66 protein-coding genes (1 of these 66 cut by a window edge) are annotated in these 54,508 nt (G+C 67.1%); 54 read left to right on the top strand and 12 right to left on the bottom strand.

What is annotated here, in order from left to right; translation table 11 throughout:
• Positions 1-117 carry the 3' portion of a 50S ribosomal protein L1 gene (gene rplA, locus ACFWN2_RS36175; protein WP_382435072.1) on the top strand. 594 nt of this gene lie to the left of the window's left edge, so 117 of the gene's 711 nt are visible here — the last part of the coding sequence; its start codon lies beyond the left edge, outside the window; the stop codon is at positions 115-117.
• Between the two features lie 61 nt (positions 118-178).
• On the opposite strand, the gene ACFWN2_RS36170 is transcribed toward rplA, so the two are convergent.
• Entirely contained in the window at positions 179-1,147 is a 969-nt protein-coding gene (locus ACFWN2_RS36170) for a GlxA family transcriptional regulator (protein WP_382435071.1), read from the bottom strand.
• Between the two features lie 84 nt (positions 1,148-1,231).
• Here ACFWN2_RS36170 and ACFWN2_RS36165 point away from each other — a divergent pair, with 84 nt between their 5' ends.
• Positions 1,232-2,095, top strand: coding sequence for an NAD(P)-dependent oxidoreductase (locus tag ACFWN2_RS36165; protein WP_382435070.1), 864 nt, complete (start codon positions 1,232-1,234; stop codon positions 2,093-2,095).
• Here the strand turns inward: ACFWN2_RS36165 and ACFWN2_RS36160 are convergent.
• Both ACFWN2_RS36160 and ACFWN2_RS36155 read right to left on the bottom strand, forming a co-directional pair.
• On the bottom strand, positions 2,075-2,845 hold the full coding sequence (locus ACFWN2_RS36160; protein WP_382435069.1) for a methyltransferase domain-containing protein: 771 nt from the start codon (positions 2,843-2,845) through the stop codon (positions 2,075-2,077). The two genes, ACFWN2_RS36165 and ACFWN2_RS36160, sit on opposite strands and share 21 nt — an antisense overlap.
• A 9-nt stretch (positions 2,846-2,854) precedes the next feature.
• On the bottom strand, positions 2,855-3,565 hold the full coding sequence (locus ACFWN2_RS36155; protein ID WP_382435068.1) for a hypothetical protein: 711 nt from the start codon (positions 3,563-3,565) through the stop codon (positions 2,855-2,857).
• Positions 3,566-3,810: 245 nt separating this feature from the next.
• Here ACFWN2_RS36155 and rplJ point away from each other — a divergent pair, with 245 nt between their 5' ends.
• Complete coding sequence (gene rplJ / locus ACFWN2_RS36150) at positions 3,811-4,365, top strand: 50S ribosomal protein L10 (protein ID WP_382435067.1); 555 nt, start codon at positions 3,811-3,813, stop codon at positions 4,363-4,365.
• 56 nt (positions 4,366-4,421) lie between these two features.
• Entirely contained in the window at positions 4,422-4,808 is a 387-nt protein-coding gene (gene rplL / locus ACFWN2_RS36145) for a 50S ribosomal protein L7/L12 (protein ID WP_382435066.1), read from the top strand.
• Between the two features lie 82 nt (positions 4,809-4,890).
• Here the strand turns inward: rplL and ACFWN2_RS36140 are convergent, their stop codons facing one another.
• Together ACFWN2_RS36140 and ACFWN2_RS36135 are read right to left on the bottom strand one after the other, a co-directional pair.
• The gene (locus ACFWN2_RS36140; protein ID WP_382435065.1) at positions 4,891-5,610 is read right to left on the bottom strand and encodes a TetR/AcrR family transcriptional regulator; all 720 of its coding nucleotides are present in this window, start codon (positions 5,608-5,610) and stop codon (positions 4,891-4,893) included.
• Positions 5,603-6,856: an FAD-dependent monooxygenase gene (locus ACFWN2_RS36135; protein ID WP_382435064.1), complete on the bottom strand. Its 1,254-nt coding sequence runs from the start codon at positions 6,854-6,856 to the stop codon at positions 5,603-5,605. Before ACFWN2_RS36135 ends, ACFWN2_RS36140 begins: the two co-directional genes overlap by 8 nt.
• 278 nt (positions 6,857-7,134) lie before the next feature.
• Between ACFWN2_RS36135 and ACFWN2_RS36130 the strand changes: the two genes are divergently transcribed.
• The 13 genes from ACFWN2_RS36130 (at position 7,135) to ACFWN2_RS36070 (ending at position 26,444) form a co-directional block, all read left to right on the top strand.
• A complete protein-coding gene (locus ACFWN2_RS36130; RefSeq protein ID WP_382435063.1) occupies positions 7,135-8,202 on the top strand; it encodes an ABC transporter ATP-binding protein in 1,068 nt (355 codons plus the stop codon).
• Positions 8,199-8,984, top strand: a complete 786-nt coding sequence (locus tag ACFWN2_RS36125) for an MlaE family ABC transporter permease (RefSeq protein ID WP_382435062.1) — start codon at positions 8,199-8,201, stop codon at positions 8,982-8,984. Before ACFWN2_RS36130 ends, ACFWN2_RS36125 begins: the two co-directional genes overlap by 4 nt.
• Positions 8,984-9,793, top strand: coding sequence for an ABC transporter permease (locus ACFWN2_RS36120; protein WP_093606336.1), 810 nt, complete (start codon positions 8,984-8,986; stop codon positions 9,791-9,793). The genes ACFWN2_RS36125 and ACFWN2_RS36120 overlap by 1 nt, the downstream gene beginning before the upstream one ends.
• A complete protein-coding gene (locus tag ACFWN2_RS36115) occupies positions 9,790-11,106 on the top strand; it encodes an MCE family protein (RefSeq protein WP_382435061.1) in 1,317 nt (438 codons plus the stop codon). Before ACFWN2_RS36120 ends, ACFWN2_RS36115 begins: the two co-directional genes overlap by 4 nt.
• Entirely contained in the window at positions 11,103-12,134 is a 1,032-nt protein-coding gene (locus tag ACFWN2_RS36110; protein WP_382435060.1) for an MCE family protein, read from the top strand. Before ACFWN2_RS36115 ends, ACFWN2_RS36110 begins: the two co-directional genes overlap by 4 nt.
• Complete coding sequence (locus ACFWN2_RS36105) at positions 12,131-13,132, top strand: MCE family protein (RefSeq protein ID WP_382435059.1); 1,002 nt, start codon at positions 12,131-12,133, stop codon at positions 13,130-13,132. Before ACFWN2_RS36110 ends, ACFWN2_RS36105 begins: the two co-directional genes overlap by 4 nt.
• Positions 13,129-14,295 carry an MCE family protein gene (locus tag ACFWN2_RS36100; RefSeq protein WP_382435058.1) on the top strand — a complete coding sequence of 389 codons (1,167 nt, stop codon included), beginning with the start codon at positions 13,129-13,131 and terminating at the stop codon, positions 14,293-14,295. The genes ACFWN2_RS36105 and ACFWN2_RS36100 overlap by 4 nt, the downstream gene beginning before the upstream one ends.
• Entirely contained in the window at positions 14,292-15,428 is a 1,137-nt protein-coding gene (locus ACFWN2_RS36095) for an MCE family protein (protein ID WP_382435057.1), read from the top strand. Before ACFWN2_RS36100 ends, ACFWN2_RS36095 begins: the two co-directional genes overlap by 4 nt.
• Entirely contained in the window at positions 15,425-16,657 is a 1,233-nt protein-coding gene (locus tag ACFWN2_RS36090; RefSeq protein WP_382435056.1) for an MCE family protein, read from the top strand. The genes ACFWN2_RS36095 and ACFWN2_RS36090 overlap by 4 nt, the downstream gene beginning before the upstream one ends.
• Complete coding sequence (locus tag ACFWN2_RS36085; RefSeq protein ID WP_382435055.1) at positions 16,657-17,157, top strand: hypothetical protein; 501 nt, start codon at positions 16,657-16,659, stop codon at positions 17,155-17,157. The genes ACFWN2_RS36090 and ACFWN2_RS36085 overlap by 1 nt, the downstream gene beginning before the upstream one ends.
• Before the next feature lie 87 nt (positions 17,158-17,244).
• Positions 17,245-18,063, top strand: coding sequence for a hypothetical protein (locus tag ACFWN2_RS36080; RefSeq protein WP_382435054.1), 819 nt, complete (start codon positions 17,245-17,247; stop codon positions 18,061-18,063).
• Positions 18,064-18,959: 896 nt separating this feature from the next.
• A complete protein-coding gene (locus tag ACFWN2_RS36075) occupies positions 18,960-22,445 on the top strand; it encodes a DNA-directed RNA polymerase subunit beta (protein ID WP_382435053.1) in 3,486 nt (1,161 codons plus the stop codon).
• 102 nt (positions 22,446-22,547) lie between these two features.
• Complete coding sequence (locus ACFWN2_RS36070; protein WP_382435052.1) at positions 22,548-26,444, top strand: DNA-directed RNA polymerase subunit beta'; 3,897 nt, start codon at positions 22,548-22,550, stop codon at positions 26,442-26,444.
• 323 nt (positions 26,445-26,767) lie between these two features.
• Here the strand turns inward: ACFWN2_RS36070 and ACFWN2_RS36065 are convergent, their stop codons facing one another.
• The 6 genes from ACFWN2_RS36065 to ACFWN2_RS36040 form a co-directional block, all read right to left on the bottom strand.
• Positions 26,768-27,049 carry a DUF4287 domain-containing protein gene (locus ACFWN2_RS36065; RefSeq protein WP_382435051.1) on the bottom strand — a complete coding sequence of 94 codons (282 nt, stop codon included), beginning with the start codon at positions 27,047-27,049 and terminating at the stop codon, positions 26,768-26,770.
• A gap of 117 nt (positions 27,050-27,166) precedes the next feature.
• Positions 27,167-27,604, bottom strand: coding sequence for a hypothetical protein (locus tag ACFWN2_RS36060; protein ID WP_382435050.1), 438 nt, complete (start codon positions 27,602-27,604; stop codon positions 27,167-27,169).
• On the bottom strand, positions 27,601-28,047 hold the full coding sequence (locus ACFWN2_RS36055; protein ID WP_382435049.1) for a hypothetical protein: 447 nt from the start codon (positions 28,045-28,047) through the stop codon (positions 27,601-27,603). The genes ACFWN2_RS36060 and ACFWN2_RS36055 overlap by 4 nt, the downstream gene beginning before the upstream one ends.
• Before the next feature lie 90 nt (positions 28,048-28,137).
• A complete protein-coding gene (locus ACFWN2_RS36050) occupies positions 28,138-28,446 on the bottom strand; it encodes a zf-TFIIB domain-containing protein (protein ID WP_382435048.1) in 309 nt (102 codons plus the stop codon).
• Positions 28,447-28,486: 40 nt separating this feature from the next.
• Positions 28,487-29,317 (bottom strand): phosphotransferase family protein, encoded by an 831-nt coding sequence (locus ACFWN2_RS36045; RefSeq protein ID WP_382435047.1) that lies wholly within the window; start codon positions 29,315-29,317, stop codon positions 28,487-28,489.
• A gap of 26 nt (positions 29,318-29,343) precedes the next feature.
• Positions 29,344-29,805, bottom strand: coding sequence for a hypothetical protein (locus tag ACFWN2_RS36040; protein WP_382435046.1), 462 nt, complete (start codon positions 29,803-29,805; stop codon positions 29,344-29,346).
• 307 nt (positions 29,806-30,112) lie between these two features.
• Here ACFWN2_RS36040 and rpsL point away from each other — a divergent pair, with 307 nt between their 5' ends.
• The 25 genes from rpsL (at position 30,113) to rplO (ending at position 44,647) form a co-directional block, all read left to right on the top strand.
• Positions 30,113-30,487: a 30S ribosomal protein S12 gene (rpsL, locus tag ACFWN2_RS36035; RefSeq protein WP_030473471.1), complete on the top strand. Its 375-nt coding sequence runs from the start codon at positions 30,113-30,115 to the stop codon at positions 30,485-30,487.
• Positions 30,487-30,957: a 30S ribosomal protein S7 gene (gene rpsG / locus ACFWN2_RS36030; protein WP_030478293.1), complete on the top strand. Its 471-nt coding sequence runs from the start codon at positions 30,487-30,489 to the stop codon at positions 30,955-30,957. The genes rpsL and rpsG overlap by 1 nt, the downstream gene beginning before the upstream one ends.
• Positions 30,958-31,032: 75 nt before the next feature.
• Complete coding sequence (gene fusA / locus ACFWN2_RS36025) at positions 31,033-33,135, top strand: elongation factor G (protein ID WP_382435045.1); 2,103 nt, start codon at positions 31,033-31,035, stop codon at positions 33,133-33,135.
• Positions 33,136-33,283: 148 nt separating this feature from the next.
• Positions 33,284-34,477: an elongation factor Tu gene (tuf, locus tag ACFWN2_RS36020; RefSeq protein WP_086669027.1), complete on the top strand. Its 1,194-nt coding sequence runs from the start codon at positions 33,284-33,286 to the stop codon at positions 34,475-34,477.
• Positions 34,478-35,065: 588 nt separating this feature from the next.
• A complete protein-coding gene (rpsJ, locus tag ACFWN2_RS36015; protein ID WP_003938093.1) occupies positions 35,066-35,371 on the top strand; it encodes a 30S ribosomal protein S10 in 306 nt (101 codons plus the stop codon).
• 27 nt (positions 35,372-35,398) lie between these two features.
• Complete coding sequence (rplC, locus tag ACFWN2_RS36010) at positions 35,399-36,049, top strand: 50S ribosomal protein L3 (protein ID WP_382435044.1); 651 nt, start codon at positions 35,399-35,401, stop codon at positions 36,047-36,049.
• Entirely contained in the window at positions 36,049-36,735 is a 687-nt protein-coding gene (gene rplD / locus ACFWN2_RS36005; RefSeq protein WP_382435043.1) for a 50S ribosomal protein L4, read from the top strand. The genes rplC and rplD overlap by 1 nt, the downstream gene beginning before the upstream one ends.
• Positions 36,732-37,031 carry a 50S ribosomal protein L23 gene (gene rplW, locus ACFWN2_RS36000; protein ID WP_065915972.1) on the top strand — a complete coding sequence of 100 codons (300 nt, stop codon included), beginning with the start codon at positions 36,732-36,734 and terminating at the stop codon, positions 37,029-37,031. Before rplD ends, rplW begins: the two co-directional genes overlap by 4 nt.
• Positions 37,032-37,050: 19 nt before the next feature.
• Complete coding sequence (rplB, locus tag ACFWN2_RS35995; RefSeq protein ID WP_089949047.1) at positions 37,051-37,884, top strand: 50S ribosomal protein L2; 834 nt, start codon at positions 37,051-37,053, stop codon at positions 37,882-37,884.
• An 18-nt stretch (positions 37,885-37,902) separates the two neighbouring features.
• On the top strand, positions 37,903-38,184 hold the full coding sequence (gene rpsS / locus ACFWN2_RS35990) for a 30S ribosomal protein S19 (RefSeq protein WP_030478300.1): 282 nt from the start codon (positions 37,903-37,905) through the stop codon (positions 38,182-38,184).
• 34 nt (positions 38,185-38,218) lie between these two features.
• Positions 38,219-38,617: a 50S ribosomal protein L22 gene (gene rplV, locus ACFWN2_RS35985; RefSeq protein WP_360049052.1), complete on the top strand. Its 399-nt coding sequence runs from the start codon at positions 38,219-38,221 to the stop codon at positions 38,615-38,617.
• The gene (gene rpsC / locus ACFWN2_RS35980; RefSeq protein ID WP_090046576.1) at positions 38,617-39,447 is read left to right on the top strand and encodes a 30S ribosomal protein S3; all 831 of its coding nucleotides are present in this window, start codon (positions 38,617-38,619) and stop codon (positions 39,445-39,447) included. Before rplV ends, rpsC begins: the two co-directional genes overlap by 1 nt.
• A 3-nt stretch (positions 39,448-39,450) precedes the next feature.
• On the top strand, positions 39,451-39,870 hold the full coding sequence (rplP, locus tag ACFWN2_RS35975) for a 50S ribosomal protein L16 (RefSeq protein ID WP_089915289.1): 420 nt from the start codon (positions 39,451-39,453) through the stop codon (positions 39,868-39,870).
• Positions 39,870-40,112 carry a 50S ribosomal protein L29 gene (gene rpmC, locus ACFWN2_RS35970; RefSeq protein ID WP_030478304.1) on the top strand — a complete coding sequence of 81 codons (243 nt, stop codon included), beginning with the start codon at positions 39,870-39,872 and terminating at the stop codon, positions 40,110-40,112. Before rplP ends, rpmC begins: the two co-directional genes overlap by 1 nt.
• Positions 40,109-40,390, top strand: a complete 282-nt coding sequence (rpsQ, locus tag ACFWN2_RS35965; RefSeq protein WP_065915974.1) for a 30S ribosomal protein S17 — start codon at positions 40,109-40,111, stop codon at positions 40,388-40,390. Before rpmC ends, rpsQ begins: the two co-directional genes overlap by 4 nt.
• Positions 40,391-40,461: 71 nt before the next feature.
• On the top strand, positions 40,462-40,830 hold the full coding sequence (gene rplN, locus ACFWN2_RS35960) for a 50S ribosomal protein L14 (protein ID WP_030478306.1): 369 nt from the start codon (positions 40,462-40,464) through the stop codon (positions 40,828-40,830).
• Between the two features lie 2 nt (positions 40,831-40,832).
• Positions 40,833-41,147, top strand: coding sequence for a 50S ribosomal protein L24 (gene rplX / locus ACFWN2_RS35955; RefSeq protein ID WP_090065866.1), 315 nt, complete (start codon positions 40,833-40,835; stop codon positions 41,145-41,147).
• A gap of 2 nt (positions 41,148-41,149) precedes the next feature.
• Positions 41,150-41,713: a 50S ribosomal protein L5 gene (gene rplE / locus ACFWN2_RS35950; protein ID WP_330854395.1), complete on the top strand. Its 564-nt coding sequence runs from the start codon at positions 41,150-41,152 to the stop codon at positions 41,711-41,713.
• A gap of 4 nt (positions 41,714-41,717) precedes the next feature.
• Complete coding sequence (locus ACFWN2_RS35945) at positions 41,718-41,903, top strand: type Z 30S ribosomal protein S14 (protein WP_030473455.1); 186 nt, start codon at positions 41,718-41,720, stop codon at positions 41,901-41,903.
• 119 nt (positions 41,904-42,022) lie between these two features.
• A complete protein-coding gene (gene rpsH, locus ACFWN2_RS35940; RefSeq protein WP_030478309.1) occupies positions 42,023-42,421 on the top strand; it encodes a 30S ribosomal protein S8 in 399 nt (132 codons plus the stop codon).
• Positions 42,422-42,433: 12 nt separating this feature from the next.
• Entirely contained in the window at positions 42,434-42,973 is a 540-nt protein-coding gene (rplF, locus tag ACFWN2_RS35935; RefSeq protein WP_045309814.1) for a 50S ribosomal protein L6, read from the top strand.
• A gap of 1 nt (position 42,974) precedes the next feature.
• Positions 42,975-43,376 (top strand): 50S ribosomal protein L18, encoded by a 402-nt coding sequence (gene rplR, locus ACFWN2_RS35930; protein WP_382435042.1) that lies wholly within the window; start codon positions 42,975-42,977, stop codon positions 43,374-43,376.
• A 34-nt stretch (positions 43,377-43,410) separates the two neighbouring features.
• A complete protein-coding gene (rpsE, locus tag ACFWN2_RS35925) occupies positions 43,411-44,019 on the top strand; it encodes a 30S ribosomal protein S5 (RefSeq protein ID WP_030473451.1) in 609 nt (202 codons plus the stop codon).
• Between the two features lie 2 nt (positions 44,020-44,021).
• The gene (rpmD, locus tag ACFWN2_RS35920; protein ID WP_089915761.1) at positions 44,022-44,207 is read left to right on the top strand and encodes a 50S ribosomal protein L30; all 186 of its coding nucleotides are present in this window, start codon (positions 44,022-44,024) and stop codon (positions 44,205-44,207) included.
• Positions 44,204-44,647 carry a 50S ribosomal protein L15 gene (gene rplO, locus ACFWN2_RS35915; protein ID WP_382435041.1) on the top strand — a complete coding sequence of 148 codons (444 nt, stop codon included), beginning with the start codon at positions 44,204-44,206 and terminating at the stop codon, positions 44,645-44,647. The genes rpmD and rplO overlap by 4 nt, the downstream gene beginning before the upstream one ends.
• A 68-nt stretch (positions 44,648-44,715) precedes the next feature.
• On the opposite strand, the gene ACFWN2_RS35910 is transcribed toward rplO, so the two are convergent.
• Positions 44,716-45,096 carry a hypothetical protein gene (locus tag ACFWN2_RS35910; RefSeq protein WP_382435040.1) on the bottom strand — a complete coding sequence of 127 codons (381 nt, stop codon included), beginning with the start codon at positions 45,094-45,096 and terminating at the stop codon, positions 44,716-44,718.
• A gap of 732 nt (positions 45,097-45,828) precedes the next feature.
• On the opposite strand from ACFWN2_RS35910, the gene secY reads away from it, so the two are divergent.
• The 12 genes from secY to truA all read left to right on the top strand — a co-directional run bounded on the left by secY (position 45,829) and on the right by truA (position 54,204).
• The gene (gene secY / locus ACFWN2_RS35905) at positions 45,829-47,145 is read left to right on the top strand and encodes a preprotein translocase subunit SecY (protein WP_382435039.1); all 1,317 of its coding nucleotides are present in this window, start codon (positions 45,829-45,831) and stop codon (positions 47,143-47,145) included.
• Positions 47,146-47,706, top strand: coding sequence for an adenylate kinase (locus tag ACFWN2_RS35900; protein ID WP_382435038.1), 561 nt, complete (start codon positions 47,146-47,148; stop codon positions 47,704-47,706).
• 106 nt (positions 47,707-47,812) lie between these two features.
• Positions 47,813-48,595 (top strand): type I methionyl aminopeptidase, encoded by a 783-nt coding sequence (map, locus tag ACFWN2_RS35895; protein WP_382435037.1) that lies wholly within the window; start codon positions 47,813-47,815, stop codon positions 48,593-48,595.
• 209 nt (positions 48,596-48,804) lie between these two features.
• Positions 48,805-49,386 carry a hypothetical protein gene (locus ACFWN2_RS35890; RefSeq protein ID WP_382435036.1) on the top strand — a complete coding sequence of 194 codons (582 nt, stop codon included), beginning with the start codon at positions 48,805-48,807 and terminating at the stop codon, positions 49,384-49,386.
• A gap of 122 nt (positions 49,387-49,508) precedes the next feature.
• A complete protein-coding gene (gene infA / locus ACFWN2_RS35885) occupies positions 49,509-49,730 on the top strand; it encodes a translation initiation factor IF-1 (protein ID WP_005166804.1) in 222 nt (73 codons plus the stop codon).
• A 25-nt stretch (positions 49,731-49,755) separates the two neighbouring features.
• Positions 49,756-49,869, top strand: coding sequence for a 50S ribosomal protein L36 (gene rpmJ / locus ACFWN2_RS35880; RefSeq protein WP_010148647.1), 114 nt, complete (start codon positions 49,756-49,758; stop codon positions 49,867-49,869).
• A 219-nt stretch (positions 49,870-50,088) separates the two neighbouring features.
• Positions 50,089-50,469 (top strand): 30S ribosomal protein S13, encoded by a 381-nt coding sequence (gene rpsM / locus ACFWN2_RS35875; RefSeq protein ID WP_089915254.1) that lies wholly within the window; start codon positions 50,089-50,091, stop codon positions 50,467-50,469.
• A 37-nt stretch (positions 50,470-50,506) separates the two neighbouring features.
• A complete protein-coding gene (rpsK, locus tag ACFWN2_RS35870; protein ID WP_015105236.1) occupies positions 50,507-50,914 on the top strand; it encodes a 30S ribosomal protein S11 in 408 nt (135 codons plus the stop codon).
• Positions 50,915-50,937: 23 nt separating this feature from the next.
• Complete coding sequence (rpsD, locus tag ACFWN2_RS35865; protein WP_191298196.1) at positions 50,938-51,543, top strand: 30S ribosomal protein S4; 606 nt, start codon at positions 50,938-50,940, stop codon at positions 51,541-51,543.
• 151 nt (positions 51,544-51,694) lie between these two features.
• Positions 51,695-52,753: a DNA-directed RNA polymerase subunit alpha gene (locus ACFWN2_RS35860; RefSeq protein ID WP_089915248.1), complete on the top strand. Its 1,059-nt coding sequence runs from the start codon at positions 51,695-51,697 to the stop codon at positions 52,751-52,753.
• Between the two features lie 48 nt (positions 52,754-52,801).
• Entirely contained in the window at positions 52,802-53,359 is a 558-nt protein-coding gene (rplQ, locus tag ACFWN2_RS35855; RefSeq protein ID WP_382435035.1) for a 50S ribosomal protein L17, read from the top strand.
• Between the two features lie 56 nt (positions 53,360-53,415).
• Positions 53,416-54,204 carry a tRNA pseudouridine(38-40) synthase TruA gene (truA, locus tag ACFWN2_RS35850; RefSeq protein ID WP_382435034.1) on the top strand — a complete coding sequence of 263 codons (789 nt, stop codon included), beginning with the start codon at positions 53,416-53,418 and terminating at the stop codon, positions 54,202-54,204.
• Positions 54,205-54,508 lie beyond the last annotated feature (304 nt).

Here is a 54,508-nt window from a genome sequence, read left to right as displayed (position 1 = left end):
AAGCCGTCCGCGGCCAAGGGCCGGTACGTCAAGAAGGTCACCGTCTCCACGACGATGGGCCCTGGCATCCCGGTCGACCCGAACCGCACCCGCAACATGCTGGTGGACGAGGCCTGAGCCTCCCGGTTCTAGCTAGATCTCAGAAAGGCCCCCGGTCCGCCGGGGGCCTTTCTGCTGTTCAACGACGGTTCCGGCGGTAGTCGCCGGGAGAGCTCCCCACCTGCTTGAGGAAGTGGTGGCGGAGGTTGTTGGCCGTGCCGATGCCGCTGAGCGCCGCGATCTTCTCCATCGGCAGGTCGGTGGACTCCAGCAGCACCTGCGCTCTGGTGATGCGTTCGTTGAGCAGCCACTGCAACGGCGTCGTGCCGGTGGTGGCGTGCAGCCTGCGGTAGAACGTCCGCGGGCTCATCGAGGCCCTGCGCGCCAGGTCCTCGATCGTCAGCGGCTCGTCCAGGCGGGCGCGCGCCCAGTCGAGCACCGGCGCCAGGCCCTGGTCGTCGCTCGCGGGCACGGACAGGTCGACGTACTGGCCGAGGTGGCCCGGCCGGTGTCCCGGCACCACCATCCGGCGGGCGAGCTGGTTGGCGACGTGGGCGCCCAGGTCGCGGCGCACCAGGTGCAGGCAGACGTCGAGACCGGCGGACATGCCGGCGCTGGTCAGCACGTCGCCCTCGTCGACGTAGAGCTGCGAGTCGTCGACCTGGACCTTCGGGTAGCGCTCGGCCAGCAGGGCGGTGTGCATCCAGTGCGCCGTGGCCCTCTTGCCGTCCAACAGGCCTGCTTCGGCCAACGCGTAGGCGCCGACGCACGCGGACACGATGCGCGCCCCGTTGGCGTGGGCCCGGCGCAGTGCCGAGACCAGTTCGGGTGGAACGGGCGCGTTGTCCTCGATGACCTCGTCCGGCACCCACGACACGATGACGGTGTCCGCGCGCACGACGTCTTCCAGTCCGTGCGTGCTGTGCAGCGTGAAGCCGGGGTTGGTGTCGCGCGTGCGGGTTCCGGTGCCGCACAACCACAACTCGTACCAGGGGTCGGCGAGGTCGGGCTGCGGCGTGCCGAAGACGGCGGCGGGGATGCCCAGCTCGTAGAGGTCCGCGACGCCGAAGTCGCCGGGCACGATGAGGGCGACCGATCCAGCGCTCATGGGATCCAGCCTATGGCAGGAATTTGGTGACAGGGGTCATTCCGGTCACTGGTCGCGATGATCACCCGTGGCGAAGCTGGACGCATGACATCTGAAGCGATCACCGTGCTGGGCCTGGGCAACCTCGGACGCGCGCTGGCGGAGGCGTTCGTGCGGGCAGGTCACCCCGTCACGGTCTGGAACCGTTCCGCGGCAAAGGCTTCTGGGCTGGCGGCGACCGTCGCGGGCACCCCGGCCGAGGCGGTGGCGGCGAGCGGGCTCGTGGTCGTCGCCGTGCTGGACCACCAAGCGGCACAACAGGTTCTGCACGGCGTGGACGTGCGCGGGCGTGCGCTGGTGAACCTCACCTCCGGCACTCCCGACGAGGCGCGCGAACTGGCCGGGTGGGCTGCCGCGAACGGCGCCGAGTACCTGCACGGCGCTGTGTACGCGGTGCCCCAGACGATCGGCACCGACGCGTCGTCGATCATCTACAGCGGCTCGGCCCCGGTGGCCGAGCGGAAGTCGTTGGAACTGCTGGGGAAGGTCACGTTCCTGGGCTCCGACGCCGGTCGCGCGTCCGCGTACGACGTGGCGATCCTGTCCGGGATGTACGGGCTGCTCGGCGGTTTCCTGCACGCGTCGGCGCTGGCGCGTGTCAACGGGATCAAGGCGGCCGAGCTCACGCCGATGCTGGTGTCCTGGCTGACCGATCTCCAGCCTGCGTTGACGACGTTCGCCGAGGAGATCGACGGCGGGAGCTACTCCGGCGGCGAGTCGAGCCTGGCGATGAACCAGTCGGGGCTGGCCACGCTCATCCGCGCCGCGGGAGCGCAGGGCGTGCCGTTCGCTGGACTCGACGCCGTCAAGGCGTTGGTGGACCGGCAGGTCGCCGACGGGCGCGGGGAGGAGAGTCTCGCCCGCGCCGTCGAGTCGTTCAGCGTTGCGTCACAACGGTTTGCGGGCTGACAGCAGGAAGATCGTCGCCGACGCCAGGAAGTCGCCCTCCCGCAGTTCGGCGAGCCAGCGCTCACCGTCGGCGCGCTCGATCGCTCCCGCCCGGATCGCCCGTTCGGTGTTGCGGGTCAGGGCGAGGGCGTGGTCGGCCCTGGCGAAGTCGCGCAGGACCGTCGCCGCCACGCGGACGTTCTCGACCTCGAACCCCGCTTCTCCCGCGAGGCGGGGGAGTTCGCGGCCGATCGTGGCGTTGCGGACCATGGTCGAGCAGACGAACCGGTTGAACGCCCTGTTCATCTCCAGGTCGCCGTCGACGACCAGTGCGTCCCAGTCGGGTTCGGCGATGCGCAGCAGACCGCCGGGCTTGAGCGCCTTGTGGAGCTCGGCGAGGACCCCGGCGGGGTTCTCGACGTGCTGCAACGCGCGGTCCATGCGGGCCCGGTCGGCTGTCCCGGGGTCGACGGGCAGCGCGTGCGCGTCACCGAGCCGGATGTCGATCTGCGGGTAGAAGTGGGAGAAGCTCCTGGCCGCGGCCACCATCGTCGGGTCCACGTCGACACCGATGACGCGGCCCGACGCCGTGACCGCGTCGGCCATGACGGGTAAGTCCGTGCCGGGGCCGCAGCCCACGTCGAGAACCGTGTCGCCGTGCCTCAGGTCGAGCGAGACCAGCAGTTGGTGCTTGTAGTCCCGGCCCAGGTCCGCGATGTCCGCCAGGTACGCGACCTTGTCGGGGCTCGGTACCCCCAGTGCATTTGGCATGCACCCCAATCAACCACAGGTGCTGGGGTTCCAGTCGGTGATCACCCAGCCGCTCTTGACCTTCTCGACGACGAACGAGCCGAGGCGCGGGCCGCCCTCGACCGTCAGAGCGCACGAGTCGATGGTGACCTTGGTGGTCGTCGGGGTCTTGAGCATCTCCGGAGGGAACATGACCTGCTGGTACCTGTCGACACTCGTCACCTGGCCCTTCAGGGTGGTGACCGCACCCGCGCAATCGCTTGCGCCGTAAGCGTTCGCGAACTTCTGGCGGGTGTCGTCGCGCAGGAAGAGCGTGCAGGCGCGGGTCGTGTCGGCGAACGACACGTGCTTGTAGAACATGCCGACCGTGCCCTGCAGCCCGGCCGGTGCGGACAGGCCCTGGGCCGGTCCGGTGACGCCGCCGCTGTCCTGCGCGACGTCGCCGGGGTCGTCCACGCCGAAGAAGTGGTTGTAGGCCCACACCGCGCTGAACACGACGAGGAGGAAGAACAGCGCGCGCCAGAAGAGGCCGCTGCCGAGCACGACCAGCCACCAGCGCCTGCCGCCGGGCTGCTTCGGGGCCTGGGGTGCCTGGCCCGTCGCCTCCTGGTAGCGCTGGAACTCCTGGAAGCGTTGGAACTCCTGGAACTGCCGCAGCTGCTCAGGATCCACCTGCGGCGCGGGCGGCTGCGGTGGCTGCGGCTGGCGGGGCGCGAGGTCCTTGCCGGGCTCGTCGGTCACAGGTCACATCATGCCGATTTGGAGCTGCGGATACGACTCGCGTAGTCTCTTCCGTGGTTCTACCGAAGACCGCAGGTTTTCTCCGCGAGGAGAACGAAGGCCCCGTTGCAACACGGGCGGCCCGCGCAGGGAGGACGAGGCCCAGCTTCTTGTGACGCCCCGTGCTGCTTGTGCGCGAGGGCGTTTTTGTTGTTTCGGAGCCTTCTCTGATCGGCGGTCTAACCCAGCCCAGAGAGGAGGCGATCATGGCGAAGCCCACGAAGGTTACGGCGGTCGCTGAGCTCGCGGACCAGTTCCGCAGCAGCTCGGCAGCTGTTGTCACCGAGTACCGTGGCCTCTCCATGGCGCAGCTCACCACGCTGCGTCGCGCTCTCGGCGCGGGCACCAAGTACACCGTTGCGAAGAACACGCTGGTCAAGCTGGCTGCCGCGGACGCCGGTGTGGAGGGCCTCGAGGCCCTTCTTTCCGGTCCGACCGCCATCGCGTTCGTCGAGGGCGAGCCCGTCGACGCCGCCAAGGCGATCCGCGACTTCGCGAAGGACAACAAGGCCCTGGTCATCAAGGGCGGCTACATGGATGGCCGCCCGCTCTCGGTCGACGAGGTCTCCGCCATCGCGGACCTCGACAGCCGTGAGGTGCTGCTCGCGAAGCTCGCGGGCGCGATGAAGGGCAACCTGGCCAAGGCCGCGGGTCTGTTCAACGCCCCGGCTTCCCAGGTCGCTCGCCTGGCTGCTGCCCTGCAGGAGAAGAAGGCCGCTGCGGCTCCCGCCGCCGAGGCCGACGCTCCCGCCGAAAGCTGATCACCCGAAGACACGCCCGGCGCTTTCGCGCGGGAGATTAGAAAGGACCGCCGATCATGGCGAAGCTCAGCACCGACGAGCTGCTCGACGCTTTCAAGGAGATGACCCTCCTGGAGCTGTCCGAGTTCGTCAAGCAGTTCGAGGAGACCTTCGAGGTCACCGCCGCGGCGCCCGTCGCCGTTGCCGCCGCCCCCGCCGCCGGTGGCGCAGCCGCCGAGGTCGAGGAGCAGACGGACTTCAACGTCGTCCTCGAGTCGGCCGGCGACAAGAAGATCCAGGTCATCAAGGTCGTCCGCGAGGTCGTCTCGGGCCTGGGCCTGAAGGAGGCCAAGGAGCTCGTCGAGTCCGCTCCGAAGGCGATCCTCGAGGGCGTGGCGAAGGACGTCGCCGACGCTGCCAAGGAGAAGCTCGAGGCTGCCGGCGCCAAGATCACCCTCAAGTGATCTGAGCCCCTCCGGGGGCTTGCGTCTGTCTCGCAGTGCCTGAACGGGCGTGCACCTCTTGGTGCGCGCCCGTTTTTGCGTCTCAGTGCGGACTCGGTGCCGCTTGCGGCAGGCTGATCAGGTCCAGTGCGGCAGCGCGTTTCGCGGTGAGGTCGCGGATGCCCGCGTCGGCCGCGGCCCGCACCTGTTCGGCGGTGGCGTGCTCGGGTCCGAGGAGCGCGGTGACGGCGGCGGCGAGCACCCGTTCCGGATCGGCGACCGGGATCGAGTCACCGGTGCCGGAGGTCGACTTCAGGAACCCCGTGACGAGGGCGCGCAGTGCGAACGCCTGGTCCTCGACGGTCCAGTCGGTCCTGGCCAGTGCGTTGTCACGCCAGATCGGCACGATGTCGCGCATCACCGCGTCGGGGCCGAGGATGTCGAGCAACCGGGCCGAACGGGGGTCGTCGGCCAGCGCGCCGAGCAGGCTGGAGTCGTCGCTCTTCAACGCCCCGACGTACGGGTGCGCGGCCATGTTGCGCAGCATGGCCGGGCACAGGCGACTGGGCCTGGCCAGTCCGGGGTCGGCGGTGACCGCGGCGACGACCTCGTCGGCCATGGCGAGGAAGTCGCGGCAGACGAGGTCGAGCAGCAGGTCTTCCTTGGTCTTCCAGTACAGGTAGACGGTGCCCTTGCCGACGTGGGACCTCTGCGCCACCTCGGCGATCGTGACGCCCTTGCTGCCGCGGCCGAGCAGCAGTTCGCCCGCGGCGGCGAGGATGCGTGCCGCCTTGGGCGAACCGTGTCCGGGCTGGTCAGACAACGGATGTCTCCCTCGGGCGGGTGGGCTGGTCGCGCAGGATCTCGCCCACGATATCCGCTCCCTTGTACTTGACGATCTCGTCGAACCTCATGATCCGGTCGGCCAGGCGCTTGCCGAGCCGGGTCCTGCCGAGGACGGGGAGGACCCTCCGCAGCAGGATCTGGACCCTGTTGTCCGGCACGAAGATCCGGCGGTCGTCGGGAGCGCCGTCCTGGTAGTGCTCGACGTACGGGCGCAGCCCGCGTTCCCACTCGTCCAGCGCCGTCTCGACGTCGTCCGGGTGCCGTTCGAGCGCGGCACCCAGGAGGTCGGCACCGGCCAGCCCGGACGACACGCCCATCCCGGCGTAGAGCGTCACGCACCACGCCGAGTCGCCGACCAGCACGACCCTGCCCTTGTGCCAGGTGTCGAGGCGCACCTGCTCGACCGAGTCGAACAGCAGCGCGTCGGTGTTCTCCAACGCGTCCAGCGCCGAGCCGAGCGTGCTGCCGGGGTCCTGCGGGCCGAACGCGGCGCGCACGCTCTCCGCCGGCGACCTGGTGAACTCCGCGTCCACGTCGTCGGTCCGGTAGCTGAGCAGGATCGTCGGATCGTGGTCGGCGAAGGCGAACACCCACATCGAACGGTCCGGTTCGAGCAACGTGGCGGCCTCGCCCGGCTCCAGTCCGGCGGGAGTGCCGGGAAGTCCGAACGCGGCGATCATGAAGCCCAGCCGTTTGAGGTAGCGGTCGTGCGGGCCGAACACCAGCGAGCGCACGGTCGAGCGCAGCCCGTCCGCACCCACGACGAGGTCGAACCGCTCGGTCACCGACGTGCCCGCCGAGGTGTTCAGCAAGGTCACGTCGACCCCGCCGGAGTCCTGCTCGACGGCCGTCGGCACGGTGGAGTACCGCACCTCCACGTCGTCCGGGAGCGTCTCGAACGCCGCCCGCTCGACGTCGCCGCGCAGCATCATCCACGGTTGGCTGGGCAGGTCCGCGTACTTCATGCCGACGCGTTTGCGTCCGGCACGGTCGATGGTGACACCGGGCGTCGCCGAGGTGCGGTCGTGCAGGTGCCCGAGGACGCCCAGTCGTCGCGCCGCCGCCTGACCGGCACCGAACAGCGCCACGAAGTACCCGCCGTCCCGCCTGCCCGCCGCCCGCTCGACGATCACCGGCGTCCACCCCGCCCTGTGGAGGCGCGCCGCCGTGGCGATGCCGCTGATGCCCATCCCGACGACCAGAACTCGCTTCACTTCGCTCATGCTTCAAACGTACTGACCAGATTGGTCAAACGGTCAGTCCGTGGTGCGGGTCACTTCCGAACAGGCTTTTGTGTTCGGGGTCACGTCAGTCTCGAAAATCCCGGTCGGCAGGCGGTGGTCCGGCCCGTGGTGACCGTTTTGCGAGGTCACGCAGCGTGCTGTTATCCGAACGCAACCGCCGTTAGGCCAACTGGTGAGTAACCTCCCGCGAACGAACTCGTTGCCCAGGTGTGACGCCGATCGCTGCGGCGTCCTCGGGCGTGTGCGGAGGTGCGTGGATGGGTGTCGAGGTGGTCGTCGAGGGTCTGACCAAGTCCTTCGGCAAACAGACCATCTGGCAGGACGTCACTCTCACGTTGCCGCCGGGTGAGGTCAGCGTGATGCTCGGGCCGTCGGGCACGGGCAAGAGCGTGTTCCTGAAGTCGTTGGTCGGGTTGCTCAAGCCCGAGCAGGGCAAGATCATCATCAACGGGACCGACCTGGTGCGGTGTTCCGAGCACCGGCTGTACGAGATCCGGAAGATGTTCGGCGTGCTGTTCCAGGACGGCGCGTTGTTCGGCTCGATGAACCTGTACGACAACATCGCGTTTCCGCTGCGGGAGCACACCCGCAAGACGGAGGCCGAGGTTCGGCGGATCGTTCTCGAGAAGATGGAGATGGTCGGTCTCGTCGGGGCGGAGAAGAAGCTGCCCGGTGAGATCTCCGGCGGCATGCGCAAGCGGGCGGGGCTCGCCCGCGCGCTGGTGCTCGACCCCGAGATCATCCTGTGCGACGAGCCCGACTCCGGCCTGGACCCGGTCAGGACCGCGTACCTGAGCCAGTTGCTGATCGACCTGAACGCCCAGATCGACGCGACCATCCTCATCGTCACGCACAACATCAACATCGCGCGGACCGTGCCGGACAACCTCGGCATGCTGTTCCGGCGCGAACTGGTCATGTTCGGGCCTCGCGAGGTGTTGCTGACCAGCGACGAGCCCGTGGTCGAGCAGTTCCTGAACGGCCGCCGGCTCGGGCCCATCGGGATGTCCGAGGAGAAGGACACGGCCACGATGGCGGCCGAGCAGGCCCATGCCGACGCAGGGCACTCCGACGGGTCCACGTCGGAGGACGTCCGGGGGATCATCCCGCAGATCGAGCCGACTCCCGGGCTGCCCTTCCGCGACGCCGTGCGCAGGCGCAAGGACCGGGTCATGTCGATCATCCACCAGCTGCCGCACCAGGCCCAGCAGGGGATCGTCGAGAGTCTGACGGCCGAGGAGCAGGTGCGGTACGGCGTGCACGCCGGGGTGCCGGCGGTGGCGCCTTCGCCCAGCCCCTGGCCTCGGCAGGGCGGTGTGCTGTGACCACGCAGACGTCGTTCCCCGGCGCCGGTGCGCTGCGGGAGACCGGAAAGCTCTGCCAACTCGGGATCGACGTCGTGCGGACGACGTTCCGGCGGCCGTTCCAGTTCCGCGAGTTCATCCAGCAGAGCTGGTTCATCGTCAGCGTGACGGTCCTGCCGACGGCGCTCGTCAGCATTCCGTTCGGTGCCGTCATCGCACTGCAGCTGGGCTCTCTCACGCGGCAGATCGGCGCGCAGTCGTTCACGGGCGCGGCCAGCGTGCTCGCGATCATCCAGCAGGCCAGTCCGATCGTGACGGCGCTGCTCATCGCGGGTGCGGGTGGCAGCGCCATCTGCGCGGACCTCGGGTCGCGCAAGATCCGTGAAGAGATCGACGCGATGGAAGTGCTCGGCGTCAGCCCCATCCACCGGCTCGTCGTGCCGCGGGTGCTGGCAGCGATGCTCGTGTCCGTGCTGCTCAACGGCATGGTGAGCGTCGTCGGCGTGATGGGCGGCTACTTCTTCAACGTGGTCATGCAGGACGGCACACCGGGCGCCTACCTCGCGAGCTTCAGCGCGCTGGCCCAGCTGCCCGACCTGTGGATCAGCGAGCTGAAGGCGCTGATCTTCGGGTTCATCGCGGGCATCGTCGCCGCGTACCGGGGCCTCAACCCCGCCGGCGGACCCAAGGGCGTGGGGGACGCGGTCAACCAGGCCGTGGTCATCACGTTCCTGCTGCTGTTCTTCGTCAACTTCGTCCTCACCACGATCTACCTGCAGGTCGTGCCCGCGAAGGGGAGCTGATGGCGAACAAGGTGCTCTCCACCCTCGACGGGTTCGGCGACCAGCTGTCGTTCTACATCAAGGCGCTGGCCTGGACGCCCCGCGCGCTCAAGCGGTACTCCAAGGAGACGATGCGGCTGCTGGCCGAGGTCAGCTTCGGCAGCGGTGCGCTCGCGGTCATCGGCGGCACGATCGGCGTGATGGTCGGGCTGTCCGTGTTCACCGGCACCGTCGTCGGCCTGCAGGGCTTCACGGCCCTCAACCAGATCGGCACGTCGGCGTTCGCCGGGTTCGTGTCGGCCTACTTCAACACGCGTGAGATCGCACCGCTGGTCGCCGGGCTCGCGTTGTCCGCCACGGTCGGAAGTGGCTTCACGGCCCAGCTCGGCGCGATGCGGATCTCCGAGGAGATCGACGCGCTGGAGGTCATGGGCATCCCCAGCCTGCCGTTCCTGGTGACGACGCGGATCATCGCCGGGTTCGTCGCGATCATCCCGCTGTACGTGATCGGCCTGCTGACCAGCTACCTGGCCGCGAGAACGATCACCGTGGAGTTCTACGGGCAGTCGGCGGGCACGTACGACCACTACTTCAACCTGTTCCTGCCGCCGATCGACGTGCTCTGGTCGTTCGGCAAGGTGCTGGTCTTCGCGGTCGTGATCATCATGACCCACTGCTACTACGGTTACCGCGCGTCCGGCGGTCCTGCCGGCGTCGGTGTCGCGGTCGGGCGCGCGGTGCGGACCGCGATCGTCACGACGGCACTGCTCGACTTCTTCCTCAGCCTCGCCATCTGGGGCGCGACCACGACGGTGAGGATCGCCGGATGAGGAAACGCGTGCTGGGCATCGCCTTTCTCCTCGCGATCGCCATGTTCCTGTCGCTCACGGTGGCGCTCTACAAGGACGCCTTCAGCGACTACGTGTTGGTCACGCTCAAGACCGACCACATCGGCAACCAGCTGCAGACCGCGAGCGACGTCAAGGTGCGCGGGCTGATCGTCGGTTCGGTGAAGGCCGTGCGCACCAGCGGTGACGGCGCCGAGCTGGAGCTGGCGCTGGAGCCGGACAAGGTCGGCCAGATCCCGTCCAACGTCAGCGCGCGGTTGCTGCCCAAGACGTTGTTCGGCGAGCGGTACGTGAACCTCGTGCTGCCGCAGCAGAAGAGCGCGGCCATCGCGCAGGGCGCGGTCATCGAGCAGGACCGCACCAGCAGCGCGATCGAGCTCGAACGCGTGCTGGACAACCTGATGCCGGTGTTGCAGGCGGTCCAGCCGGAGAAGCTCGCCACCACGTTGACGGCGCTGTCGCAGGCGCTCGACGGACGGGGCAAGCCGCTCGGCGAGACGCTGGTGTCGCTGGACGCCTACCTCGGCGAGCTCAACCCGCAGCTGTCTGCGTTGAAGGAGAACATCTCCAAGCTCGCGGACGTCTCGAACGTCTACGCGGACGCGGCGCCGGACCTGTTGCAGGCGCTCAACGACATGACCACGACGACCAAGACCGTCGTCGAGCAGCGCGACAACCTGCTCGCGCTCTACGGGACGCTGACCACGACGTCGCAGGACCTCACCAGCTTCGTCACGGTCAACAAGAACAACATCATCGCGCTCGCCGACACCGGAAGGCCGACGCTCGAACTGCTCGCGAAGTACGCGCCCGAGTACCCCTGTCTGCTCAAGGGACTCGCGGAGTTCGAGCCGATCATCAGCAAGGCGTTCGGCGCCGGCACCGACAAGCCCGGCCTGCACCTCACGCTGGAGATCACGCAGAACCGCGGCAAGTACAAGCCGAACCTCGACGAGCCCGAGTACAGGGACAAGCGCGGACCTCGTTGCTACGACATCATCCCGAGGCCGGACCCGTTCCCGCAGTACCCGCCGGAGGGTCCGGTGCAGGACGGGTCGAGCTCACCGCCGCCCGCCCGCGTCGCGAACGACGGGATCCTGCCGCCGGCCACGGCCGGCAACACGACCGTGCCGCAGTCCGCTGACGTGCTGCGGCTCGCCAACTCCCCGGAGGAGGCCCGGTTGATCGCGGCGCTGTTCGGACCGCGCGTCGGCGTCGACCCGCAGGACATGCCCGGCTGGTCGAGCCTGCTGCTCGGCCCGCTCGTCCGCGGAACGGAGGTGACGGTCGAGTGAAGGGACTGCTCGCCCCGCTGCTCAAGCTGATCGCGTTCGCGGTGGTCACGATCCTCGCCACCTCGCTGCTCGCGGTCACCATCGCCAACGTGAACCTGGCCAGCGCCACCGACTACAAGGCCCGGTTCACCGACGTCACCGCGCTCAACGAGGGTGACGACATCCGCATCGCCGGCGTCCGCGTCGGGCAGGTCGACGAGATCCAGGTCGTCGACCGCAAGACCGCCGAGGTGTCGTTCTCGATCGACGGCGACCGCAAGCTGCCCGAGGCCGTGACCGCGACCATCAAGTACCGCAACCTGGTGGGGCAGCGGTACATCGCACTGGAGTCCGGCACCGGTGACACCGCGGCGGTGCTGCCCGAGGGCGGCACCATCCCCTTGGAGCGCACGAAGGCCGCACTCGACCTCACCGTGCTGTTCAACGGCTTCAAGCCGCTCTTCCAGGCGCTCTCGCCCGACGACGTGAACAAGCTGTCGTTCGAGATCATCCAGGTGCTGCAGGGAGAAGGCAGCACGATCGACAGCCTGCTGCAGCGCACGGCCTCGCTGACCAGCACGCTGGCGAGCAAGGACAAGGTGATCGGCGAGGTCGTCGACAACCTCAACACCGCGCTGGAGACCGTGAACTCGCGCGACGAGGACTTCAACAACCTCGTGATCACGTTGCAGACGCTGGTCTCCGGGCTCGCGCAGGACCGCCAGCCGATCGGTGAGGCGATCACCGCGCTCGGCGACCTGACGCAGGCCACGTCCGGCCTGCTGGAGCAGGGCCGCGAGCCGCTCAGGAACGACATCGCGCAGCTCGGCATCGTCTCGAAGACGCTGGGCGACAACGAGGCGATGGTCGACCAGGTGCTGCAGCGGATGCCCAACAAGCTGGAGACGATCACGCGGACCGCGACCTACGGCTCGTGGTTCAACTTCTACCTGTGCGAGGCCAGCGGCCAGGTCGCCGTGCCGCCGGTCATCACCAACCCGATCCCGATCACGGCGTTGCCGGTGACACAGCAGAGGTGCCGCCGATGAAGACCTCGAACCCGATCAGGACGGGCGCGATCAGCCTGACGTTGATCGCCCTGCTGCTGCTGGCCGCGTTCTACTCCGACGACCTGCCGATCGTCGGCGGCGGCACCAGCTACGCCGCGGACTTCAGCGAGGCCGCGGGACTGGTGCCGGGCAACGAGGTCCGCGTCGCCGGCGTGAAGGTCGGCAAGGTCACCAAGGTCAAGCTCAACGGCGACAGGGTGCGGGTGACGTTCAAGGTCAAGGACGCCTGGGTGGGCGACCGGACGACCGCGATGATCCGCATCAAGACGTTGCTGGGCCAGAAGTTCGTGGCGCTGGACCCGCAGGGCAGCCAGCCGCTCTCGCCAGGCGACCCGATCCCGAAGGAGCGCACGCTCGCGCCGTACGACGTGAACGAGGCGTTCAACGGGCTCGCGACGACCGTCGGGCAGATCGACACCAAGCAGCTCGCGGACAGCTTCACGGTCTTGTCCGACACCTTCAAGAACTCGCCGGAGCACGTCAGGGGAGCCCTCGACGGCCTGTCCGCGCTGTCGAAGACGATCTCCTCGCGCGACGAGCAGCTGGCGAAGCTCCTGGACAACACCAGGCAGCTGTCCAAGACGCTGGCCGACCGCAACGCCGAGTTCGAGAAGCTGCTGTCGGACGGCAACCTGCTGCTCGGCGAGCTTCGCAAGCGCCGCGAGTCGATCAGCGCCCTGCTGACCGGCACGCGCGACCTGGCCCGCGAGCTGAGCGGGCTGGTCAACGACAACCAGAGCCAGCTCAAGCCGGCGCTGGAGCAGCTCGGCAGGGTCACCACGATCCTGGAGCGCAACCAGGAGAACCTCGACCGCAGCCTCGCGCTGATGGCGCCGTTCTACCGGGTGTTCGCGAACACCCTCGGCAACGGGCGCTGGTTCGACACCTACATCTGCGGTCTGCTGCCGCCCGCGGTGAACCTCGGCGTCGTCGGGTTCAACGAGGAAGGCTGCCTGCCTCCGGGGGTGCAGCGATGACTGACGTGGCACAGAGCAAGGTCGGCCGGTTCATCGCGATCGCGTGCGTGCTGGCGCTGGTCGTGACAGCCGCGCTGTGGTGGGTCTTCGCCGGGATGAACGGGCGCAAGGTCACCGCGCACTTCGCGGCGGCCGTCGGCGTCTACCCCGGCGGTGACGTGCGGGTGCTCGGCGTGAAGGTCGGCACGATCGACGAGGTCACGCCCGAGGGCAAGACCGTGAAGGTCGTGTTCACCGTCGACCGCGACGTGCGGGTGCCGGAGAACGCGCAGGCCGTCGTGGTCTCGCCGAGCGTGGTCTCCGACCGGTACGTGCAGCTCGCGCCCGCCTACACCGGCGGTCCGGTGCTGGGCGACAACGCCGTGATCCCGCGCGAGCGCACCGCGACGCCGGTAGAGCTCGACGAGCTGTACTCGTCGCTCGACAAGCTCACGACCGCGTTGGGGCCCAACGGCGCGAACGCCGACGGGGCGTTGGCGGACCTGCTGAACTCGGCGGCTCGCAACCTCGAAGGCAACGGCCAGGCGCTCAACGACACGTTGAAGAACCTCGGCCAGGCCACGCGGACGCTGTCGGGGTCCAAGGAGGACCTGTTCGCGACCGTCGACAACCTGCAGAAGTTCACGGCGATGCTGGCGGCGAACGACAGCCAGGTGCGCGACTTCAACAAGCAGCTCGCGGACGTGTCGAAGATGCTCGCCGACGAACGCGGGGATCTCGGTGCGGCGCTCTCGGAGCTCGCGACCGCGCTGGGGCTGGTGCAGGGGTTCATCAAGGACAACCGCGAGGCACTCAAGTCCAATGTGGACAAACTCGCCTCGATCACGCAGGTGCTGGTGAACCAGCGGGCCGCGCTGGCGGAGACGTTGGACGTCGCCCCGCTGGCACTGGGCAACCTGCAGAACTCCTACAACGCGGCGTCCGGCACGCTCGACACCCGCGCGAACATCAACGAGCTGAACCAGCCGCCGATCGTCCTGGTCTGCAAGCTGGTCCAGCAGGCGACGCCGAACAACGTGCCGCCGATCCTCGCGGACACGTGCCGGCAGCTGGAGCCGTTGCTGACCGGCGCGATCCCGTTGAAGTCGCCGGCCGAGGTGCTGGGCGACCTGAACGCGGGCAGGCTGCCGCTGCCCCTTCCGCTCGCGGGGGTGCCCCAGTGAGGAAGCTGGCCGTGGTCCTCTCCGCGCTGGTGCTGGCCGGTTGCGGCTCCGGTGGCTTCGACGGCGTCTACAACATGCCGCTGCCCGGCGGCGCCGACGTCGGTGACCACCCGTACCGCGTGACGGCGCAGTTCAAGGACGTGCTCGACCTGGTGCCGCAGGCCGGCGTGAAGGTCAACGACGTGCCGGTCGGGAGGGTCGAGAAGATCGACCTGGGCTCCGACGGCTGGACCGCCGAGGTGACCATGCTGGTCAACGGCGACGTGCAGCTGCCGGCCAACGCGTTCGCGAAGCTGCGCCAGTCCGCGTTGCTGGGCGAGAAGTTCGTGGAGCTGGGCAAGCCCAAGGACGCGTCCGGCCGCCTCGCCGACAACGCCGTGATCCCGTTGGACAAGACCAACCGCAACCCCGAGGTCGAAGAGGTCTTCGGCGCGTTGTCGATGCTGCTCAACGGCGGTGGTGTCGCGCAGCTGCAGAACATCACCAAGGAGCTCAACGCGGCCATGTCGGGCAACGAGCAGGAGATCCGCTCGTTGCTGGGCAACCTCAACACGTTCGTCGGGGAGCTCGACAAGCACAAGGCGGAGATCGTCCGCGCGCTCGACTCCCTCAACCGGCTCTCCGGGACGCTCGCGCAGCAGCGGGAGAAGATCGCCGTCGCGCTGACCGACCTGGAGCCCGGCCTGAAGGTGCTGGCCGAGCAGCGCACGCAGCTCGTGACGCTGCTGCAGTCGCTGGACAGGCTCTCGGACGTCGCGACCGACACGGTGAACAGGAGCCGTGACGACGTCGTGGCATCGCTGAAGGCGTTGCAGCCGACGCTGACGAAGCTCGCCGAGTCGGGGCAGAACCTGCCGAAGTCGTTGGAACTGCTGCTGACCTACCCGTTCCCGGACGAGGCGGTCGACGGCATCAAGGGCGACTACACCAACGCGTTCATCGACCTCGACCTGAACCTCGGCAACGTGCTCGACAACCTCGGCCGGTCGCGGCAGTCGCCGATCGACTCGCTGATCCCGTCGCAGGGGACGCCGTTGCCGATGCCGAACATCCCGCTGCCGAACCTCGTGCCGGGCACCGGGTCCGGACTGGGTGACCTGCTCGGCGGGCTGCTGGGAGGTGTTCGCAAGTGATCCTGCGGTCGACGAAGCTCAAGATCGGCGCGTTCGTGCTGGTCGCGTTGCTGGGCGTCTCCTACGTCAGCGCGACCTACATCGGCCTGTTCAAGTCGTCCTCGACGGTCGTGACGATGCAGCTCGCCGACTCCGGCGGCATCTTCTCCAACGCCGAGGTGACCTACCGCGGCGTGACGATCGGCCGGGTCGGACAGCTGCGGCTGACCTCGGACGGCATCGAGGTCGACCTGGAGCTGGACGCGGACGCCCCGCGCGTGCCGTCCGCTCTGGAGGCCGTGGTGGCGAACCGTTCGGCCGTGGGTGAGCAGTACGTGGACCTGCGGCCGAAGAGCGACGACGGGCCGTACCTGGAGGCGGGGTCGGTCATCCCGCGCACGTCGACGCGCACGCCGCCGCCGGTCGACGGGCTGCTGTCCAATTTGGACGCTTTCGCCTCGTCGGTGCCGACCGACTCCCTGCGGACCGTGGTGGACGAGCTGCACACGGCGTTCAGCGGGACCGGTGGCGACCTGCAGGTGCTGATCGACAACACCGCGGCGTTCACGGCGGCAGCTAAGGAACACCTGCCGCAGACGACGCAGTTGTTGCAGGACGGGCGGATCGTGCTGGCCACGCAGGCCGCCTCCGGTGGTGCCATCCGGTCGTTCAGCGGTGACCTGCGGTTGCTCGCCGAGCAGCTCAAGGCCTCCGACGGCGACCTGCGGCGGTTGATCGTGGCGGTGCCGCCGGCGTCCGAGCAGGTGTCGGCGTTGCTGAAGGAGAGCGGCCCGAACCTCGGGGTGGTCTTCGCGAACCTGCTGACCACGTCGAACATCCTCGTGACCAGGCGCGACGGTTTGGAACAGATCGCCGTGACGTACCCCATCGCCGTGGGTGGCGGCTTCTCCGTGGCGCCGGGCGACGGGACGGCGCACTTCGGGCTGGCCCTGAACGTGTTCGACCCGATGCCGTGCACCGTCGGCTACGAGGGCACGACCATCCGTCCGGGCGGCGACACCTCGGCCGCACCGCTGAACACGCAGGCGTACTGCGCTCTCGCGCGCGGGTCGGCGACGTCGGTGCGAGGCTCGCAGAACGCTCCGTACGGTGGAACGCCGACCACGCCGGTCGGCGACGCGACCTCGCAGCCCGGCCAGGAGCCGACGGGCCAGGCCGCCACGCCGGAGGTGCCGTTGCTGACGTCGCTGGGCCAGCTGCTGGGCCTGCCTGCTGAGGAGAAGAAGTAGTGCGGATCTTCACGGTGATCGCCGCGGTCCTGGCGGTGCTGACGTTCGGCTACGCCGCATACGCGGGCGTGGCCTGGTACTCGGCGTCGAACTCGTCGGAGTCGTCGTTCGCCTCCACGCGCGACGAGGCCCTGCGCTCCGGCCAGGTGGGCGTCGCGAACTTCCTGACCCTGGACTACAAGAAGGTCGACGAGGACCTGCAGCGCTGGCTCAACTCGTCCACCGGAGACCTGCGCGCCGAGATCGACAAGGACAAGGACTCGCGCAAGAAGCAGCTCGTCGACGCCAAGTCCGTGACGACGTCGAAGGTCCTCGACGCGGCCGTCACCGAGCTCGACGACCGCGCGGGCAGCGCGTCCATGATCGCCGTGGTCGAGAGCACCGTGACCCCCGACGGCGGCCAGAAGGTCACCAAGATCAACCGGTACCTGACCAAGCTCACCCGCACCGAGGACGGCTGGAAGCTCTCGCAGCTCGGCCCCCTGCGGGCAGGCGTCTGATTCGGCCAGAGCTGATTGGAACGAGTGCACGTGCCTCCACCCCGCCGCCGCCCCGTCCCCACGCCCCCGGCAGGAGGCCGCCCCAGGGTGGCCGGCCTGAACCGACGCCAGGCCGCCGCGCCTGTTGAGCCTGAGGTCCTCGCTGAGCCGGTGGTCGAGCCGGTCGTCGAGCCTGCGGTGGTCGAGCCTGCGGTCGAGGACGTCGCCGGGGACGTTGTCGAGGACGCGAAGACGGACGTCGAGCCGGAGCCGGCGGCCGTGGATGAGGTCGAGGAGACCCCGAAGCCCTCGAAGAAGCCCCTGAAGACCACCCCGAAGAAGGCCCCGTCCTCCGCCTCGGCGGAGAAGGTCGCCGAGCCGTCGTCACCGCCTTCCCGGCCGGGCTGGCTGCTCCCCGCGGCACTCCTGCTGGTGGCGGTGCTGCTGGGCGGCCTGGGCACGTTCTTCCTGGTGAAGTCGCGCTCGGTGTCCTACGACGCCGCCCTGGTCGACTCGGCCACCACCTCGGAGGTGAACGGCCAGGTCCGCGAGGCGGTCGAGAAGTCGTTCTCGTACAACTTCGCCGACGTCGAGTCCACCGAGAAGGCCGCCAGGGAACTCCTCACCGGCAAGGCCCTGTGCCAGTACAACGCCGTGTTCGGCCCGGTGAAGGAGGTCGCGCCGCAGCAGAAGCTGGTGGTGACCGTTCGCGTGGTGTCCTCGGCCGTGTCGTCGCTCAAGGACGACCGCGCCACCGTGCTCGTCTTCGCCGACCAGGTCACCACCCGCACCACCGACAACCAGTCGGGCGGCGGCACCGCCATGCTCCGCGTGAGCGCGATCGACGACGGCGGCCGGTGGAAGATCGACAACATGGAGATGTTCGGGGCCACGGCAGACCAGAACCGCCAACTCCAGGGCTGCTGACCCACCACGAGGGGCCGGGCGAGCGGTGCGAACCGTGCCGCCGCGAGAAGCCGGCGAGCGGTGTCACTCCTGCCGCCGCGTTCGCTGCGGATGCCGAGGGCTGCGGCCCGACCACGGCATCCGCAACGCTCGCCTCACGCCTCACGCCTCACGCCTCACGCCTCACGCCTCACGCCTCACGCCTCACGCCTCACGCAGGCGCGCCGCCCTGAGGAGTCGCTGGCGTGCCTCGTGGCTCCACCCGGCGCCTCAGCTCCCAGGTCTCGCGCCCCTTCCTCGCGGCCTGCACAGCGACTCAGCCCCCGCACCCCTGCGCCCACTCAGCGCCTCACCCGCACCCGGCCACCCCACCCACCAGCGCCTCACCTCGCGCACCCACCACCCCAAGATCGCGCCCGATCGTTTGGCCCGGCCCTCCGCCGGGCACCCACCCCACGTCCCCTAAGATCAACTTCCGGCGTGAGGACGTCCCACCACCCCCAGAAGCACCGATGAGACCCCCTCTGCCAGCCCCGACACGCGTGATCTCCGTCACAGGAATTCTCGTGGCGCTCTGCAACCCCGCTTGAAGCCGCCAACTTCCCACCAAACCGGCCGCACACGTGTTTGTGCAGGTTGAATGGGTGAAAGGAAGTAAAAGGCGCTCCATCCAGAGGGTGGATCGGCCCGCAACATCTTGACTGCGCGCTCATGCAGGGTCACTCTGTCGGTGAGCAAGAGGAGGGTCCTTCCAGGTGCCTCTCGACAGTCGCCGTGCGCGTGGCTAGACTGCCCCTTTGCGCTGCCCATTTTCCGCTTGCCCTTCGCCGAGAGCGTGGATTAGTCGAGCAGCGCCGCACCCTTGACAGCCGTGCTAGTTCGCTCTAGCCAGCTATTTGTCCCTGGAAGGACGCATCTTGGCGATCTCTCGCGCGACCAAGGCCACTGCTGCGACCAACTCCACGTCGGGGATCCCTGGAGCGCCGAAGCGGGTCTCGTTCGCGAAGATTCACGAGCCGCTTTCGACGCCCAACCTGCTTGACCTGCAGATCCAGTCCTTTGAATGGCTCACCGGCGACGAGGCGTGGTTCCAGCGCCGCGTCGACGCCGGCGACGAGACTCCGACGGGCGGCCTCGAAGAGGTCCTCAACGAGATCTCGCCGATCGAGGACTTCTCCGGCTCCATGTCACTGTCCTTCTCCGACCCGCGCTTCGACGAGGTCAAGGCCTCGACCGAGGAGTGCAAGGACAAGGACATGACGTACGCGGCACCTCTGTTCGTCACGGCGGAGTTCACCAACCACACCACTGGCGAGATCAAGAGCCAGACGGTGTTCATGGGTGACTTCCCGATGATGACGAACAAGGGCACGTTCATCATCAACGGCACCGAGCGCGTGGTGGTCTCTCAGCTCGTGCGTTCGCCCGGTGTGTACTACGACACCGCGGTCGACAAGACGACCGACAAGGACGTCTTCAGCGTCAAGATCATCCCGTCCCGGGGTGCTTGGCTGGAGTTCGACGTCGACAAGCGCGACACCGTCGGTGTCCGCATCGACCGGAAGCGTCGCCAGCCGGTGACGGTGCTGTTGAAGGCTCTGGGCTGGAGCACGGAGCAGATTCGCGAGCGGTTCGCGTTCAGCGAGACGTTGCTGACCACGCTCGAGAAGGACCACACCGCGGGTACCGACGAGGCGTTGCTCGACATCTACCGCAAGCTGCGTCCGGGCGAGCCCCCGACGAAGGAGTCGGCGCAGGCCCTGCTGGAGAACCTGTTCTTCAAGGACAAGCGCTACGACCTGGCGAAGGTTGGCCGCTACAAGGTCAACAAGAAGCTGGGCCTGGACACCGAGATCAACACGGGTGTCCTGACCGAGGACGACATCGTCACGACGATCGAGTACCTCGTCCGCCTGCACGCCGGTGAGACGCTGATGGACGCCGCCGCCGGTGGCGACGTGCCCGTCGAGGTCGACGACATCGACCACTTCGGCAACCGTCGTCTGCGCACCGTGGGCGAGCTGATCCAGAACCAGATCCGCGTCGGCCTGTCCCGCATGGAGCGCGTCGTCCGCGAGCGCATGACCACGCAGGACGTCGAGGCCATCACGCCGCAGACCCTGATCAACATCCGTCCCGTCGTGGCAGCGATCAAGGAGTTCTTCGGCACCTCGCAGCTCTCGCAGTTCATGGACCAGACCAACCCGCTCGCGGGTCTGACCCACAAGCGCCGCCTGTCGGCGCTGGGTCCCGGTGGTCTGTCCCGTGAGCGCGCCGGCATGGAGGTCCGCGACGTCCACCCGTCGCACTACGGCCGCATGTGCCCGATCGAGACGCCGGAAGGCCCGAACATCGGCCTGATCGGTTCGCTCTCGAGCTACGCGCGGGTCAACCCGTTCGGCTTCATCGAGACGCCGTACCGCAAGGTCACCGACGGCCGGGTCACCGACCAGATCGACTACCTGACCGCGGACGAGGAAGACCGCTTCGTCAAGGCGCAGGCGAACTCGCCGACCGACGACGAGGGCAACTTCACCGACGACCGCGTCCTGGTCCGCAAGAAGGGCGGCGAGGTCGAGTTCATCGACCCGACCGACGTCGACTACATGGACGTCTCGCCGCGCCAGATGGTGTCGGCCGCGACGGCCATGATCCCGTTCCTCGAGCACGACGACGCGAACCGCGCCCTGATGGGTGCGAACATGCAGCGTCAGGCCGTGCCGCTGCTCCGCTCCGAGTCGCCGCTCGTCGGCACCGGCATGGAGCTGCGCGCCGCGGTGGACGCCGGTGACGTCGTCGTCGCGAAGAAGACGGGTGTCGTCGAGGAGGTCTCCGCCGACTACATCACCGTCATGGCCGACGACGGTGCGCGCAACACCTACGCGCTGCACAAGTTCCGTCGCTCGAACCAGGGCACCTGCATCAACCAGAAGCCCATCGTCAACGAGGGCGACCGGGTGCAGGAGGGCCAGGTCCTGGCCGACGGGCCGTGCACCGAGAACGGTGAGATGGCGCTCGGCAAGAACCTGCTCGTGGCGATCATGCCGTGGGAAGGCCACAACTACGAGGACGCGATCATCCTGTCGCAGCGCCTCGTGCAGGACGACGTTCTCACCTCGATCCACATCGAGGAGCACGAGATCGACGCCCGCGACACGAAGCTCGGCGCCGAGGAGATCACCCGGGACATCCCGAACGTCTCCGAGGAGGTCCTGGCCGACCTCGACGAGCGCGGCATCATCCGCATCGGTGCCGAGGTGCAGCCTGGCGACATCCTCGTCGGCAAGGTCACGCCCAAGGGCGAGACCGAGCTGACGCCGGAGGAGCGCCTGCTCCGCGCGATCTTCGGTGAGAAGGCGCGCGAGGTCCGCGACACCTCGCTCAAGGTGCCGCACGGCGAGTACGGCAAGGTCATCGGCATCCGCGTCTTCTCGCGTGAGGACGACGACGAGCTGCCTCCGGGCGTCAACGAGCTCGTCCGCGTCTACGTGGCCCAGAAGCGCAAGATCCAGGACGGTGACAAGCTCGCCGGCCGCCACGGCAACAAGGGCGTCATCGGCAAGATCCTCCCCGCGGAGGACATGCCGTTCCTCGAGGACGGCACGCCGGTCGACATCATCCTGAACACCCACGGTGTGCCGCGTCGTATGAACATCGGCCAGGTGCTGGAGACCCACCTCGGGTGGATCGCCAAGCAGGGCTGGAGCGTCAACGGCGACCCGGACTGGGCGAAGAACCTGCCGGAAGAGCTGTACGACGTCGACCCCGGCACCAAGACCGCCACCCCGGTGTTCGACGGTGCGAAGGAAGAGGAGATCACGGGCCTGCTCGGCTCGACCATCCCGAACCGCGACGGTGAGCGGATGGTCAAGCAGAACGGCAAGGCGCAGCTCTTCGACGGTCGCTCCGGTGAGCCGTACCCGTTCCCGGTGTCGGTCGGCTACATGTACATCCTGAAGCTGCTGCACCTGGTGGACGACAAGATCCACGCGCGTTCGACCGGCCCGTACTCGATGATCACGCAGCAGCCGCTGGGTGGTAAGGCGCAGTTCGGTGGTCAGCGCTTCGGTGAGATGGAGTGCTGGGCGATGCAGGCGTACGGCGCCGCATACACCCTGCAGGAGCTGCTCACCATCAAGTCCGACGACGTGCTCGGCCGCGTGAAGGTCTACGAGGCCATCGTCAAGGGCGAGAACATCCCGGAACCCGGTATCCCGGAGTCCTTCAAGGTGCTGCTCAAGGAGCTGCAGTCGCTCTGCCTCAACGTCGAGGTCCTGTCTTCGGACGGTGCCGCGATCGAGATGCGCGACGGCGACGACGAGGACCTGGAGCGCGCGGCCGCGAACCTCGGCATCAACCTGTCGAGGTCCGAGTCGCCCTCCGTGGACGACGTCGTCAACTAGTCACCTCGCCGGTCGGGGGAGGGCAATGCCTCCCGCGTCGCCCTCCTCCGGCCCTCCGACCAGCTCCTTTGCCACCGATCTAAAAAGGGGAAGAGAGTAGACGTGCTCGACGTCAACTTCTTCGATGAGCTCCGCATCGGTCTCGCGACCGCGGACGACATCCGCCAGTGGTCTTTTGGCGAGGTCAAGAAGCCCGAGACCATCAACTACCGCACGCTCAAGCCAGAGAAGGACGGCTTGTTCTGCGAGAAGATCTTCGGTCCCACCAGGGACTGGGAGTGCTACTGCGGCAAGTACAAGCGCGTGCGCTTCAAGGGCATCATCTGTGAGCGCTGCGGCGTCGAGGTGACCCGTGCGAAGGTGCGTCGTGAGCGCATGGGCCACATCGAGCTCGCCGCTCCGGTCACGCACATCTGGTACTTCAAGGGCGTCCCCAGCCGGTTGGGCTACCTGCTCGACCTGGCCCCCAAGGACCTCGAGAAGATCATCTACTTCGCCGCCTACGTCATCGTGGGCGTGAACGCGGAGCTGCGCCACAACGACCTGCCGACGCTCGAGAGCGAGATGCAGGTCGAGCGCAAGCGCGTCGAGAACCGTCGCGACGCCGACGTGGAGGCCCGCGCCCAGAAGCTCGAGGCCGACCTGGCCGAGCTCGAAGCCGAGGGCGCCAAGTCCGACGTGCGCCGCAAGGTCAAGGAGGGTGGCGAACGTGAGATGCGCCAGCTCCGCGACCGCGCCCAGCGCGAGCTGGACCGCCTCGACGAGATCTGGTCCACGTTCACCAAGCTGGACAAGGCCCAGCTGATCGCGGACGAGCTGCTCTACCGCGAGCTGTACGACCGCTACGGCGACTACTTCACCGGTGCCATGGGCGCGGAGGCCATCCAGAAGCTCCTGGGTGACTACGACGTCGACGCCGAGTCCGAGATCCTGCGCGAGACGATCCGCAGCGGCAAGGGCCAGAAGAAGCTGCGTGCGCTCAAGCGCCTCAAGGTCGTTGCCGCCTTCCAGGCGACCCGCAACAACCCGCAGGGCATGGTCCTGGACTGCGTCCCGGTCATCCCGCCGGACCTGCGCCCGATGGTGCAGCTCGACGGTGGCCGTTTCGCGACGTCCGACCTGAACGACCTGTACCGCCGCGTGATCAACCGCAACAACCGCCTCAAGCGACTGATCGACCTCGGCGCGCCCGAGATCATCGTCAACAACGAGAAGCGGATGCTGCAGGAGGCCGTCGACGCGCTGTTCGACAACGGCCGTCGCGGCCGGCCGGTCACCGGTCCCGGTAACCGCCCGCTGAAGTCGCTGTCCGACCTGCTGAAGGGCAAGCAGGGCCGGTTCCGCCAGAACCTGCTCGGCAAGCGCGTCGACTACTCCGGCCGTTCGGTCATCGTGGTCGGCCCGCAGCTCAAGCTGCACCAGTGCGGTCTGCCCAAGCAGATGGCCCTGGAGCTCTTCAAGCCGTTCGTGATGAAGCGGCTCGTGGACCTCAACCACGCGCAGAACATCAAGTCCGCCAAGCGGATGGTCGAGCGTGCGCGCCCGGCCGTGTGGGACGTGCTGGAAGAGGTCATCACCGAGCACCCGGTGCTGCTCAACCGCGCACCCACGCTGCACCGCCTCGGCATCCAGGCCTTCGAGCCCCAGCTGGTCGAGGGCAAGGCCATCCAGCTGCACCCGCTGGTCTGTGAAGCGTTCAACGCCGACTTCGACGGTGACCAGATGGCAGTCCACCTGCCGCTGTCCGCCGAGGCGCAGGCCGAGGCCCGCGTCCTGATGCTGTCGTCGAACAACATCCTGTCGCCGGCGTCCGGCAAGCCGCTGGCCATGCCGCGTCTGGACATGGTCACGGGCCTGTACCACCTGACCCGGCACAAGGTCGGCGACCTGGGCGAGGGCCACTCGTACTCGTCGCCCGCCGAGGCGCTGATGGCGTTCGACCGCAAGGTCCTGGGCCTGCAGTCGATGGTGAAGATCCGCGTCTCCGACAAGAACCCGCCCAAGGGCCAGGAGCCCGAGGGCTGGGAGCCCGGTCAGCCGTGGCTCGCGGAGACCACGCTGGGTCGCGTGCTGTTCAACGAGATCCTGCCGCAGGACTACGCCTTCATCAACGAGGTCATGCCCAAGAAGCGGCAGGCCGTGATCATCAACGACCTGGCCGAGCGCTACCCGATGGTCACCGTCGCCCGGACGCTGGACAAGCTGAAGGACGCCGGTTTCCACTGGGCCACCCGCTCCGGTGTCACGGTCGCGATCTCGGACGTCCTCGTCCCGGCGGCGAAGCAGGACATCCTCGAGGAGCACGAGCGCCTCGCGGACGCCGTCGAGAAGCGCTACCAGCGCGGTCAGCTCTCCCACGAGGAGCGCAACTCCGAGCTGGTCAAGGTGTGGACGAAGGCCACCGAGCAGGTCCACGAGATCATGGAAGACAACTTCCCCGAGGACAACTCGATCCGCGTCATCGTGCAGTCCGGCGCCGCCGGCAACATGACGCAGGTCCGTTCGCTCGCGGGTATGCGTGGTCTGGTCACCAACCCGAAGGGTGAGTACATCCCGCGCCCGATCAAGAACTCGTTCCGCGAGGGCTTGTCGGTGCTCGAGTACTTCATCGCGACGCACGGTGCCCGCAAGGGTCTGGCCGACACCGCGCTTCGTACCGCCGACTCGGGTTACCTGACCCGTCGTCTGGTGGACGTGTCGCAGGACGTCATCATCCGCGAGGTCGACTGCGGCACCACCCGTGGTGTGCAGATGACCGTCGGCGAGCAGCTGGGCGATAAGGTCGGCCTGCACGAGTTCGCGCAGACCTCGGTCTACGCCCGCACGGTCGCGGACGACATCAACGACGCCAAGGGCAACCTGGTCCTGAACCGCGGCGACGACCTCGGCGACCCGGCGCTCGCGTCGCTGGTCGAGGCCGGCGTGGTCCGCGTCAAGGTCCGCTCGGTGCTGACCTGTGAGTCCGCGGTCGGTGTGTGCGCGTCCTGCTACGGCCGCTCCATGGCCACCGGCCAGCTGGTCGACGTCGGCGAGGCCGTCGGCATCGTCGCCGCCCAGTCGATCGGTGAGCCCGGCACGCAGCTGACGATGCGCACGTTCCACCAGGGTGGTGTGGCCGGTGACGACATCACGACCGGTCTGCCCCGTGTCCAGGAGCTCTTCGAGGCCCGCGTCCCGAAGGGCAAGGCGCCGATCGCCGACGTCGATGGCCGCGTGCGCATCGAGGACGGCGACCGCTTCTGGAAGATCACGCTGATCCCGGACGACGGCTCCGAGGAGATCGTGTTCGAGAAGCTGTCCAAGCGTCAGCGTCTCGCCAACACGGCCACCGGCCCGCTGCAGGACGGCGACCACGTGTCCGTCGGCCAGCAGCTGCTGGAAGGTACTCCGGACCCGCACGAGGTCCTGCGCGTCATGGGCCCGCGTGAGGCCCAGCTGCACCTGGTGCAGGAAGTGCAGAAGGTGTACCGCGCCCAGGGTGTGGCGATCCACGACAAGCACATCGAGGTCATCGTCCGGCAGATGCTCCGCCGGGTCACGATCATCGACTCGGGTGCGACGGAGTTCCTCCCGGGCTCGCTGGTCGAGCGCGCGGACTTCGAGTCGGGCAACCGCGCCGTCGTCGCCGAGGGTGGCGAGCCGGCGGCCGGACGTCCGGTGCTGATGGGTATCACGAAGGCCTCGCTGGCGACCGACTCGTGGCTCTCCGCCGCGTCGTTCCAGGAGACCACGCGTGTGCTGACCGACGCCGCCATCAACGGGCGTTCGGACAAGCTCATCGGTCTGAAGGAGAACGTCATCATCGGTAAGTTGATCCCGGCTGGTACGGGCATCAACCGCTACCGCAACATCCAGGTCCAGCCGACCGAGGAGGCGCGTGCCGCTGCGTACGCGATCCCCTCGTACGACGACGGGTACTACACCCCCGACGTCTTCGGCACGGGCACTGGTGCCGCGGTGCCGCTGGACGACTACGACTTCGGTCGCGACTACCGCTAGTCGGTTGTCTTGGAACGGCCCCCGGAGCCTCCCGCTCCGGGGGCCGTTCCCGTTTCACCGGTAGGTGAGCCTGTGCAGCAGCGTCTCGGCCGGTCCCTGCTTGTCGTTGCGGCGCAAGACTTCCGCGAACACGACGGACTGCAGGTGGCAGGTCATCGAACGCGCGCGCTACCCGGAGCCGGCGGAAGCGTTGTACGGCAAGGGGTTCGACCCGCGCGGCGGCACCGTCACCACGACGGTCCTGCGCTGGTACGCCGAACACGGCCGCCCCGCCCCGGAGCGGCTGACGCCGATCATCACCCAGATCGGCGAGGCCTCGGCGTCTAGCGGTTGGCGATGCCGTCCAGGCGGAGCGTCGTGGACTCGTCGCGGTGGCTGCCGTTGGTGCCGACGTGCTTGTCGCTGATCTGCGCGCCGTTCTTGAGCACGTGGAACAGCGCCATGCCGTGGCCGCGGCCCAGGTCGTAGTCGGTCTTCAGCCACTCCAGGAACACGCCGGCCTTCGTCGTGCCGTCGTACCCGCGTTCGGTGGCGGCCGCCAGCAGTTCGGCGGGGGTCTTGCCGGTCTTCTTCTCCGCGCCGTCGAGGTAGGCCTGGAAGGACATCGTCGTCTCCGTTCGTCTGGTGACCAGAGCGTAGGACAACTCGCGCTGTCTTGACAAGAAAATTTGTCGGTGAACGGCTGGCACGCACACTGGACGGATTTTGAGTCCGTTGCGGGGCTAGCGGCGGCGGGCGCGGGCCAGGGCTCGGGCGCGGATGACCAGGTCGTCCACCAGGTGCTCGTCGACCAGCGGTGGCACGCCGGACTCGTCGGTGCAGCAGCGCGGTTTGGTGCGCTTCTCCGAGAGCCGGGGGCGGACGCCGGCCATCTCGTACAGGGCCTCGTAGAGGTCGAGGCCGGGATCGTCGTCGTGCGGGCCCACCAGGAGCACCCACACGACGTCGGGGGAGGGGAAGGCGACCACCACGCGGTCGGCGCCCCGGAGGTGCTTCACGCAGAGGCGGGGCAGCGGCTCGGGGCCGGTGACCCGGTAGCCGAGGGCGGCGCAGCCGGAGTGGGCGAGCTCGTCGAGGAAGCGTTCGTAGGCCACGCGGGCGCGGCCGCGCAGGCCGTTGGCCTGGGCGTGTGCGGTGGGGGTCTCTACTACCTGGATCAAACCGGGCGGACCACGCGTCCTCTGCCGCTGCGCATCTCGTCCAGCGAGTTGGCGAGGTCCTGGCGGTCCAGCAGTGACTGGTCGCTCAGGCGGCGGTGGACTTCGTCGATGAGGCCGCGGGTCTTGCCCGCGCGGCGGAGGTCGGAGACCAGGTGGAGGACCTCGTGCAGGCGCACGGTGTCGAGCAGCATCCTGGGTTGCTGGCTGTGGATGGCCAGCACGCCCTCGCGGGCCCAGGCCTTCACGGTCTTCTCGGTGAGGTCGAGCAACTCGCCCGCCACCACGGGACGTACCGGTGGGGCCTGGCGGAGGGTCTTGGCCACCACGCCGTCGAGGCGGCGGCGGCGTTCGTCGTCTTCCGACATCGACGATGCGACGGCTTCCAGCTCTTCGATCGTGTCGAAGAGGTCGCGGATCTGGGCGGCCTCGGTCGCGACAGACATGGCTACTCCTCCCGTTGACTACCGATTATCCACCTGTTTTTCGGTAGTCGTCAACGGCCCCGGAGCAGGGATCCGGGGCCGTCGCGCACATCAGGAGGAGAAGAAGAGCCCGCCGAGACCGCGGTGCTTGCGGTGGCCGTAGCCGTAGCCGGCGTGGCCGCCGTGGTGGTGGTGGATCTGCTGCGGCTGGGCGCCCCACGCGGGCTGGGCCGGAGCGGGGTAGGCGGCGGGCGGCGGAGCGGCCACCGGCGGCGGAGCCTGCATCTGGGCTTCGAGGCGCGTGATCGACTCGAGCTCGCCGTAGTCGAGGAAGACCCCGCGGCAGCCGTCGCACTGCTCGATGTGGACGCCCATGCGGTCGAACGTGCGCATGTTCGCATGACACTTGGGACACTGCATCGTGGTGAGCCTCCTGCGGTGGGACCGGACAAATACGATATTAGCCGCGGTCACTGCTCTCGTGCGTCGTGACGATCCGACGACAGGCTTCAACCAGCGGTTCCACTGCCTGCAGCCCGGTCACTAGTGCCCGGGCCGCCATCTGCACAACGTACGCCTGAGCCGGAATGTTGAGGACATCCCATTCCGATGTCGTCAGCGCCACACCACCCGTTTCACGGTAGGTGTTCAGGAACCGCGCCCAAAGATCGTCGGGCAGCACCCCCGCGGCGAACAAAGCAGCAGGTCGCGCCAGGTCCCACACCGGATCGCCGACCCCGAGATCGTCCACGTCGATGAGTCGCCAGCCACCCCGGTGCACCAGTTGCCCGAGGTGCCAATCACCGTGGATCAGCGCACGCCCGCTCAAGTCGAGCGACGGCAGGACCTCATACGCCCGCAACACGACATCGGCATACGGCAACTCCGGCGGCAACGCCCGAATTGCCCGCACAATCCGTTCCGGCGCACCGGCCACAGGCCCGCGCACGGGCACGGGCAAAGAGTGCAGCTTCGCCAGTAGTGCCGCACTCTCCTCCCACGGCGCGGCGTCGGCGTCGTCCTGACTCACCGGCGTCCCGTACGGCCACACCGTCACCGGCCGGTCGTCCACGAACTGCAGGGGCGCCAAAGGCGGTACGAACAACTCGGGGTGCGCCGCCGCGATCTCCAGCCTCTGCTCCAAGGCCTCGACGTCGGTGTCCGCGGGCATCGCCTTGGCCACCACGTCACCGACGCGCACGACCACGACGTCGCCGCGGTCGCCGCCGAGCACCTCGGGGTCGGCGGAGGAGCCGGTCAACGAGGCCATTGCCGCGATCAGGTCGTCCACGCGCACAGTGAATCAGGCCGCACGGATCAGTTGGCGATGCAGATCGTCTTCACCGGCTGCGGGTACGTCTTCGCGTCGTCCCCGTCGCACAGCGCGCGGTCCGACCGGCCGTCGACGACCTTCGTGACCCTGCGCGTGCCTGTGCCGCACGCCACACGTTCGAAGTACTGGTTGACCGCCTTGAGGCAGTCGCCCTCCTTGACGTTGAGGACGTAGCAGAGGCGCGTCTTGCCGTTGGTCCTCGAACGGCCGGACGACTCGGTCAGGTAGTCGCCCTCAGGGCACATCGTGCGGCGCTCACGGGAGGACACGCGGTACATGGCCTCGGGAGACGCGCAGTCCACCTCGGCCATCTCGACGGTCGTGTCGTTGAGGTCGACCTGCTTCGCGCACTCGCCGACGCCCGCCTGCTCGTGCCACCCGGAGCACCCGGACGTCAGCAGGAGCAGTGAGGCGATCAGGGCGACGGTCCTCGGCTTGACCTGCACAGTGCGTTCTCCGTCACACGAGTAGCCTGGTTCCAGGGCCCCATGTCTACTGCAGGTGCGGGTGAGGTACCCCCGTTTTGACCCGGGTAGACGTGGGCGGGTATCTTTGCTACTCGTGCCCGACCCATGTCGGGCCGCTCCGCGTGCCCGTGAGGCCGTGGTGTCCTCCACTCGCAGTGGCAGTTGAACTGTTGCTTGCGGACCTTGGGAGCGGGCGACACGCCCGACCTCGGGTGCAGAGAGGGATCAAGAAACACGAGGGTGAACCGCAAGGGAATCCCACGAAGACGGAAGAAGTAGCCGGCGAATGCCAACGATCCAGCAGCTGGTCCGCAAGGGCCGCCAGGACAAGGTGGCGAAGCAGAAGACGGCGGCCCTCAAGGGTTCGCCGCAGCGGCGCGGTGTGTGCACCCGCGTTTACACCACCACCCCCAAGAAGCCGAACTCCGCACTGCGCAAGGTCGCTCGCGTGAAGCTGACCAGCGGTATCGAGGTCACGGCCTACATCCCCGGTGAGGGTCACAACCTCCAGGAGCACTCGATGGTGCTCGTCCGCGGTGGTCGTGTGAAGGACCTGCCGGGTGTTCGCTACAAGATCATCCGTGGCTCTCTCGACACGCAGGGTGTCAAGAACCGCAAGCAGGCTCGCAGCCGCTACGGCGCGAAGAAGGAGAAGAGCTAATGCCCCGCAAGGGACCGGCCCCGAAGCGGCCGCTTATCTCTGACCCGGTCTACAGCTCGCCTCTCGTGACGCAGCTCATCAACAAGGTGCTCGTCGACGGCAAGCGCTCGGTGGCCGAGAAGATCGTCTACGAAGCGCTCGAAGGTGCTCGCGAGAAGACCGGCACGGACCCGGTCGTCACGCTGAAGCGCGCGCTCGACAACGTGAAGCCGTCGCTGGAGGTCAAGAGCCGCCGCGTCGGTGGTGCGACCTACCAGGTGCCGATCGAGGTCAAGCCCGGTCGTTCCACCACGCTGGCGCTCCGTTGGCTGATCACCTTCTCCCGGCAGCGCCGTGAGAAGACCATGGTCGAGCGTCTGATGAACGAGCTGCTCGATGCGAGCAACGGCCTCGGTGCCAGCGTCAAGCGTCGCGAGGACACGCACAAGATGGCCGAGTCGAACAAGGCCTTCGCTCACTACCGCTGGTGATCTGACGCCCGGCCTGCAGAGGTCGGGCTCTCCCAGCCCCAGTGAGCTCACAAGCTCAAGACAGGGGAAAGACCCGTGGCACAGGACGTGCTCACTGATCTTGCCAAGGTCCGCAACATCGGGATCATGGCCCACATCGACGCGGGCAAGACCACGACGACTGAGCGGATCCTCTTCTACACGGGGATCAGCTACAAGATCGGCGAGGTTCACGACGGCGCTGCCGTGATGGACTGGATGGAGCAGGAGCAGGAGCGCGGCATCACGATCACGTCGGCCGCGACGACCTGCTACTGGAAGAACCACCAGATCAACCTGATCGACACGCCCGGCCACGTCGACTTCACCGTCGAGGTCGAGCGCAACCTGCGCGTCCTCGACGGCGCCGTTGCCGTCTTCGACGGCAAGGAGGGCGTCGAGCCGCAGTCCGAGCAGGTCTGGCGGCAGGCGACCAAGTACGACGTCCCGCGCATCTGCTTCGTCAACAAGATGGACAAGCTCGGCGCGGACTTCTACTTCACCATCAAGACCATTCAGGACCGGCTCGGCGCCAGGCCGATCCCGATCCAGCTGCCGATCGGTGCCGAGAGCGACTTCATCGGCGTCGTCGACCTGGTCGAGATGCGCGCCCTGACGTGGCGTGGCGAAGTCCAGAAGGGCGAGGACTACGCGATCGAGGAGATCCCCGCGGATCTCGTCGAGAAGGCGCAGGAGTACCGCGAGGCGCTCCTGGAGGCCGTCGCGGAGACCGACGACGACCTGACCGAGAAGTTCTTCGAGCAGGGCGACCTCTCCGTCGAGGAGATCAAGGCCGGCCTCCGCAAGATCGTCTCCGAGGGCACCGCGTACCCGGTCCTCTGCGGTTCCGCGTTCAAGAACAAGGGCGTCCAGCCCATGCTCGACGCGGTCATCGACCTGCTGCCGTCGCCGCTGGACCTCCCGCCGGTCGAGGGCACGCTGCAGGACGGCGAGACCGTCGTGTCGCGCAAGGCCTCGTCCGACGAGCCCTTCTCGGCGCTGGCGTTCAAGATCGCCGTGCACCCGTTCTTCGGCAAGCTGACCTACATCCGGGTCTACTCGGGCAAGGTCGCCTCCGGCACCCAGGTCGTCAACGCGACCAAGGACCGCAAGGAGCGCATCGGGAAGATCTTCCAGATGCACGCCAACAAGGAGAACCCGGTCACCGAGGCCATCGCGGGCCACATCTACGCCGTGATCGGTCTGAAGGACACCACGACCGGTGAGACCCTCGCCGACCCGCAGCACCCCATCGTGCTCGAGTCGATGACCTTCCCCGAGCCCGTCATCCAGGTGGCCATCGAGCCCAAGACGAAGGCGGACCAGGAGAAGCTCGGCACCGCGATCCAGAAGCTGGCCGAGGAGGACCCGACGTTCCGGGTCAACCTCGACCAGGAGACGGGCCAGACCATCATCGCCGGCATGGGCGAGCTCCACCTGGACATCCTGGTGGACCGCATGCGCCGCGAGTTCAAGGTCGAGGCCAACATCGGCAAGCCTCAGGTGGCGTACCGGGAGACCATCCGCAAGGCGGTGGAGAAGTACTCCTACACCCACAAGAAGCAGACCGGTGGCTCCGGCCAGTTCGCGAAGGTGCTCGTCACCGTCGAGCCGCTGGAGAAGAAGGAAGACGGCGCGCTCTACGAGTTCGTCAACGCCGTCACCGGTGGTCGCATCCCCCGCGAGTACATCCCGTCGGTCGACGCGGGTGCGCAGGACGCGCTGCAGTACGGCGTGCTGGCGGGTTACCCGCTGGTCGGCGTGAAGGTGACTCTGCTCGACGGCGCCTACCACGAGGTCGACTCCTCGGAAATGGCGTTCAAGATCGCTGGTTCGATGGCCCTCAAGGAAGCCGCCCGTCAGGCGTCTCCCGCGATCCTCGAGCCTCTGATGGCCGTCGAGGTCACGACGCCCGAGGAGTACATGGGCGACGTGATCGGCGACCTGAACTCCCGCCGTGGCCAGATCCAGGCCATGGAGGAGCGCAGCGGCGTCCGTGTCGTCAAGGCACTGGTTCCGCTGTCGGAAATGTTCGGGTACGTGGGTGACCTGCGGTCCAAGACCCAGGGTCGTGCCAACTACTCGATGGTGTTCGACTCCTACGCAGAGGTTCCCGCGAACGTCTCGAAGGAGATCATCGCGAAGGCGACCGGGGAGTAATTCCCCAACCGGAGCACCGCAGTTCGACCGCGGGCTCTCCGGGGGTGAATCCCTGGGGTCCGCTACTTTCAGACCCTGACGTGTAAGTCCGGCGGGTGGCCACAGATGCCCGCCGGACCAGCAAAAAGAAGTCCAGGAGGACAATCCAGTGGCCAAGGCGAAGTTCGAGCGGACGAAGCCGCACGTCAACATCGGCACCATCGGTCACATCGACCATGGCAAGACCACGCTGACCGCGGCGATCTCCAAGGTTCTGCACGACGCGTACCCCGATGTGAACGCCTCGTTCGCGTTCGACCAGATCGACAAGGCGCCGGAAGAGAAGCAGCGCGGCATCACGATCTCGATCGCGCACATCGAGTACCAGACGGAGAACCGTCACTACGCGCACGTCGACTGCCCCGGGCACGCCGACTACATCAAGAACATGATCACCGGTGCGGCGCAGATGGACGGCGCCATCCTGGTCGTGGCGGCGACCGACGGTCCCATGCCGCAGACGAAGGAGCACGTCCTCCTGGCCCGCCAGGTCGGCGTCCCCTACATCGTTGTCGCCCTGAACAAGGCCGACATGGTGGACGACGAGGAGATCCTGGAGCTCGTCGAGCTCGAGGTCCGCGAGCTGCTCTCCGAGTACGAGTTCCCGGGCGACGACCTGCCGGTCGTGCGCGTCTCGGCGCTGAAGGCGCTCGAGGGCGACGAGCAGTGGGGCAAGTCCGTTCTCGAGCTCATGGCCGCCGTTGACACGGCGATCCCGGAGCCGGAGCGCGACACCGAGAAGCCGTTCCTCATGCCCGTCGAGGACGTCTTCACGATCACCGGTCGCGGCACCGTGGTGACCGGTCGCATCGAGCGCGGCATCATCAACGTGAACTCCGAGATCGAGATCGTCGGTATCAAGGAGACGTCGAAGAAGACGACGGTCACCTCGATCGAGATGTTCAAGAAGTTCCTCGACGAGGGCCGCGCGGGCGACAACGCCGCGCTGCTGCTCCGCGGCATCAAGCGCGAGGAGGTGGAGCGCGGCATGGTCATCGTGAAGCCGGGCACCACGACCCCGCACACCGAGTTCACCGCGCAGGTCTACATCCTGTCGAAGGACGAGGGTGGCCGCCACACGCCGTTCTTCAACAACTACCGTCCCCAGTTCTACTTCCGGACGACGGACGTGACCGGCGTTGTGACGCTCCCCGAGGGCACCGAGATGGTCATGCCGGGTGACACCACCGGTATGGACGTCAAGCTCATCCAGCCGATCGCCATGGACGAGGGCCTCCGCTTCGCGATCCGCGAGGGTGGCCGCACCGTCGGCGCCGGCTCGGTCACCAAGATCATCAAGTGACCTAGCTCGACCCAGTTCGGCGACGGGCCGGGCCAACGATCTTCGTTGGCCCGGCCTTCGTCGTTGAGCACCCGATGTGTGCGTCAGCTCACGTCGTTTTGTTCGAAGGCGCGCAGGAGGCAGACCTGCCGCGGGGATCCGTTGCCGGGCAACGGAACCGTTTCGCTCATCGCTCCACAAGAGACGGACGGCGCCGCTCACCGGCCAAGATCCCGACGTGATCTGCCTCCAACTCACCCACCCCGATTTGGATCGCCTCGCGCTCGTGTGGCATCCTTTACGGGTTGCTCGATGAAGGGCCGGGCTCGCCTTGTGCGTGTCCGCGTATTTCGATCGAGCGTCCGCGCCCTGTTAGTGAACGCCTCCTTGCGGAGATGGGCATCAGGGTGCATGGGCTGTGGTAGGCCCAATCCCACCGGGGAGACCTTGAGTGGGACCGGTATGCGTAGCGGGCGCGACACGCCCGACCGCGTGGACCGGGCACCATGACACTTCAACAGGGGCGGAGCGCGCCAAGAGGCTGTAACAGGCCTCATCCGAGGCACCGCACCGCAGCGGTTACGAGAAGCAGAGGAACGGCAAGCCATCATGGCGGGACAAAAGATCCGCATCCGGCTCAAGGCCTACGACCACGAAGCGATCGACGCGTCTGCGCGCAAGATCGTGGAGACCGTGACGCGCACCGGCGCTCGGGTTGTCGGGCCAGTGCCGCTGCCCACTGAGAAGAACGTGTACTGCGTCATCCGCTCGCCGCACAAGTACAAGGACTCGCGCGAGCACTTCGAGATGCGCACGCACAAGCGGCTGATCGACATCCTCGACCCGACGCCGAAGACGGTGGACGCGCTCATGCGCATCGACCTGCCGGCCAGCGTCGACGTCAACATCCAGTAAGCGTTGGGCGCGGAGAGTAACGGACCAATGTCTGACAGGCAGATGAAGGGCATCCTGGGCACCAAGCTCGGCATGACTCAGGTCTTCGACGAGAACAACCGGGTCGTCCCGGTGACCGTCGTCAAGGCTGAGCCCAATGTCGTGACCCAGGTACGCACCGAAGAGAAGGACGGCTACACCGCCGTCCAGCTGGCGGCCGGCGCGATTGACCCGCGCAAGGTCAACAAGCCCGTCGCGGGCCACTTCGCCAAGGCCGGGGTCACGCCCCGTCGCCACCTGGTGGAGCTGCGCACGGTCGACGCCAGCGAGTACACGGTCGGCCAGGAGATCACCGCTGAGGTGTTCGAGGCCGGCGCTGTTGTCGACATCACCGGCACCAGCAAGGGCAAGGGCACCGCGGGTGTCATGAAGCGCCACAACTTCCGGGGCCTCGGCTCCAGCCACGGCACCCAGCGCAAGCACCGCTCGCCGGGTTCCATCGGTGGCTGCGCCACTCCGGGTCGCGTCTTCAAGGGTCTGCGCATGGCTGGCCGCATGGGCCACGAGCGCGTGACGACCCAGAACCTGAAGGTGCACAAGATCGATGCCGAGAACGGCCTGCTGCTCATCAAGGGCGCTGTTCCCGGCCCCAAGGGTGGTCTGGTGTTCGTCCGGACTGCTGCGAAGGGCGGTGCCTGATGTCGACTGTTGAGATCCGCACCCCGGACGGCAAGTCCGCCGGCTCGGTCGAGCTGCCGGCCTCCGTCTTCGACGCGCAGGCCAACGTGGCGCTGCTGCACCAGGTCGTCGTGGCCCAGCAGGCCGCCGCGCGCCAGGGCACGCACTCCACGAAGACCCGCGGCGAGGTGTCCGGCGGTGGCAAGAAGCCTTACCGCCAGAAGGGCACCGGCCGTGCCCGCCAGGGTTCGACGCGTGCGCCGCAGTTCGCCGGCGGTGGCGTCGTCCACGGCCCGCAGCCGCGCGACTACTCGCAGCGGACGCCCAAGAAGATGAAGGCCGCCGCTCTGCGTGGCGCCCTCTCCGACCGGGCCCGCGCCAACCAGGTCCACGTCGTGTCCGGCCTGGTGGACGGGGACACCCCGTCGACCAAGACCGCGCGCAAGGTCCTGGAGTCGGTCACCCAGGCTCGTCGCGTTCTCGTGGTGCTCAACCGCACCGACGAGGTCGCGTGGGTCAGCGTGCGCAACCTGCAGCACGTGCACGTGATCGCGCCCGACCAGCTCAACACCTACGACGTGCTCGTCAACGACGACGTGGTGTTCACCAAGGACTCGCTCGACGTGTTCCTCGCCAGCAAGGCCCAGTCGGGCTCGGGCTCGGCCGAGGCCACGGCGACTGTCGTGGACGAGGAGGGTTCCAAGTGATCCCCGACCACAGGGACATCTTGCTCGCGCCCGTGATCTCCGAGAAGTCCTACGGGCTGCTCGAGGAGAACAAGTACACCTTCCTGGTGGCGCCGGGTTCGAACAAGACCCAGATCAAGATCGCCGTGGAGAAGGTCTTCGGCGTGAAGGTCGTCAGCGTCAACACCATCAACCGGCAGGGCAAGCGCAAGCGCACCCGCACCGGGTTCGGCAAGCGCAAGGACACGAAGCGCGCGATCGTGACGCTGTCGGCTGACAGCAAGGCGATCGAGATCTTCGGCGGCCCTGCCGCCTGATGACGAGGACTGCGTAGAGATGGGCATTCGCAAGTACAAGCCGACGACTCCCGGTCGTCGCGGTGCGAGCGTCTCCGACTTCGCCGAGATCACTCGGTCGACTCCGGAGAAGTCGCTGATCCGCCCGCTGCACAAGCTGGGTGGCCGCAACGCTTCGGGCAAGATCACCACCCGGCACAAGGGTGGCGGTCACAAGCGGGCTTACCGCCTGATCGACTTCCGTCGCAACGACAAGGACGGCGTGCCGGCCAAGGTCGCTCACATCGAGTACGACCCCAACCGCACCGCGCGCATCGCACTGCTGCACTACGCGGACGGCGAGAAGCGCTACATCATCGCCCCGGAGAAGCTCAAGCAGGGTGACACGGTTGAGAACGGCCCCAAGGCCGACATCAAGCCGGGCAACAACCTGCCGCTGCGCAACATCCCGGTCGGTTCCGTGATCCACGCGATCGAGCTCCGCCCCGGTGGCGGCGCGAAGATCGCCCGCTCCGCCGGTGCCTCGGTGCAGCTCGTGGCGAAGGACGGCCCGTACGCCCAGCTGCGGATGCCTTCGGGCGAGATCCGCAACGTGGACGTGCGCTGCCGCGCCACGCTCGGCGAGGTCGGCAACAAGGAGCACCAGAACATCAACTGGGGCAAGGCCGGCCGCATGCGGTGGAAGGGCAAGAAGCCCACCGTCCGCGGTGTCGCCATGAACCCCGTTGACCACCCGCATGGTGGTGGTGAGGGTAAGACCTCCGGTGGTCGCCACCCGGTCAACCCGGCTGGTAAGCCCGAGGGTCGTACCCGCCGCCGTAAGCCAAGCGACAAGCTCATCGTCCGGCGTCGTCGCACCGGTAAGAAGCGCTGAGCAGGGAGGGAGTGAAGGATGCCTCGCAGCCTTAAGAAGGGTCCCTTCGTCGACGACCACCTGCTCAAGAAGGTGGACGTTCAGAACGAAGCGGGCAAGAAGACCGTCATCAAGACGTGGTCCCGCCGGTCCACGATCATCCCGGACATGCTCGGCCACACCATCGCGGTGCACGACGGTCGCAAGCACGTCCCGGTGTTCGTGACCGAGGCGATGGTCGGGCACAAGTTGGGCGAGTTCGCCCCGACCCGCACCTTCAAGGGCCACATCAAGGACGACCGGAAGTCTCGTCGCCGCTAGGCGTCGAACTGAGAAGAGCAAGGGAAAAGCAGCGATGAACGCCCGTAAGGACGCTGAGGCAGCGGAGTTTCCGCGCGCCGTGGCTCGGGCTCGTTACGTTCGCGACACCCCCATGAAGGTGCGTCGCGTCATCGAGCTCATCAAGGGTCGTAACGCCAGCGAGGCCCTGGCCGTGCTCCAGTTCGCGCCCCAGGCCGCCTCTGAGCCGGTCGCGAAGGTGCTCGCCAGCGCCATGGCCAACGCCGAGAACAACCTGTCCCTGGACCCCTCCACCCTCTGGGTGTCGGTGGCCTACGTGGACGAGGGTCCGACCCTCAAGCGTTTCCGCCCGCGTGCCCAGGGCCGCGCGTACCGGATCCGCAAGCGGACGAGCCACATCACCATCGAGGTGGAGTCTCGTCCCAAGAAGACCAGCGTGAAGGGAACGCGGTAGTGGGCCAGAAGATCAACCCGCACGGCTTCCGGCTGGGGATCACCACCGACTGGAAGTCCCGCTGGTACGCAGACAAGCAGTACGCCGAGTACGTGGCGGAGGACGTCAAGATCCGCCGCCTGCTCAGCAAGGGCATGGAGCGTGCCGGCATCTCCAAGGTGGAGATCGAGCGGACCCGTGACCGGGTGCGCGTCGACATCCACACCGCCCGGCCGGGCATCGTCATCGGCCGTCGTGGTGCCGAGGCGGACCGCATCCGCGGTGAGCTGGAGAAGCTCACCAAGAAGCAGGTCCAGCTGAACATCCTCGAGGTCAAGAGCCCCGAGTCGGACGCGCAGCTCGTGGCACAGGGTGTCGCCGAGCAGCTGTCCAACCGCGTCGCCTTCCGGCGCGCGATGCGCAAGGCCATTCAGTCGGCCATGCGTTCGCCGCAGGTCAAGGGCATTCGCGTGCAGTGCGGCGGTCGCCTCGGCGGCGCCGAGATGTCCCGCTCGGAGCACTACCGCGACGGCCGCGTGCCGCTGCACACGCTCCGCGCGAACATCGACTACGGCTTCTTCGAGGCCCGCACCACGTTCGGCCGTATCGGCGTGAAGGTGTGGATCTACAAGGGCGACATCGTCGGTGGCATCTCGGCCAAGCGCGCGCTCGACGCGGCACCGGCTCAGGCCGACCGCGCCCCGCGCCGCGACCGTGGCGAGCGTCCGAACCGGGCCCGTCGCTCCGGTGCCAGCGGCACCACCGCGACGAGCACCGAGGCCGGCCGTGCCGCAGCTGACGCCACGGCGTCGGCCGAGGCCCCGGCTGCTGCAGAGAAGACGGAGAGCTGAGTCATGCTCATCCCTCGTAGGGTCAAGCACCGCAAGCAGCACCACCCCAAGCGGTCGGGCGCTGCCAAGGGCGGCACGAAGGTCACCTTCGGTGAGTTCGGCATCCAGGCTCTGGAGCCGGCGTACGTCACCAACAGGCAGATCGAGTCCGCTCGTATCGCCATCACGCGCCACATCCGTCGTGGCGGCAAGGTCTGGATCAACATCTTCCCGGACCGTCCGCTGACGAAGAAGCCGGCCGAGACCCGCATGGGTTCCGGTAAGGGTTCGCCGGAGTGGTGGGTGGCCAACGTCAAGCCGGGTCGCGTCCTCTTCGAGATGGCGTTCCCGAACGAGCAGGTCGCTCGCGAGGCGCTCCGCCGCGCGATCCACAAGCTCCCGATGAAGTGCCGCATCGTTACGCGTGAGGGTGGTGAGTTCTGATGGCAGCGGGTACCACCGCTTCCGAGCTGCGTGAGCTCACCGAGGAAGAGCTCGTGCTGCGTCTGAAGGAATCGAAGGAAGAGCTCTTCAACCTTCGCTTCCAGATGGCCACGGGCCAGCTCGACAACAACCGGCGTCTGCGCACGGTCCGGCACGACATTGCCCGGATCTACACCGTGATGCGGGAGCGGGAGCTCGGGCTCTCCGTCACGCCGGATTCCACTGGTGAGGGTGCGGCATGACCGAAAGCAACGAAGTTCAGACCGAGAAGCGCAACGACCGCAAGGTCCGTGAGGGCCTCGTCGTGTCCGACAAGATGGACAAGACGATCGTCGTCGCGCTCGAGGACCGCAAGAAGCACCCGCGTTACTCCAAGATCATGCGCTCCACCACCAAGGTGAAGGTGCACGACGAGGAGAACGCGGCGGGCATCGGCGACCGCGTCCTGCTCATGGAGACCCGGCCCCTGTCGGCGACCAAGCGCTGGCGCCTCGTCGAGATCCTCGAAAAGGCCAAGTAAGTCCTTTCTAGACAGACCGAGCCCGTCGGGTCGGAAATCCGGCGGGCCAGGAATGGTCAAGGAGCAGGTAAGTGATTCAGCAGGAGTCGCGACTTCGTGTCGCCGACAACACCGGTGCGAAGGAAATCCTTTGCATCCGTGTTCTCGGTGGTTCGGGTCGCCGCTACGCGGGCATCGGCGACATCATCGTCGCGACCGTCAAGGACGCGATCCCCGGTGCCGGTGTGAAGAAGGGTGACGTCGTCAAGGCTGTCATCGTCCGCACCGTCAAGGAGCGTCGTCGTCCGGATGGCTCGTACATCCGCTTCGACGAGAACGCCGCCGTGCTCATCAAGAACGACAACGAGCCCCGCGGTACCCGCATCTTCGGCCCGGTCGGCCGTGAGCTGCGCGACAAGAAGTTCATGAAGATCATCTCGCTGGCTCCGGAGGTGCTCTGACCATGAAGGTGAAGAAGGGCGACACGGTCGTCGTCATCGCCGGCAAGGACAAGGGCGCCAAGGGCAAGGTCATCCAGGCCTACCCGGAGAACGGCAAGGTCCTGGTCGAGGGCGTCAACCGGATCAAGAAGCACACCAAGATCACGCAGACCCAGCGGGGCGCGCAGTCTGGTGGCATCGTGACCCAGGAAGCCCCGATCAACGTCTCCAACGTGATGGTGGTCGACTCGGACGGCAAGCCGACCCGTGTTGGTTACCGGACGAACGACGAGGGCAAGCGGGTCCGCATTTCCCGTCGTAACGGGAAGGACATCTGATCATGACCACCGCAGAGAAGATCATCCCGCGGCTCAAGACGCGCTACCGCGACGAGGTCAAGGGCGAGCTGCAGAAGCAGTTCTCCTTCGCCAACGTCATGCAGATCCCGGGCGTCGTGAAGGTCGTCGTCAACATGGGTGTCGGCGACGCCGCCCGTGACGGCAAGCTGATCGAGGGTGCCGTCAAGGACCTCTCGATCATCACCGGCCAGCGCCCCGAGGTCCGTCGGGCCCGCAAGTCCATCGCGCAGTTCAAGCTGCGTGAAGGCATGCCGATCGGTGCGCGCGTCACGCTGCGCGGCGACCGCATGTGGGAGTTCCTCGACCGTCTGCTGACGATCGCGCTGCCCCGTATCCGCGACTTCCGCGGCCTCTCGGGCAAGCAGTTCGACGGCAACGGCAACTACACGTTCGGTCTGAACGAGCAGTCGATGTTCCACGAGATCGACCCGGACGCTATCGACCGGCCTCGCGGCATGGACATCACCGTCGTCACCACCGCCACGAACGACGAGGAGGGCCGGGCGCTGCTGAAGCACCTGGGCTTCCCGTTCAAGGAGAACTGACTCGATGGCCAAGAAGGCGTTGATCAACAAGGCCGCGAAGAAGCCGAAGTTCAAGGTCCGGGGTTACACCCGGTGCCAGCGTTGCGGCCGCCCCCACGCGGTGTTCCGCAAGTTCGGCCTCTGCCGGATCTGCCTGCGCGAGATGGCTCACCGCGGTGAGCTGCCTGGCGTCAGCAAGTCCAGCTGGTAATTCCAAGCTTCATTACTTCGCTGTAGGCCCGCACACGACCGTCCAGTCCCTCCCTCCGGGGAGGGCTGGTCTGGACCCTGAGCCGGTGAACCGCAGCGAGAAAGGTTGACCAGGTCACCATGACGATGACCGATCCCATCGCAGACATGCTCACTCGTCTGCGGAACGCGAACTCGGCTTACCACGACAAGGTCGTGATGCCGCACTCCAAGATCAAGGCGAACATCGCCGAGATCCTCAAGCGCGAGGGCTACATCGCCTCGTACCGCGACGAGGACGGCGAGGTGGCCAAGAACTTGGTCGTCGAGCTGAAGTACGGCCCGAACCGTGAGCGCAGCATCGCCGGCCTCCGCCGCGTGTCCAAGCCCGGTCTGCGCGTGTACGCGAAGTCCACTGGCCTGCCCCGAGTTCTCGGTGGCCTCGGCGTGGCGATCATTTCGACCTCTGGCGGTCTCATGACCGACCGTCAGGCCAACAAGGCAGGCGTGGGCGGAGAAGTCCTCGCCTACGTTTGGTAAGGGGGAGTAGACATGTCGCGCATCGGTAAGCAGCCGATCATTGTCCCCTCCGGGGTCGACGTGAACATCGCCGGCCAGGACGTCAGCATCAAGGGCCCCAAGGGTCTCCTGACGCTGACGCTCGCTGAGCCGATCATCGTCGAGAAGGCCGAAGACGGCACTCTCGAGGTGAAGCGCCCGAACGACGAGCGCCGCAACCGCGCGCTCCACGGCCTGTCGCGCACGCTCGTGCACAACATGGTCGTCGGCGTGACCCAGGGCTACGAAAAGAAGATGGAAATCCACGGCGTCGGTTACCGCGTCGCGCTCAAGGGCTCTGAGCTCGAGTTCGCGCTCGGTTACTCCCACCCCGTCAAGGTCGAGGCCCCCGCGGGCATCACCTTCGCGGTGGAGACCCCGACCCGCTTCTCCGTCTCGGGTATCGACAAGCAGCTGGTCGGTGAGGTCGCCGCCAACATCCGCAAGCTGCGCAAGCCCGACCCGTACAAGGGCAAGGGCGTCCGCTACTCGGGCGAGAAGATCCGTCGCAAGGTCGGAAAGACGGGTAAGTGACATGAGCGAGTCGACTGTTACGAAGCGCAAGCCGGTGGGCAAGGACATCTCCACCAGGCGTCGTGTTGCCAAGACCCGTCGCCACTTCCGCCTCCGCAAGAAGGTCAACGGCACCGCCGAGCGTCCGCGCCTGGCCGTGCACCGTTCGTCGAAGCACATCACCGTGCAGATCATCGACGACCTCAAGGGCCACACGATCGCGTCCGCTTCCTCCATGGAGGCCGACGTCCGTTCCCTGGAGGGCGACAAGAAGGCCCGTGCGGCCAAGGTCGGCCAGCTGGCCGCGGCCCGTGCCAAGGACGCCGGCGTCACGGCGGTCGTGTTCGACCGCGGCGGCAACGCGTACCACGGCCGGATCGCTGCTCTGGCGGACGCCGCTCGCGAGGCGGGGCTGGAGTTCTGACAATGATCATCACCGGAATTGAGAGGGACGCCTGATGCCAGGACGTACGCGTCGCGAAGGCGGCGGGGGCGAGCGCGGAGAGCGCCGCGACCGTCGTGACGGCGGCCGCGGCGGCGCGGCCCAGGAGAAGACCCCCCACCTCGAGCGCGTGGTTGCGATCAACCGCGTCTCCAAGGTGGTCAAGGGTGGTCGTCGCTTCAGCTTCACCGCCCTCGTGGTGGTGGGCGACGGCGACGGCATGGTCGGCGTCGGCTACGGCAAGGCCAAGGAAGTTCCCGCGGCCATCGCCAAGGGTGTCGAGGAAGCGAAGAAGAACTTCTTCCGCGTTCCCCGCATCGCCGGCACCATCCCCCACCCGGTTCAGGGTGAGAAGGCCGCTGGTGTGGTCCTGCTGCGTCCGGCCTCGGCCGGTACCGGTGTCATCGCGGGTGGCGCTGTCCGCGCCGTCCTCGAGTGCGCCGGCGTGCACGACGTGCTGTCGAAGTCGCTCGGCTCCGACAACGCGATCAACATCGTGCACGCGACCGTGGCGGCCCTCAAGGGCCTGCAGCGTCCCGAAGAGGTCGCGGCCCGTCGTGGCCTGCCCCTCGAGGACGTCGCCCCCGCCGGCATGATCCGCGCTCGCGCGGGCCAGGGGGTGTGATCATGGCTCAGCTCAAGATCACCCAGGTCCGCAGCACCATCGGTACCAAGCACAACCACCGCGAGTCGATCCGGACCCTCGGGCTCGGCAAGATCCGCAAGTCGGTCGTGCGTGAGGACACCCCCCAGGTCCTCGGCCTGATCAAGGCCGTGCGTCACCTGGTGGTTGTTGAGGAGGTCCAGTCGTGACCATCAAGATTCACGACCTGCGTCCCGCCCCCGGAGCCAAGACCGCCAAGACCCGCGTCGGTCGTGGTGAGGGCTCCAAGGGCAAGACCGCCGGCCGCGGTACGAAGGGCACGGGCGCTCGCAAGAACGTCTCGCCGCGCTTCGAAGGTGGCCAGATGCCGCTGCACATGCGGCTTCCGAAGCTCAAGGGCTTCAAGAACCCGTTCCGCACCGAGTACCAGGTCGTGAACGTCTCCGCCATCGCTGCCTCCTTCCCGGAGGGCGGCACGGTGGACGTTCCCGCGCTGGTGCTGGCAGGCCTGGTCCGCAAGGGCCACCTCGTCAAGGTGCTGGGCGATGGCGACGTCAGCGTCAAGCTGGACGTCACCGCCGACAAGTTCTCCAAGTCCGCTGTGGAGAAGCTGGCCGCTGCTGGTGGTTCGTCCACCGTCGCGTCCTGATGTTCTGATCCCAGAACTCACCGAAGGGCCCCGAGGCGTTCGCCTCGGGGCCCTTCGCGTTGATCGGGTCAGCAGTTGAAGCGGCGCTCGTCCGAGATCGCGTTCTTGGGGCCGGTGCCGTCGTACCACTGGACGAGCGTGCGGTAGCTGTAGTGGCCGGTACCCGTGCAGTTGTACGACGCGACCGCGCTGCCGGGGCCGTTGTAGTGGGCCTCGGCGTAGATCTCCCAGGTCCAGCCGAACCGCTGCACGAAGACGTCGACGCTCTGCTTGCAGTCTCCCCAGCCCTTGCCGTGCACCCAGCCCCCGCCCGAGGTGGGGGCGTCGGCGGTGTGGCAGGCCAGGATCGACGCGGGGATGGAGTCCACCGTCGTGGCGACGGCCGGTGCGCTCAGGGCTGCCATCGCGGCACCCGTTGCCAGGGCGAGGGAAGCGAGACGACGAATCATGGTGATCTCTCCTTTGTTTTTCGGGGTCGCCAAAAGAACGTCGGCGAAGACGGGAATGCGAACGGGCGCGCCGGAACTCGGCTCGTGCGACGCGTTTTCGAGCGCCCACGAGGATTGCCTGCGCTGGTGCGGAAATGTGCGGTGCTAGGCCGGGCGAGTGCTCACGTGAGGGAGCACTGCGGGCGTGCGCACCGGGCTCACCGGCCTAAACGGCGGATTCTCTCGCCGTCGGCCCGCAGCAAGGGCAGCGACGCGAGGATTGTTGCGGCACGTGAAAGCATGATCGAGCCCCCAGCTCTCATGTTTCCCACTTCGGGGAACACTCCGGACATCTCGTGTTCCCCCGGCCGAGAGTAGGGGAGGTGCAAATGCGTCACAACCCGAGTTCGGCTCTCGTGAATCCACCCGGTCGTCGGTGCTGGTCGGAGGGATTTCCGGCTGCGCAACTGGGCCGTTCGGAGGAGTGAGCGAGGCGGCGTTCGCTCTCGGCGTATCGCTGCCGTAGCACGGAATCCCGCAGGTCGCTCGGCCGTATGGCGTACCGGGCACGTGAATGATCAACCGTCAGGAACCTGTGATTGGCCACTGGGTACGGCCAGGTCGTGAGGCCCTGTTAGTGTTGCGGGCTGAACCCGGATGTCCTCCGGGTTGCTTGGTCGTGGCTACCTACCTCGGCCTGCCAACTACCGCATGTGCCGGTCCCTGGGGGTCGGCAACGCTCAGGAGGTTCGCGTGCTCGGCGCATTCCGCTCGGCTCTCGCGACGCCGGATCTACGCAAGAAGATCCTCTTCACGCTCGGGATCATCATTGTGTACCGGCTTGGAGCGACCATGCCCGCGCCGGGCGTGTCCTTCAAGAACGTGCGGGCGTGTGCAGAAGCGCTCGAGGGCCAGAACATCTACTCGCTGATCAACCTGTTCAGCGGTGGTGCACTGCTCAACCTGTCCGTGTTCGCGCTGGGCATCATGCCCTACATCACCGCGAGCATCATCATTCAGCTCCTCACCGTGGTCATCCCGCGGTTCGAGCAGCTGAAGAAGGAAGGACAGGCCGGTCAGGGCAAGCTGACGCAGTACACGCGCTACCTGACGATCGGTCTCGCGATCCTGCAGTCGACCGGTCTCGTGGCGCTGGCGGTCCGCGGCCAGCTGTTCGGTGAGTGCGACCAGGACGTCATTCCCAACAAGGACAGCATCTTCACCCTCATCGTGCTGGTCATCACCATGACCGCCGGTACCTCGGTCATCATGTGGCTGGGCGAGCTGATCACGGAGAAGGGCATCGGCAACGGCATGTCGTTGCTGATCTTCACCGGCATCGCGGCCCGCATCCCGGCCGAGGGCAAGAACATCTGGGACAAGGACGAGAGCCGGGTCACCTTCTTCCTGGTCCTCGCCGCCGCCCTCGTCATCATCGCGAGCGTCATCTACGTCGAGCAGGCCCAGCGCCGCATCCCGGTGCAGTACGCCAAGCGCATGATCGGCCGCCGCATGTACGGCGGTACGTCGACGTACCTCCCCCTCAAGGTGAACCAGGCCGGCGTCATCCCGGTCATCTTCGCCTCTTCGCTGCTGTACCTGCCGGACCTGATCGTGCGCCTGACCCAGGGCAACTCGACCGAGACGAACTGGTTCTCCACCTTCGTCCAGACCTACCTGGTCAAGCAGTCGAGTTGGGTGCACATCCTCTCGTACTTCATGCTCATCGTCTTCTTCACGTACTTCTACGTCGGCATCACGTTCAACCCGGACGAGCGCGCTGACGAGATGAAGAAGTTCGGTGGCTTCATCCCCGGCATCCGCCCCGGTCGCCCCACCGCCGAGTACCTCAAGTTCGTCCTGGGTCGCATCACGCTCCCCGGTTCGCTCTACCTCGGCATCGTGGCGATCCTGCCGAACCTGTTCCTGGACCTGACCGGCGACGGCCAGAACCAGAACTTCCCGTTCGGCGGCACCGCGGTTCTGATCATGGTCGGTGTCGGTCTCGACACCGTGAAGCAGATCGAGAGCCAGCTCATGCAGCGCAATTACGAAGGGTTCCTCCGCTAGATGCGACTCGTTCTCGTTGGCCCGCCCGGTGCGGGCAAGGGCACCCAGGCCGAAGTTCTGAGCCGCAAGCTCGGCGTGCCGCACATCTCGACGGGCGACCTCTTCCGGTCACACATCAGCAACCAGACCGAGCTCGGGCTGGAGGTGCAGAGCATCCTCGACGAGGGCGCTCTCGTGCCGGACTCCATCACGAACGAGATGGTGCGCAAGCGCTTGGCCGAGTCCGACGCGGCGGACGGGTTCCTGCTCGACGGGTTCCCCCGCAACGTCGCGCAGGCCGACAAGCTGGGCGAGTTCCTGGCCGTCGGCGGCCACTCGCTCGACGCGGTGCTGGAGTTCCGGGTCGACGAGGACGTCGTGGTGGAGCGGCTGCTCGCACGCGGACGCACGGACGACAAGGAAGACGTCATCCGGCACCGCCAGCAGGTGTACCGCAACGAGACCGCGCCGCTGCTGAGCTACTACGCGGAGAAGGTCATCTCCATCGACGCGGTGGGCGAGATCGACGAGATCAGCGAGCGGGCACTGGCCGCGCTGAACTCCCTGCGCGACGAGAAGTAGTTGAACTAGGCGGGCTTCGGTGCTCGTCGGCCCTCGGCCGACCGCGCCGGAGCCCGCATTGTTTGCCGGGGGACGACCCCGCCCGATCAAGTCATTCGGTGAAGGCATGAGCAAGATCGAGATCAAGACGCCCGGCCAGCTCGAGGCGATGCGCGCCGCCGGTCTGGTGGTGGCGAGGGCGTTGAAGAACGTCGTCGCGGCGGTGAAGCCCGGTGTGTCCACCTGGGAGCTCGACGAGATCGCCGAGCAGACCATCCGCGACGCCGGCGCCATCCCGTCGTTCAAGGGCTACCACGGCTTCCCGGCGAGCATCTGCGCGTCGGTGAACGACCAGATCGTCCACGGCATCCCCACCAAGCAGCAGGTGCTGGCCGAGGGCGACCTGATCTCCATCGACTGCGGCGCGATCCTCGACGACTGGCACGGCGACTCGGCCGTCACGGTCGGCGTCGGCGAGCTCTCGCCCGCGGACCACAGGCTCTCCGAGGCGACCAGGCTGTCGATGCTCGCGGGCATCGCGGCCGCGGTGCCCGGCGGCAGGCTGACGGACATCTCGTTCGCCATCGAGTCCTCGGCGATCGAGTCGGGGGAGCGCGACGGCATCGAGTACGGCATCGTCGCGGACTACGGCGGCCACGGCATCGGCACGAAGATGCACATGGACCCGTTCCTGCCGAACTACGGCAAGCCCGGCAAGGGGCCGAAGCTCAAGGTCGGCATGGCCATCGCGATCGAGCCGATGCTGACCCTCGGCACCGACGACTCCCAGGAGCTGGAGGACGGCTGGACCGTCACCACGCTCGACGGCACGCGTGCCGCGCACTGGGAGCACAGCGTCGCGATCACGGAGAACGGTCCCTGGGTGCTCACGGCGCCCGAGGAGGACTGAGCATCCCGAGCACGGTTTTGGACGTAGCCCCGTTCGCCCTCCGGCGAGCGGGGCTATTTCGTTTGCGCCCACCGCTACGGTCGAGGTGACGAGCGAGTCCAATGCTTGGGGGCATTGTGGGGGTAACCCGTTTCGTCCTGTCCGCCCTTCTGATTCCACTAGCAGGCTGTGCTGCCACGAAGCCGGCCACCGATCTCACCTACCAGGACGTGCCGGCGGAGCGGATCGCCGACCGGCTCTTCCTCGCGGACACGATCGCGGCGGTCGAGCACTGCTCACCGCCGTTCAGCGACGTGATCGTGCGGCGTCCGAACTTCATCAGCCCGCCCACGCCCGTCGACGGCGGGTGCGGGGGCGCGATCCGGGCCGAGGCGCCGTGGGAGTACGGCGATGCCGTGAGTCGCATCACGGCGCTGCACGACGTCGTCGTCCGCGAGTGGCAGGTCCTGCTCCAGTCGGGTCCGGAGGCCGCCGAGACACGGGCGACCTCCGCCACGCTGCTGCACTGCCTCGACCGGGCGGGGTTCTCCCAGCGGGGTCCCGGCGACCCGAGCCTGGAGAGCTACGGCGTCGGATCCGGTGATCCGGCGCTCAACAACGCAGCTCAGAGGTGTTCCGACGACACCGCGTACGGCAGCAGGATCGCGGCTCAACGCCTGCGGACGTTGAAGTCGGTGCTCGGCAGGCACGAGTCCGAGCTCAACGACATCGCACGCCTGCGGCCGGTGCTCGAGCGGGGCGCGCTGCCCGACGAGGGCGTCGACCGGACCCGATTTGGGTTGCCGCAGTGAACTGCGTACACTGGTCAGGTGGCGCATCTGTCGCGCCGGTTCTGTCATGCCCTCGCAGGTGAGATCGAGCCGAGCTGGGACGCGCCCAAACGTATTTATCACCGTCACGAAACGCGGAGGACATGGGCAAGAAGGACGGGGCCATTGAGGTCGAGGGCCGCGTAGTCGAGCCGCTCCCCAACGCGATGTTCAGGGTCGAGTTGGAGAACGGTCACAAGGTACTCGCGCACATCAGCGGCAAGATGCGACAGCACTACATCCGCATCCTCCCTGAGGACCGGGTTGTCGTGGAGCTCTCGCCCTACGACCTGTCCCGCGGGCGCATCGTCTACCGCTACAAGTGACCTCCAGTAGCAGGAGATCTCAGGCGTGAAGGTTCAGCCGAGCGTCAAGAAGATCTGCGACAAGTGCAAGGTGATCCGCCGTCACGGCCGGGTCATGGTGATCTGCGAGAACCTGCGCCACAAGCAGCGCCAGGGCTGAGCAGTTCCACTCGCGCTCGTCGGGCTCTTCGATGACGCAGTAACGAGAAGCCTCCTCGTACCTACCGCACGCGGCTTCATCAGCGTGCGGACACCCCCGGATTCCAGGCCGGGGCCGGGACACCGGCTGTGAGAGCAGCCGGAACGACACACAGCGAGTCAGTCACCGGAACTGGACGAGGAGCAGACCTGGAAGTAATCGACAGGAGTTAACCGCCACATGGCACGACTCGCTGGCGTCGACCTCCCCCGCGAAAAGCGGATGGAGATCGCGCTCACCTACATCTTCGGCATCGGTCGTACGCGCTCCAAGGAGCTGCTCGCCGCCACGGAGATCTCCCCGGACCTCCGGGTGAAGGATCTGACGGACGACGACCTCGCCAAGCTGCGGGACCACATCGAGACGAACTACAAGGTCGAGGGTGACCTCCGCCGTGAGGTTCAGGCCGACATCCGTCGCAAGATGGAGATCGGCTGCTACGAGGGTCTTCGGCACCGTCGCGGCCTGCCCGTTCGCGGTCAGCGCACCAAGACGAACGCCCGTACCCGCAAGGGTCCGAAGAAGACCGTCGCCGGCAAGAAGAAGGCCGGCAAGAAGTAAGACCTCGCGTCTACTGCCCTCAACTTAGGAGTTCGTTTTGCCACCCAAGTCCCGCACGGGCGCCGGGGTCAAGAAGGTCCGGCGCAAGGAAAAGAAGAACGTCTCGCACGGCCAGGCGCACATCAAGAGCACGTTCAACAACACCATCGTGTCCATCACGGACCCGCTGGGCAACGTGATCAGCTGGGCGTCCGCCGGCCACGTGGGCTTCAAGGGCTCGCGCAAGTCCACGCCGTTCGCGGCGCAGATGGCTGCCGAGAACGCCGCCCGCAAGGCCGCCGAGCACGGCATGCGCAAGGTGGACGTGTTCGTGAAGGGTCCCGGCTCCGGCCGTGAGACCGCGATCCGTTCGCTGCAGGCCGCCGGTCTCGAGGTCGGCACCATTCAGGACGTGACCCCGCAGCCCCACAACGGCTGCCGCCCGCCCAAGCGGCGCCGGGTCTGAGGAACGGGGAGGAGTAAGAACTCATGGCTCGTTATACGGGACCCGCGACGCGCATCTCGCGTCGCCTCAAGGTCGACCTCGTTGGTGGGGACCAGGCGTTCGAGCGCCGTCCGTACCCGCCCGGCCAGCACGGTCGTGGCCGGGTCAAGGAGTCCGAGTACCTGCTGCAGCTCCAGGAGAAGCAGAAGGCTCGTTACACCTACGGCGTCCTTGAGCGTCAGTTCGTCCGCTACTACAAGGAAGCGGTTCGCCGTCCGGGCAAGACCGGCGAGAACCTGCTCCAGATCCTCGAGGCCCGCCTCGACAACGTGGTGTACCGCGCGGGCCTCGCCCGCACGCGTCGCCAGGCTCGCCAGCTGGTTGCCCACGGCCACTTCATCGTCAACGGCCACAAGGTGAACATCCCGAGCTACCAGGTGTCGAAGTTCGACATCATCGATGTGAAGCCGAAGTCCATGCCGACGCTGCCCTTCGAGGCTGCCCGCGCGTCCTTCGGTGACCGCCCGATTCCCGCTTGGCTGCAGGTCGTTCCCTCGAACCTGCGCATCCTCGTGCACCAGTTGCCCGAGCGCGCGCAGATCGACACGCCTGTCACCGAGCAGCTCATCGTCGAGCTCTACTCGAAGTGATCCTCTCCGAGCCACTGTCCTCTTCGGACAGTGGCTCGGGTCGGGTCCCGCATCGGCGCGAAGGGTGTGCCGAGTGCGTTCGCCGGTCCTCGCGGCTGGCTGTTGTTGACGGCGTCAAATAGCGGGCGTCGTTGTCGAAAGGTTGAACCCAGTGCTGATTTCCCAGCGCCCCTCGCTCGGCGAGGAAGCGGTCTCCGAGACCCGTTCCCGGTTCGTCATCGAACCGCTGGAGCCGGGCTTCGGTTACACGCTCGGCAACTCGATCCGCCGCACGCTGCTCTCGTCGATCCCCGGTGCTGCTGTCACGAGCATCCGCATCGACGGCGTGCTGCACGAGTTCACCACGGTTCCCGGGGTGAAGGAGGACGTCACCGACGTCATCCTGAACCTCAAGGAGCTCGTCGTCTCGTCCGAGGAGGACGAGCCGGTGACCATGTACCTGCGCAAGCAGGGCCCCGGTGTGGTGACCGCGGGCGACATCGTGCCTCCGGCCGGTGTCACCGTGCACAACCCCGACCTGCACATCGCGACCCTGAACGGCAAGGGGAAGCTGGAGATCGAGCTCGTCGTCGAGCGCGGTCGCGGCTACGTCCCGGCTGTCCAGAACAAGCAGGCGGGCGCCGAGATCGGCCGCATCCCCGTCGACTCGATCTACTCGCCGGTTCTCAAGGTGACGTACAAGGTCGAGGCCACTCGTGTCGAGCAGCGCACGGACTTCGACAAGCTGATCCTCGACGTGGAGACCAAGCCCTCGATCACCCCGAGGGACGCGGTTGCCTCCGCGGGTAAGACCCTGGTTGAGCTGTTCGGCCTCGCTCGCGAGCTGAACATCGACGCCGAGGGCATCGAGATCGGCCCGTCGCCGGCCGAGGCTGACACCATCGCCGCGTTCGCGATGCCGATTGAGGACCTGGACCTCACCGTCCGGTCCTACAACTGCCTCAAGCGGGAAGGCATCCACACCGTCGGCGAGCTCGTGTCGCGCAGCGAGGCGGACCTGCTGGACATCCGCAACTTCGGTGCGAAGTCGATCGACGAGGTCAAGATGAAGCTCGTCGGCCTCGGCCTCGCCCTGAAGGACTCGCCTCCTGGGTTCGACCCGTCCGCGGCTGCTGCCGACTACCACCCCGGTGACACGGGCTGGGGCGCCGGTGCCGGCCTGGACCCGCACGACGACGGTCAGGACTACGCGGAGACCGAGCAGCTCTGACGCTCTGATTCAGAGCTAGAGGATCTCTTTCAGTTACAGGAGTAAGCGATGCCCACCCCTACCAAGGGCCCACGGCTCGGTGGGTCTCCGGCGCACGAGCGGCTGCTGCTCGCCAACCTGGCGACGGCGCTGTTCCAGCACGGCCGGATCAAGACCACTGAGGCCAAGGCGAAGCGGCTGCGTCCGTACGCCGAGAAGATCATCTCGAAGGCCAAGGCCGGCGACCTGCACAACCGTCGCGAGATCATGAAGGTGATCCGCGACAAGGACGTCGTGCACAAGCTGATCGCCGAGATCGGTCCGTTCTTCAGCGACCGTTCCGGTGGCTACACCCGCATCACCAAGACGCTGGCGCGCAAGGGCGACAACGCCCCCATGGCCATCATCGAGCTGGTGCAGCAGAAGCTCGTCTCCACCGAGGCCGAGGCTGCGCGCAAGACCAAGTTCGCCAAGGACGAGAAGCCGGCCGAGACCGCGGCTGTCGTCGAGGCTGACGAGACCAAGGCCGAGGACGCTGTCGAGGTTGACGGCGAGCCGACCGCTGAGGCCGTTGAGGCCGAGGAGTCTGCCGAGGCCAAGGACGAGTCCGCCAAGGACAAGTCCTGAGTCTGAACGCTGACGAGCCCGCCGTTCCCGCTTCCGGGGGCGGCGGGCTCGTTCGTGTGCGCCTTGATCTGGGTTACGACGGCACGGAGTTCTCCGGCTGGGCACGGCAGCCTTCGCGGCGCACCGTGTGCGGCGTCCTGGAGGACACCATGTCGATGGTGCTGCGCGAGGACGTCTCGCTGACCGTCGCAGGCCGCACCGACGCCGGTGTGCACGCCTCCGGTCAGGTCGCGCACGTTGATCTGCCTGACTCCGTGGATGTCGCCGGGTTGGCCAAGCGCTTGGCCCGTGCGTTGCCCACGGACGTGCGTGTGTTCTCCGCACGTGTTGTGCCGGCTGCCTTTGACGCTCGGTTTTCGGCGTTGCGGCGGCATTACGAGTACCGGGTTTCGGATGCCGTGTTTGGAGCGCATCCGTTGCGGCGGTTGGACACCCTTGCCTGGCCTCGGCCGCTGGATGTTGGCGCTATGAACGTCGCGGCTGGGTTGTTGTTGGGGGAGCACGACTTTTGTGCGTTCTGCAAGCGGCGTGAGGGTGCTACGACCATTCGCGAGTTGCAGCGGCTTGAGCTGGTGCGGGCTGCTGATGATGTTGTCACTGCTTTTGTGTCCGCTGATGCGTTCTGCCACTCGATGGTTCGGTCGTTGATCGGGGCGTTGCTCGCTGTGGGGGAGGGGCGGAAGGCCGTTGAGTGGCCTGCGTCCCTGTTGTCGTTGCAGGGGCGGGCTTCTGGGGTTGCTGTGGCTCCTGCTCATGGGTTGAGCTTGGTTCGGGTGGATTTTCCTGGGGATTCGGAGTTGGCGGCTCGGGCTGAGGCGACTCGGCGGGTTCGCACTCTGTCCTGAGGATTTTGCGGGCTGGTCGCGTTGAGTCCTTTAGCGGCGGCTGCTTCCTGGGGCTCCGCCCCAGACCCCGCCAATCTGATCAAAAACCGGGCCGGCGCCGTTCGCGGGTTGATGGCACGCCTGTTGCTTTTGGCGGCTGCGCGTTGCTTTGTTGGTTGCGTTCCGTGGGGTGGTTTCGTCACGAGTCGAGCCAAGAGCGGGCCACATGCAAGGAGGGGTGGGGTGAGGTCGCAAGAAACGTATACATCTTAAAAAGACACAAAAAAAACAAAAAAAAAAAACAAAAAAAAAAAAAAAAAAACAA

This window comes from Lentzea sp. NPDC058436, from assembly GCF_042721515.1.
Classification (GTDB): domain Bacteria; phylum Actinomycetota; class Actinomycetes; order Mycobacteriales; family Pseudonocardiaceae; genus Lentzea.
This window is presented reverse-complemented; position numbering and strand designations above follow the sequence as displayed.

What these genes read in the sequence shown, in the direction of transcription:
- ACFWN2_RS36170 (WP_382435071.1), bottom strand. Translation starts at nt 1,147, where the DNA reads ATGAGCGCTGGATCGGTCGCCCTCATCGTGCCCGGCGACTTCGGCGTC.
- ACFWN2_RS36165 (WP_382435070.1), top strand. Translation starts at nt 1,232, where the DNA reads ATGACATCTGAAGCGATCACCGTGCTGGGCCTGGGCAACCTCGGACGC.
- ACFWN2_RS36160 (WP_382435069.1), bottom strand. Translation starts at nt 2,845, where the DNA reads ATGCCAAATGCACTGGGGGTACCGAGCCCCGACAAGGTCGCGTACCTG.
- rplJ (WP_382435067.1), top strand. Translation starts at nt 3,811, where the DNA reads ATGGCGAAGCCCACGAAGGTTACGGCGGTCGCTGAGCTCGCGGACCAG.
- rplL (WP_382435066.1), top strand. Translation starts at nt 4,422, where the DNA reads ATGGCGAAGCTCAGCACCGACGAGCTGCTCGACGCTTTCAAGGAGATG.
- ACFWN2_RS36135 (WP_382435064.1), bottom strand. Translation starts at nt 6,856, where the DNA reads ATGAGCGAAGTGAAGCGAGTTCTGGTCGTCGGGATGGGCATCAGCGGC.
- ACFWN2_RS36130 (WP_382435063.1), top strand. Translation starts at nt 7,135, where the DNA reads ATGGGTGTCGAGGTGGTCGTCGAGGGTCTGACCAAGTCCTTCGGCAAA.
- ACFWN2_RS36120 (WP_093606336.1), top strand. Translation starts at nt 8,984, where the DNA reads ATGGCGAACAAGGTGCTCTCCACCCTCGACGGGTTCGGCGACCAGCTG.
- ACFWN2_RS36115 (WP_382435061.1), top strand. Translation starts at nt 9,790, where the DNA reads ATGAGGAAACGCGTGCTGGGCATCGCCTTTCTCCTCGCGATCGCCATG.
- ACFWN2_RS36105 (WP_382435059.1), top strand. Translation starts at nt 12,131, where the DNA reads ATGAAGACCTCGAACCCGATCAGGACGGGCGCGATCAGCCTGACGTTG.
- ACFWN2_RS36100 (WP_382435058.1), top strand. Translation starts at nt 13,129, where the DNA reads ATGACTGACGTGGCACAGAGCAAGGTCGGCCGGTTCATCGCGATCGCG.
- ACFWN2_RS36065 (WP_382435051.1), bottom strand. Translation starts at nt 27,049, where the DNA reads ATGTCCTTCCAGGCCTACCTCGACGGCGCGGAGAAGAAGACCGGCAAG.
- ACFWN2_RS36055 (WP_382435049.1), bottom strand. Translation starts at nt 28,047, where the DNA reads ATGTCTGTCGCGACCGAGGCCGCCCAGATCCGCGACCTCTTCGACACG.
- ACFWN2_RS36050 (WP_382435048.1), bottom strand. Translation starts at nt 28,446, where the DNA reads ATGCAGTGTCCCAAGTGTCATGCGAACATGCGCACGTTCGACCGCATG.
- rpsL (WP_030473471.1), top strand. Translation starts at nt 30,113, where the DNA reads ATGCCAACGATCCAGCAGCTGGTCCGCAAGGGCCGCCAGGACAAGGTG.
- rpsG (WP_030478293.1), top strand. Translation starts at nt 30,487, where the DNA reads ATGCCCCGCAAGGGACCGGCCCCGAAGCGGCCGCTTATCTCTGACCCG.
- rpsJ (WP_003938093.1), top strand. Translation starts at nt 35,066, where the DNA reads ATGGCGGGACAAAAGATCCGCATCCGGCTCAAGGCCTACGACCACGAA.
- rplC (WP_382435044.1), top strand. Translation starts at nt 35,399, where the DNA reads ATGTCTGACAGGCAGATGAAGGGCATCCTGGGCACCAAGCTCGGCATG.
- rplD (WP_382435043.1), top strand. Translation starts at nt 36,049, where the DNA reads ATGTCGACTGTTGAGATCCGCACCCCGGACGGCAAGTCCGCCGGCTCG.
- rplB (WP_089949047.1), top strand. Translation starts at nt 37,051, where the DNA reads ATGGGCATTCGCAAGTACAAGCCGACGACTCCCGGTCGTCGCGGTGCG.
- rpsS (WP_030478300.1), top strand. Translation starts at nt 37,903, where the DNA reads ATGCCTCGCAGCCTTAAGAAGGGTCCCTTCGTCGACGACCACCTGCTC.
- rplV (WP_360049052.1), top strand. Translation starts at nt 38,219, where the DNA reads ATGAACGCCCGTAAGGACGCTGAGGCAGCGGAGTTTCCGCGCGCCGTG.
- rplP (WP_089915289.1), top strand. Translation starts at nt 39,451, where the DNA reads ATGCTCATCCCTCGTAGGGTCAAGCACCGCAAGCAGCACCACCCCAAG.
- rpmC (WP_030478304.1), top strand. Translation starts at nt 39,870, where the DNA reads ATGGCAGCGGGTACCACCGCTTCCGAGCTGCGTGAGCTCACCGAGGAA.
- rpsQ (WP_065915974.1), top strand. Translation starts at nt 40,109, where the DNA reads ATGACCGAAAGCAACGAAGTTCAGACCGAGAAGCGCAACGACCGCAAG.
- rplX (WP_090065866.1), top strand. Translation starts at nt 40,833, where the DNA reads ATGAAGGTGAAGAAGGGCGACACGGTCGTCGTCATCGCCGGCAAGGAC.
- rplE (WP_330854395.1), top strand. Translation starts at nt 41,150, where the DNA reads ATGACCACCGCAGAGAAGATCATCCCGCGGCTCAAGACGCGCTACCGC.
- ACFWN2_RS35945 (WP_030473455.1), top strand. Translation starts at nt 41,718, where the DNA reads ATGGCCAAGAAGGCGTTGATCAACAAGGCCGCGAAGAAGCCGAAGTTC.
- rpsH (WP_030478309.1), top strand. Translation starts at nt 42,023, where the DNA reads ATGACGATGACCGATCCCATCGCAGACATGCTCACTCGTCTGCGGAAC.
- rplF (WP_045309814.1), top strand. Translation starts at nt 42,434, where the DNA reads ATGTCGCGCATCGGTAAGCAGCCGATCATTGTCCCCTCCGGGGTCGAC.
- rplR (WP_382435042.1), top strand. Translation starts at nt 42,975, where the DNA reads ATGAGCGAGTCGACTGTTACGAAGCGCAAGCCGGTGGGCAAGGACATC.
- rpsE (WP_030473451.1), top strand. Translation starts at nt 43,411, where the DNA reads ATGCCAGGACGTACGCGTCGCGAAGGCGGCGGGGGCGAGCGCGGAGAG.
- rpmD (WP_089915761.1), top strand. Translation starts at nt 44,022, where the DNA reads ATGGCTCAGCTCAAGATCACCCAGGTCCGCAGCACCATCGGTACCAAG.
- ACFWN2_RS35910 (WP_382435040.1), bottom strand. Translation starts at nt 45,096, where the DNA reads ATGATTCGTCGTCTCGCTTCCCTCGCCCTGGCAACGGGTGCCGCGATG.
- ACFWN2_RS35900 (WP_382435038.1), top strand. Translation starts at nt 47,146, where the DNA reads ATGCGACTCGTTCTCGTTGGCCCGCCCGGTGCGGGCAAGGGCACCCAG.
- map (WP_382435037.1), top strand. Translation starts at nt 47,813, where the DNA reads ATGAGCAAGATCGAGATCAAGACGCCCGGCCAGCTCGAGGCGATGCGC.
- infA (WP_005166804.1), top strand. Translation starts at nt 49,509, where the DNA reads ATGGGCAAGAAGGACGGGGCCATTGAGGTCGAGGGCCGCGTAGTCGAG.
- rpsM (WP_089915254.1), top strand. Translation starts at nt 50,089, where the DNA reads ATGGCACGACTCGCTGGCGTCGACCTCCCCCGCGAAAAGCGGATGGAG.
- rpsD (WP_191298196.1), top strand. Translation starts at nt 50,938, where the DNA reads ATGGCTCGTTATACGGGACCCGCGACGCGCATCTCGCGTCGCCTCAAG.
- rplQ (WP_382435035.1), top strand. Translation starts at nt 52,802, where the DNA reads ATGCCCACCCCTACCAAGGGCCCACGGCTCGGTGGGTCTCCGGCGCAC.